Here is a 53,905-nt window from a genome sequence, read left to right as displayed (position 1 = left end):
AGTTTCCCAATTATTGTGGATACAAAAGCCCCACCTGCTATAGATGAAATAGAAATAGTAGGAGCAAATCCCGAAACAGGCGAAGTCAGTAGCTTAGCGCCTACAATTAAAGGCAAAGGTGAAGCAGGCTTAGATGTTGTGATTACGCTTCCAGGCGGTGAAGAAATTGTCTTTAGCACTTCTCCAAAAGACGGTCAGTATCCATTAACGTACGGTCCAGCTGATGGAAATGGTGAAGCGAATTTTGAATTAACCTTACCTGAACTCAATGAAGGATTTGAAGGTGAGCTAAGCATTCAACAACAAGATAAAGCAGGCAATAAAGGCCCAGCTACGCTTAAACCGATTGATATTGATACTACTGCACCATCAATTGGCCAAATTACGACAATTGTTGATGATGTGGATCCAATCTCCGGTAGCTTGGCAAATGGCGCCTTTACCAATGACAACCAATTAGTCTTTAGTGGCAATGCAGAGGCCGGTGGCTTAGTTAAGTTGTATAACCAACTTGATGGAACATTGATTGGTGAGGTAATTGCTGATGCAACTGGATTGTGGACAATTACAAGTCAAACGCTTGTTGATAATCAATATGAGTTTTACATCACTGTAACAGATAGAGCGGGCAATACTAGTAATCCAAGTAATATTTATAATATCACAGTCGACACAGAAGTGAATGTCATCCCTGGGTTTGAATTTAATGTGACTAATGTAGTTGATAATATTGGTCAGTATACAGGTGAAATTAAATCAGGTGATTTCTCTGATGATAAAAACCCAACGTTTAATGGACGCGGTGAGCCAGGCACTAGATTGAAACTGTTTGTTGATGGTAAAGAAGTAGAAATCACACCTGCAGTATTAATTGATGAGAAAGGTGACTGGTCATATGAATTGGCAACTGCATTAGTAAATGGCAAGCACCTGATTCAGTTCTCGGCAGTGGATGCAGCAGGTAATGAAACATCAAAAATGCCACAACCAGCATTTGAAATCAATATTGATACAGAGGTATCTACTCTTCCTGAAGATAGATTAATTTTAGAATCAGTAACAGACAATGTTGGTGAATTAAAAGGTGCATTGAAATCGAATGATCATACAGATGATACTCGCCCAACATTCAGCGGTAAGGCTGAAGTTGGCGCTACAATACGTTTGTATATTAATGGTGATGAAGTCGCATTAGATCCAGAAGTAATTGTACAAGCTGATGGCTCATGGTCATTTGAATTACCAGCAAACTTAGCCCTAGCTGACGGTCAATATGGTTTCCAATTCAAAGCAGTCGATAAAGCTGGCAATATGACTGAATTTGCACCGACAACGCCATTTAATTTAGTTGTTGATACCAGTATTCCAGCTATTATTGATGTGACTCAATGGGAAATTTTAGATGATGTAGGTCAATTTAAAGGCCCAATCACAAATGGCACTATGACAGATGATAGGCAGCCAACTGTAACAGGTCGCGTGCCAAGTGAAGTTTCAGAAGTTGCCATTTTTGTTGATGGTAAAGAAGTTGGCCGCGCGATGGTTGCCAATAATGCATGGTCTTATCAATTTACAGAAGATCTACCATTAGGCAATCGTTATATTGAAGTCTCAGCTATTAATAAAGCGGGTACGTATGGTGAAAAATCAAGAATTGATTTCACTATTGACATCGCTAAACCCCCTTCATTAAAAGCAAATGATATCGATTTATATGATGATGTGGGTAAGGTTAAAGGTACTATCGAACCAGGTAGTTCAACAGATGATAGACAACCGGAATATAAAGGGATTGTTCGTTCTGAGGTAATTAAATTCGTTAATATATACCTAGATGGCAACTATGCAGCAACTGTAGAAGTGGACAGTGAAGGTAACTGGAGTTATACGGTACCTGCGCAGTTGTCTGGTGGTGAGCATAAATTTCAAGCCGCGCCAGTAAGTGCTTCAGGAATTGAAGGTGATAAAACAACTGAATGGGCATTTAATGTGCTTGCAACAAGACCGGAGCGACCGTCAATTATCGAAGTGACGGATGATTTTGGTAATGCCGCGAAAGTAATTCAGCCTGAAGGCATTACGAATGACAAAAATTTAACCATTCGTGGTACAGCAGAATCAAGCATCAAAGTTATCATCAATGTTAATGGCGTTTATGCAACCGAAGTTACATCTGGAGCAGATGGTAAGTGGGTTATTGATTTACCAAACAACATCATTACAAGTGATGGTACATATAATATTACTGCGTATGTTAAAGATGCAGCAGGTCAAGATTCTGATGAAACCGGTATTTACCAAGTTATTTATGACGGTACTGCTCCTTCTAAACCTATCTTTAACATTGAAGATGCACAGGGACAAGTAAAAGGGTCAGTTGTTAATAACAGTACAATCGATGACAGTGCACCGAAAATCAGTGGCAAGGCAGAATCTGGTGACAGCAAAATTGAAATCTTTAACAACGGGACTTCAGTAGGTTTTGCAAATGTCAATACTGATGGAACTTGGTCAATGAATTTAGCCCTTGCTGATGGATCTCATAAAATCACGATTAAAGAGACAGATAAAGCTGGTAATGTCTCATCAGAAAGTGATGCGTTAAATTTTGTGGTTAACACAACAGCGCTCGTGTTGACCGTTGATTATGCTGAAGTAAACGCAATCACAGCGGATGGTCCTGTAACTGAAATTAACACCGGTGGATTGACGAATGATAGAACGCCAACGCTAGTCGGTAAGGCTCAGCCAGGTGCAGTCGTTGAGATTTGGGAAGATGGCATTAAGATCAATGCAACCAATATTGTTGCGGATGCAAATGGTCAATGGCGTTTTAATGTGCCGAGCAATTTCATTAACGATAATGGGGATGGTATTCATACCTACCAAATTAAAACAGAGGATGCTGCGGGCAACAAAGCAAGCAAAGAATTTAAAATTAAATACGATTTAACCGCACCAGATAAAGGCGAGATTGTCAGTGTTGAAGATACTACAACACCTAACACAGGACTCCTGACTAATGGCAGCGGCACAAACGAAACATCTCCGATACTTAGAGGTACAGGAGAAGCCGGCACTACAGTACGCGTATATGATAAAGTAACGGGCAATGAAGTTATTGCGTCAACAACGGTAGATAACCAAGGAAATTGGGTCTTAAAATTAACGGCATTACCAGATGGTGAACACGAGTTTCAAGTGACTTTCACAGATGCTGCGGGTAATACAAGCCCAATGAGCGATGCGTTTAAAATTGATATTGATAGTTCAAAACCAGAAATTTTGATGCCAGATAGTTTTGAAATACTCGATAATGTTGGTGAATTCCAAGGTCCGATCAAAGCGAATGATACAACTGATGACAATAAGCCGTCTCTGATAGGCCGCGCGCCAGATGATGTTAAGCAAGTTGCTATATTTGTTGATGGCATTGAAGTTGACCGTGCGACCGTGCTTAATAATGAGTGGTCATATGATATCCAAACTGCTTTAAGTGATGGACAGCATCGTATCAGTATCGCACCGGTAAACCGTGTCGGCACCCTTGGTGAAAAAACTGAAGTCGTCTTTAGCGTTGAAACAGCGCAACCTGGTAAATTAAATGAATCACTGCTTGATTTAGTGGACAACGTTGGTGATATTCAAGGGACAATCAAAAAAGGTGACTCAACAGATGACCGCTTACCTGAATTTAAAGGTACAGCAGGAAGCACCACAAAATTTGTTAAAATTTATCTTGATGGTGATTATATCGCGACAGTGGATGTGAAGGTAGATGGCTCATGGAGCTATACACCGCCAAGTAACTTATCTGGTGGTAATCACAGATTTGAAGCTGCACCATTAACTAAATCAGGTGTAGAGGGTGAAAAAACACAGTCTTGGAACTTTAATGTTATTGCACAAAAACCAGCTCAACCAACAATTGATACGTTAGTTGATGACTATTTAGAGACAGGATCAGTCATTGTCCAACCAGATGGTTTGACAAATGATAAGACTCTTACAGTAAATGGTCGTGCAGAAGCGGGTGTTACAATCAATTTATTAGTGAACGGTCAACCAGCAGGAACGGTTAAAGCTGGAATGGATGGCAAATGGAGCTTAGATATTCCTGCGACGTCTATTACCGCTGATGGTCAATATAATGTCACAGCTACTGCTACAGATGCTGCAGGTCAAACTTCAGAAGAAGAGACGGGTATTTACCGCTTTAATTATGATGGTACGGCACCTAATAAACCAGTTATTCTTGCAATTACAGACAGTGTTGGTGATAAACAAGGTTCAATCAGCAAAGGGGATATCATTGATGATGAAACTCCTGTAATAAGCGGTAAAGCTGAATCTGGTAATAGTTCTGTCGCTATTTATAATAATGGCAGCAAGATCGGTATGGCATCTGTCAATCCAGATGGTACGTGGTCTTATACTTTGAACTTAGCTCAAGGTCCGCATAACATTACTGTAGTTGAAACGGATAAAGCAGGCAATGCATCTAATCAAAGCGATGCATTTAACTTTACAATTGATTCATCAAGTGTTGAATTAAAAGTGAATTACCTTGAAGATAATAAAGGTAATACGGCCACTCAAGTGTTAAAAGGCGGCTTAACCAATGACGATACGCCATTGTTAGTTGGTACCGCGACGCCTGGCGCGACGATTGAACTCTATGAAAATGGAGAGAAATTAAATATTGGTGTCGTTAAAGCAGATGGTACGGGTAAATGGTCATTTATTATTCCATTGCAATATGTCACAGATGGAGAACATTTCTATGAAATTAGAACTCAAAGTAAATCTGGTAATATTGTCAAAGCACCATTTGATGTAACGTACGACTTAACTGCGCCAAATGCAGGGGTGATTGAATCTGTTGAAGATACGGTTTCACCAGTACTTGGTACGCTTGAAAATGATGATGCAACGAATGATTCGTCTCCAACGCTTAGGGGTAAAGCTGAACCAGGTAGTAAAGTTATTGTATTTGATCGCTTTAATAACCAAACAATCGGGGAAGCGCCTGTTGATTTAGATGGTAATTGGGTCTTTAAAGCAACTGAACTTGAAGATGGTATACATCGTTTTGTCATAAAAGTAGTTGACCAAGCGGGTAATATTAGCGGTGATAGCAATGAATACCGTATTGAAGTTGATACATCTGTGCCACCAGCATTACCTGCAAATGCATTTGATGTAATTGATGATGTAGGGCAATTCAAAGGCAAAATTACGCCAAATAGTTTTACTGATGACAAGCGCCCAGATTTAGAGGGCCGAGCACCAAATGGCGTTGAAGAAATAGCCATCTTTATCGATGGAAAAGAAATTGGCCGCGTACCAGTTATCAATAATACTTGGAATTATAAACTAACTAAAGATTTAGCAGATGGCGAGCATACCATTGCTGTAGCACCTGTAAATCATGTCGGGACTTTAGGGGATAAGACAAGTTTAACATTTACAGTTGATACATCTGCTCCAACTGCATTAAATGAACAATTCTTAGACTTATTTGACAATGAAGGTGCAAAACAAGGGACTATTGTTCGTGGTGAATCCACTGATGACCGTCAGCCAGAATTTAAAGGTATCGCAGGTGGCAAAACTAAGTTCATCAAGATCTATCTTGATGGTAAAGAAGTCACTACTGTGCCTGTAAATGAAGATGGCACATGGAGTTATACACCACCGACGAATTTGTCTGGAGGAATGCATAATTTCCAAGCAGCGCCATTAACTCAATCAGGTGTAGAAGGTAATTTATCTAGCGCATGGAACTTCAATGTCTTGGCTTCAAAACCTTCAATTCCAACAATTGATACACTTACGGATAACTATTTAGAAGACAATGGCTCGCAAATTGTTCAACCTGGCGGACTTACGAATGATAAAACCATAACAGTCAATGGCCGTAGTGAAGGTGGTGTGAAAATCATCATCTTATTAGATGATGTTGAAGTTGCCCAAGGTACAGCATCGGCAGATGGGCGCTGGAGTGTGGAAGTGCCTGCCAACAAAATCACGAATGATGGTCAATATAAAATTACTGCCATTGCAAAAGATGCTGCGGATCAAAGCTCTGATCCTACTGGTGAATACCTCTTTAATTATGATGGTACAGCGCCAAATAAACCAGCTCTACCGACCATCACAGATAGTGTAGGTGATAAAGTTGGTGTGGTTGAAAATAACAGTACCATTGATGATGTTTCACCAGTAATTACAGGTAAAGCAGAATCTGGTGATAGCGTTGTGACTATTTTTGATAATAATCTGAAAATAGGTACGGCCACTGTTAATTCTGATGGCACATGGAGTTTCACGCTTTCTTTATCACAAGGTCCACATAGCATTACAGTGCAAGAGAAAGATAAAGCAGGAAACAACTCAGCTAAGTCAGATCCGTTGAACTTTAATGTGGATTCTTCAAAAGTCAATTTAACGGTTGATTATTTAGAAGATAACTTCGGTAATGACAATAATGCAACGCAGCAGATTAAAAATAATGGTTTAACAAATGATAAAACACCTGTTTTAGTCGGTACCGCAACACCAGGATCTGTTATTGAAATTTGGGAAGGGAATGAGTTACTCAGTGCGGGTAATGCACCTGTTGCGGATATTACTGGTAAGTGGACATTTGCTATACCAAGTCAATATGTGACAGATGGTAAACATAACTATGAAGTGCGTACAATCAGTAAGTCTGGTAATGAAAATAAATATCCATTCGAAATTGAATATGATGTGACTGCACCATCAAAAGGTACGATCGATTCAGTTGAAGATTCAGTTGCACCGTTAAAAGGATTTATCAATAAAAATGAAGCGACTAATGATTCTTCGCCAACCTTACGTGGTAAAGCTGAAATCGGTAGTACAGTGACTATTTATGATAAAACTAATGGACAAAAAGTCGGTGAAATACCAACTGGCTTGGATGGCAACTGGCTGTATAAAGTGACAGAGCTTGATGATGGCATCCATCGTTTTGTGATTACTGTTACTGATAAAGCAGGTAATGTTTCAGTGGAAAGCGATGAGTATCCAATTGAAGTTGATACGTTTATCGCTCCAGCATTAGACCTAAGCGATGTACGTTTAGTTGATGATGTCGGAACAATCCAAGGTGATTTAGTCAATGATGCGATTACAGATGATAATTACCCGACGTTAGTTGGTTTAAATGCACCAGATTACGCGAAAGAAATTGCAATTTTTGTGAACAAAATTGAGGTCGGACGTGCAATTGTTAATCCTGATGGTAGTTGGGAATATCAATTCGATAAACCAATTGCGGATGGCAAAAATAGCATTTCTATAGCAGCTGTAACTAAAGTCGGTAACGTAGGCAGTAACGATGCATCATGGAGTATCACTGTTGATACGGCGTCACCTTCTGGTATTAAGATAGAAATCACAGGTATCACGGAAGATACTGAATTTGCAGGTGACTTCATCACTAAAGATAACACGTTAACGATTTCAGGTACCTTGACACGTACATTAAGAACGGATGAGCGTGTTCAAATCAGTCTTGATGATGGAGAAACATGGGAATATGCAGTACCTACAGGCAATAGCTGGTATTTTGATAACTCAAGCACGATTTTGAACGATGGTGAGTATAATGTTCAAGTAAGGGTGGTTGATTTAGCAGGTAATGTGGGTACTACTGCATCGAAACTGATTGTTATTGATACTAAAGGACCAGATGCGACTAATAGCATTGATATTGTCTCTATCACCCCAGATACAGGTGTTGAAGGTGACTTTAAGACAAGCGAAAATGTGATAACAGTTTCTGGTAAAACGACCAAACCGATTAAGTCAGATGAGATTGTTAAAGTATCATATGACAATGGTAAAACATGGCATCAAGCAATAGTTGAGGGCGGTGACTGGTCTGTTGAAATTGGGCCATTACCTAATAACAATTATACGCTTATTGCGCAAATTTTTGATAATGCTGGCAATGAGGGTCCAAGCGACAATCAATTGATTGAAATTAACAGCAGCTCTGTCTCAAATAATGTTATTGAAATCACAGGTATGACGACCAATACAGGCGAAACTACTGACTTCATTACCAGTGATAATACATTGGTTTTCAATGGTACTTTGCTTAATGCATTAGGTAACGGTGAATCAATTGAAATTCGCATCAACAATGAAGCGTGGATTAAAATCCCTGCAGCAGATATCACAGCGAATAGCTGGATATTCAAAGGATTTGAATCTCGCCAATTAGGAGATGGTACGTATACAATTGACGTCAGAATTGTTAACTCAGTCGGTAGCCCAGGAAGTACGGATAGTCAACAAGTTGTGATTGATACTGTAGCACCAAGCAAATCGAATCAAATTTATATCGATTCGATAGCGCCAGATACCGGAATTGAGGGTGATTTTGTCACCAGTTCAAATACGTTACGCTTAAATGGACACTTTGATAGCGTCTTAGGGCAAGGTGAGAAGGTATTGGTTAGCTTTAATAATGGTCAAAGTTGGCAATATGCAACTGTTATCAATGGTACGCAGTGGTATTATGAAGATAATACTCGTTACTTTGATGAAGGTGACTATAACGTTAAAGTTCGTATAGTAGATGCAGCTTGGAATGAAGGCGCATCTGCTGAACAACTCGTGGTAATTGATAACACACCACCAGTGATAACTAAAACTATTGACATTCTAGGTATTTCTCCAGATACCGGTTTGCCTGGCGACTATAAAACAGCGGCAGATAAATTTGATATCACCGGTAAAATCTCAGCTCCAATTGGAGAGGATATCGTTAAAGTAACGTTAGATGGTATAACTTGGTATACCGTTACGTTTATTGATAGTACAAATTGGACAGTTAATATCGGGCCTTTTGCAAATGGTAAATATGATTTGGTGGCGCAAGTATTTGATAAAGCAGGTAACGGCGCAGCAAAAGATACTCAAGCAGTTGAAATTGATAAAGCGTATGTGACACCAAATACCATTACTTTTGATGCAATTACGGATGATACAGGTATTATTGGCGACTTTAAAACTAAAGACACGACCTTGATCTTTACTGGTAAGTTAGGTAACACCCTTGGTGAGAATGAGCAAGTCTGGATTAAGCTTAATAACAGTGATTGGCAAGTTGCGACTGTCAATGGTACAGATTGGAGTTTCATGACAGGTACGCTTGCTGATGGTGTCTATAATGTTGATTATCAGATAGTGAATATCAATGGTGCAGTCGGTGCTAAAGATAATAAGCAAGTTACTATAGATAATAAAGGACCTGATAATAACCAGATTTATATTGACTCAATTACTGAAGACAGCGGTTATGATAATGTAACGAAGAAGGACTTCATTACAAATGATAATAAGTTCACTGTAAGTGGCCATGTTGATACTATTTTAAAAGCAGATGAGTATATTCAGATCAGTTTAAATAATGGTCTTAGCTGGGAATATGCAACCAAAAATGGTAATAAATGGTATTACAGCTTGTTTGACAATGCTGTCACTTTAAATGATGGTACGTATGACATTAAAGTACGTATTGTAGATGATGCTGAAAATATTGGTGCAACTGCAAATAAAGCAGTGGTAGTTGATACTAGTACACCAAGTGATGTTGATATCGCTATTGTTAGCATCTCTCCAGATAATGGCATACCAAATGACTTCCAGACTAACACAGGCAACATTCGTGTTAATGGTACGCTTTCTAAAGCAGTTGAAGGTGGGCGTGTTAAAGTCTCTCTAGATGGTGGACAAAGCTGGTTAGTTGCAACGGTTGAAGGAACAAATTGGTATATCGATTTAGCGAACTTGAATACTGCAACGTATACATTAAGAGCACAAGTAGTTGACTTGGCGAATAACGAAGGTCGTTTTGTTGATAAGCAAATTGTCATTAATACAGGCGGGGTTGCTGCTAATACTATTTCAATTACTGAGATAAGCGATGACTCGGGCGTGGTAGGAGATTGGATAACTAATGATAGAACACTTACCATTAAAGGTACATTGGCAAATGGTCTATCTATCGGTGAACGTGTCGAGATTAGTATTGATGGTAAAACATGGGTGCAAGTCGAAGTTCAAGACAGAGTATGGGTCTATAACAATAGCGCATCTTCATTAGCAGATGGTAAATATACAATCGATGTGCGCATCATTAATAACGTAAATGATATTGGTGCGTTAGCGTCGAAAGAGATCACGGTCGATGGTACGGCGCCTGATGCATCGAATAAAGTCTATTTTGATAGGATTTCAGATGATAATGGTATCTCATCGACAGACTTCAAAACAAATGATAAAACACTTGAATTCTTTGGTCATTTAGACAAAGCATTAGGTGAAAATGAATTTGTCGAAATAAGCTTTAATAATGGTGCAACGTGGGTTCGTACTGAAGTTGATGGGGTTAACTGGTACTTTGATAAACGTAGTCAGCCATTTGAAAATGGTAGTTACCCAGTTAAAGTCCGCGTGATTGATCACGCAGGAAACTTAGGTTCGGTAACTGATACTCAAGACGTTATGATTGATGACACGCAAGTGTTACAAAATAGCATCTTAATCACGACTGTGACAGATGATACAGGTAGTAGCAATAGTGACTTCTTAACGAAAGATAAGAATGTAATTTTAGGCGGTACAATCGAGCGTAACTTAAGTGTCGGTGAATATATTCGAGTAAGCTTAAATGGCGGAAAAGATTGGTTGCGTGCGACGGTTAATCCAGATGGAAAAGGTTGGACATTAGATCTAACCCAAAATCCATTAATTGACGATGTGTACAGCTTAAAAGCTCAAATCGTGAATCAATTTGGTACGCCTGGTGCTGAGCATGAAAGAGAACTCACTATCGATGCAACAATTACAGATGCAACGATTAGCATTGATGGTATTAGCGATGATACCAATATTGCAGGTGACTTTAATACCGCTGATAACACGCTAATTTTTAATGGACGTTTATCTGTAACTTTAGCGTCAGATGAATTTGTTGAAATCAGTTTAGATGGTGGTGTGACTTGGCGTAAAGCAGAGGTTACAAATACTAACTGGACATATGACAATACGAAAGAATTCTTAAATGATAAGTTAGATGGGTACGATGTTAAAGTTCGCGTAATTGACAATGCTGGTAATATTTCAGGTACGGCAAGTCAGAACGTCATCATTAATAAAGAGCCACCAGTTGGAAATATCTCTGTTGATAAAGTGTCAACACTAGATACCACGCCTACTGTAACAGGTTCATTCTCTGGTTTACGTGCAGGTGAAACGGTTCAAGTTACAATCGCTGGAAAAGTTTACTCTGAAAGAAATGGTAACCTAACCATCAATTCTGCGACAGGTAAATGGTCGTTGAAAGTATCTGATGCCGATGCTTTAAACTATGGTTCTCGTAATGACATGCTACTTGATGTCCAAGCTAGAATTGTTACATTGAGTGGTGCGGTGAAAGAGGATAGTTCGAAAGATGAGTTAACTATTTTCCGTGCAGCGACAGTAACGAAATCACCAGACTTTGATTACCTTGCTGATGATACTCCTATCTTTATCGGGCGTGGTAATGTCGGTACGGGTGATGTGATTACAGTTGTGATTAAAAATAACCTAGGACAAACCATTGCGACCTTCACTAGTAATGCCGGTGGCGGTGTAGTTGTAGATAAAGTTAACGGTAGCTGGAGAATACCAGAAGAGGCTTGGGCGACTAAAGGCTTAACTTTAGACAGAGGTACTTATACTATCTCTACTTCGACTAAAACAGCTGATGGGAAAGGTGAACAATCAGGCAATACCGAGTCCTTTACGATTTACAAACCTGAAACCTCGGTCTCGGTTGCAGATGCAAGAGAACAAACGGTTTCGAAAATTTATGGTATGGATGATGGTAGTTATTGGGTATTCTGGGTTTCTAATATGGGTTCAGCGAATGCATTTGATATGTTCGCCCAGCATTATGACCAAAAAGGCAATGCTATAGGTAGTCGTATTACAGTTGCTGATAAGGACACAAATGCAGGTCATTCTAACTCAGATGCATTGCACTATATTTCAGCTTATGATGTTCATTTCAATACAGATGAATCGTTTGTGGTTTACTATCAAACAAATAATGGATTGATACCTAATATTGCTAAATTCAATAAAGATGGTACAAAAATCAGTGATGTACCAGCACCGAATGTTAGAGAGTGGGAATTAGATGCGAACTATGTACAGATGGATAATGGAGACTATGCGCTTGTATTCTCTTCAGGTACCGTCCATACATATAACGTATTTATGCAACGCTTTAAAGCTGATGGTACAGCGATTGATAGTGTGCCGATTCAACAAACTTTTGATAATAACCGTGGTTCTGGATTTACTCAATCATTAACTGCGGTAGGCGGTAATGGTGCACCTTCTATGGAAGGTTTAACAGGAGCGTATCAATACTATGCATGTATTGGGGGGATATCTACCACCAACTTAGGTAATGGACTCTTTGCAATGACTTATATGACTTCTCGTGAGTCAAATTTAGATACTGCTAAAGATGCTGACATATTCTTAAGGGTTTATGATTTCAAAACGGGTCAACCTGTTGCAACGGAGATAAAACTGACCTCGAATGATAAGTTCTATCAAGTTGATCCTGCTGTTGTTGCACTAAAAGAAGGTGGGTTTGTTGTAACTTGGGCATCTAACCATGAATCAACCAATGCTAACAATAGTGGCGGTCAAATGGATCAGTTTAATATGTATTCGAGACGTTATACATTGGATGCTAATAATAAACCGGTTGCATTAGATGCAGTTGACAAACGTGTTAATACCTCAACAGATGGTGTAAATGGTGTAGGTTATAACCGTATTCAGGGACACTATGACATAGCGGCATTAGAACATGGTGGTTATGTAATTGTTTGGACTAAATTCACTGCAGGAAATCGTGCGGAAATTTATTCGCAAACATTTGATGCTGCGGGTAATAAATTAGGCGGGGAAACACTAGTTTCAACAAGTAGTGTTGACAAGCTTGATTTACGACCAGATGTAACGGGCTTATCTGATGGTGGGTATGCAATTACCTGGACCAGTTCAACTGATAAATCAACTGATTGGTGGACAAATGTCGGAGGAGATATCTACTCTGTTATTGTAAATGCAGATGGCTCAATTAGAGGTAAGGGAGATGATAATATTTACCCGACCAATGCGAGTTATATTGATAACACAGGTGCGTTAGTTGGTAATGATGGTGTGAATACATTAGATGGTAAAAATGGTGCGACATCCTTTAATGCGGGAAGTGGTAATGATTACATAATCGCATATGATACATCATTTGATTTTATTGATGGTGGTGATGGCAATGACACACTAATTTGGAATAGTTTTGATAATCTAGATCTTTCACAAATCAGCAGCAAAGTGGATTCAATAGAGTATCTCCATCTTAATGATGCTTATGCCAATACGTTGACGTTAGATATCAACGATGTACTGGCCATGACACCAACTGATGACCATTTATTGGTCATTCAAGGCGGCGCGACAGATAAAGTTGACTTGGATTTAACTGATTCACAGTGGTCTACATTAGGAGCTCAGTCCTTTAGGGGAGAAACTTATAATGTATATGTGCATGCAACAGAAGATGCACAGTTATGGATACAGCAAGGAATTGCAGTTATCTAGATAAGCTCTCTAGTCGTTTAAAACCATAACTATTAGAAGTAAGTCAAATATCCTGCTTAAGACTTAAGCAGGATATTTTCATTTAATTGACTGGTGATTAAATGAAAATATTAACTCAAACAGGCTAATGATTAAGCCAATTTATCAGTACAGCAATACAATTAGATTAATAAGAGGACATGATGTCTATAACAAAAGTGATTATTACGAGTCAAACAGGGAAAACAAAAACCGTTAAGATTGGCAAAGCGACAAGCATTAAATTTAAGCAAGGGGATACATTGTTAATCGGCACCGAAGAATTCCCTTATAGTTTAGTTAATCCAAACCTTACCGCAGTTCGAAAAGGTGATACTTTAGAACTTGCAATTAACGCAGAAGAAAATTCAATATTAATTATAGAAGATTATTTTCAAACTGCGGTGAATGGTGATATAAGTTTAATTTCAGGTGTCAATGAAGCGACAACACTGATGCTCGCAAATGGTGAATCAATCATCACCCTTTCAAATAATACCTTCATGGGCGCATCTGTGAACGGTGCAACTCATTATATAGAAGTAGGTCAATATGAAAGCCTAGCAGCAAGTTTTGAAATATTTGATACAACTACGCTTTTAACCTTGGGAGCAGCTGTCGCAGGGATAGGAGTTTATGCGTTAACTTCAAGTAGTAGCGAAGATGAAAATCAATCAAATTCAAATAATGATTTAGTGTTCGCTCCAAAAGAACTTAAAGCAACTGATATTTCCATTGTCCATGTTGGGGATGATGATAAATTTGTGAGTTCAGCAGGAAAAAATGGTGAAATCAATACGCTTACACCTGAAATAGAAGGTGCGACTAATTCTGCTAGTATGGGTAATGAGATAGTCATTGAACTTGCAGATGGCAAAACGTACACCACAACAGTTCAAGCAAATGGTAGTTGGTTTTATAAATTCCCTAAAGATGTATTTAAAGCGGGTGATAAAGGGGTATTTAAAATTTATGAACAAAATAGCAAAGGTGAAAAATCGAAACCCATTGAAGTACCTTTTGAAATAGACTTAGTCAAACCAACAGAGTTTACTAAACCTATTTTGGTGGGGGCAGCAGATGACGGTTCAGTTAATACAGATAAACCTACCATCAAAGGGGAAAAAGCTGAACCTGGCGCGAAAGTGAAAATCTTGTCACCTACAGGCAGTACACATTTTGTTGATGTAGACAAAGATGGTAAATGGACTTTCACTTTTCCTGATCTTAAAATGACTGAAGGCCAGAAAAAAGAGATTACCGTTACAATTTTGGATCAAGCGGGTAATGTTGGCGATGAGACTTTTACGATTCCTATCATACGTGATTTAACACCGCCTGTTGCACCAAAATTAAGTTTAACACCCGCGACTGATGATATTGGACCTATAAAAGGTATTTTAAGTGATGCTAATTGGACGGATGATTCTAAACCTGTTTTTACTGGAACCGGTGAAGTTGGCATGACCCTTTTAGTCTATGTTGATGGACAAAAGTTAAGTGTAAAAACCCCAATAACAGTTGATAAAAATGGCCAATGGATTTTTGAGTTTGAAACAGCATTAACTGAGGGTAATCGTAAAATAGAGTTTAGATTACAAGATTCAGCAGGTAATATTAGCCAAAGTAGTTCGCCTTTTTATTTAAATATTGATACTGTCAAATTGACTAAAAGTGTTATCAGCGAAGTCTATATCAACTCTGATGGCGATACAATTAATAATGGGGAAGAGGTTTTAAGTAAAACGCCTGTATTAATAGGTAATGCCAATAGCAATATTGAGAAAGTTATTCTGTATCAGTTTGATCCTAAAAATGGGAATGGTATTGAGTTAGGAGAAGCAGATGTATCGTATGGTAAATGGAGTTTCCATTTAAATGAAGATATGCTTGTTAATGGGTTAAATAATATCAAAATCATACCTGTTTCAAAAGCGGGTAATGACATGCTATTAGAAGAGGCACCAAATATTACGTTTAATTATCTGAAGGAAACAATTGTGTTAAATTCGATTGCACTAGAGGATGAGTTTGATCTTCAATTGTTAAATCAGAATAGTTATAGTCAATTTGTTGAACCAAATCCTGTGAGCTCATATTTGTCGCTTGAAGCACAAATTCAATTAGATACACTCCTTTTTGAGAGTGTTCATACTGTTGATATTACATCAATTGAGAGGAGTTCATTTTCATCAGACGAAGTGGAACACGCTTCAGAACAATCACGAGAATTGTTTAGTCCAGCCCAAGTCGATTCTATTTATTTAGATATAGATACACAAATTCTTCAATTTTACAGTTTAGTAGATTAGAGTAGATTGACTACATAAATATTGAATAGTTTATAAAATTATCAAGTCGTAGCAAGATATTTTAAATTGATAAATTTATATATTCGTTATTTTAATTAAATGGCGAATATATGTTTTTAGATGTAAATATATTTCATTATCTAATTGCGTGTAACAATATTAAGTTTATTGTAACTTGTTGTTTGTTTTCATGCTATTTGGTTAGATATTAGTTTAAAACCATGTTAATGTATCTCTCAGATATAAAGTATACGCATTAAATTGTTAGTTTGGCGTTGCTTTAATGCCATAAATCCAAATTAAATTAATTAATAATTATCTCTCAGTAAAATGAAGAGTATCGATTTTCTGTGCAGGATTTATTACTTAGACAAAATAAAAAACACAATGCGCACTAATAATAAGTTACTAAAAGAGTATTTAAAATTAAACGTTATAAAAGTTGTAATATCAGTAAATAAATGGCTGATAATCCTAATATTTAATACCTGTAATGAGTGATATATGGTTGACCAAACTATTAAACAAAAAAATAATGCCCTAATTTCAGATATCATGACATTGAATGAAACCCAAGATAGCCTATTAGGCTCGATTGCGTGGATTTGTACGTTCTATAAGATCGAGATCAGCGAAGCGGCGCTTTCTGCTGGTGCGCCAAAAACTGGTAAAATCACCCCTACAGGTGCCCTTGGATTAATGGAACATATCGGTTTAAGCGGCGCTTGGTCAAAACGTGGCTTATCGACACTTTCTTCGTTCTTATTACCTGTCATTGCGTTAAGAAATGACGGTACGCATTTAGTCATACAAGCAAAAGTCAAACAGGCTAAAAAAACACTATTTCGGGTCATTTTACCTGAAAGCGGTTACGGTGAAGCGATGCTTAGTGAGGATGAGTTACTTGCTGAATGTACACCAGGGTATTTTCTGCTTGTTAAACTCAAATCAAAACTTAAAAAACAGCCTGTAATCGGCGTAGATGATAAAAGAGCAGCTAACTGGTTATTTGGAACATTCTTTAAGTATAGATCGTATTATTATAGTGCAGCAATGGCCGCGTTGCTGGCTAATATCCTTACTTTGGCTGGTACATTTTTTACAATGAATGTATATGATAGGGTCATTCCGACCCAAGCTTACGCAACGCTTTGGGCGCTTGGTATTGGTGTGCTGGTGGCAATTTTATTTGAGTTTATTTCAAGGCAAATCAGGGCGCATCTTGTCGATATGGCAGGAAAAAAAATTGATTTAGTGCTAGGGAGTTTTTTGTTTCGAGAATTTTTAATTACTCGAATGGAATTTCAACCAAATTCAACGGGGTCATTTGCGAATCAATTTCGAGAATTTGAATCAATACGTGACTTTATGAGCTCTGCAACACTTGCGACACTGTCTGATATTCCTTTTGGTTTTTTATTTTTATTTATCATCTATTCCATAGGTGGTCCACTGATTATTGTGCCACTACTGCTTGTTCCCATTATTATAATAATTTGTATCGCAGTGCAATGGCCACTGTCAAAAGTCATGAAGGAAAATATGAGGGAAAGCTCGCTAAAACAAGGCATGCTAATCGAAAGTATAGCTGGTATAGAGACATTAAAAGCAGTTCGTGGTGAGCCGACCATGCAAAAAAAATGGGAAGATTTTAGTGCGTTATCAGCCGCAACTTCAATGAAAACAAAAGCCATTACGAGTACAGCGATGGGACTGATTTCAACCTTCCAGCAAATTTGCACAGTCGCATTGGTTATTTATGGTGTGTACTTGATAGGAGCGGGTGAATTAACTCAAGGGGCATTAATTGGAACTGTTATTTTATCAGGACGCATCATTGCTCCTCTTGGTGCATTGATGGGACTTGCGGTGCGATTTCAGCAAGCAAAAGTTGCAGTTAATAGTTTAACTAAATTCGTCGAGCTTGCAGTAGAAAAAGATGCCGGTAAGACTTATTTATCTAAACCAGAACAAACGGGTAAAATTAGCTTAAAAGATATTTCATTTTCCTACCCAGCGCCGCCCATGCAGCCAAATCCTAAGGTACTGGATAATATTTCATTAGATGTGAACAAAGGTGAAAAAATTGCGATATTAGGATCGATAGGCAGTGGTAAATCCACCTTACTAAGAATTTTGGCAAGTTTATATCAACCGACAGAAGGGCATGTTCTTTATGACGGCATTGATAGTAAACAGATTGAACCTGCTGACATTCGTGCGAGCATAGGATTTATTGGGCAAGAAGCAATCTTATTTTCAGGTACGCTACGAGAAAATATCTTATTAGGCAATCCAATAGCCAATGCGACAACATTTGGATTAGCATGTCGTCTAGCAGGTGTTGACAAATTTGCTAACAGGCATCCACTTGGTTATGACATGCCTGTCGGCGAAGCTGGTAGAGCGTTATCAGGAGGACAAAGGCAGCTAGTTGCATTAGCGAGAACATTGCTCAATAGCCCAGATATCATATTAATGGATGAGCCGACAAGTAATATGGATGTTCAAACAGAACAAGTTTTTCTGACTCAACTTAATCAAGTGATTAAAAATCAAACGATTATTGTGAGTACGCATCGTTACTCAGTCTTAAATATAGTAGATAGGATAATCATACTAGATGGAGGCAAAAAAGTCGCTGATGGACCAAAAGAGCAAGTGCTCGAAGCGCTTAGGAAAAATAAAAATACCACTAATGGGGAATCTTAGTGATGACAGTTGAAAAACAAACACTTACAACACTTGAAAGTGAAGCAGTTAAAGAAATTCATGACAAAAATATCAAAACAAGCGGTATTGATATAGATTATATGAACGATCTTCAATCAGCGTTATTAATCCAAAAGCCTAAAAGAAGCCGTATGGTTCTTGGGTTAATCATGATTTTATTTACCTCATCATTAGTTTGGGCAAATTACGCAATTGTGGATGAAGTGACAGTTGCTGAAGCGCGAGTGATTCCAGCAAGTAGAGAACAATTAATTCAAAGTTTAGAAGGTGGTGTAATCGAGTCAATATTAGTGCGTGAAGGTAGTATCGTAAAAAAAGATGAACCGTTAGCAGTAATAGATGCAACTCGCGCAGAAGCCTTCGTTCGTGAAACTGAATCCAAATTAGTGGCATTAGAAGCGCAGGCAGCCAGATTTAGAGCCGAATCTAATCAAAGTGAATTAATCTTCCCACAAAACATTCACCATGCTACAGATGTGATTAAAGTGGAAACTGATGCGTTTAATGCAAGAATTAAAGGGTTAGAGGAAAGCCTTGAAGCGCTTAAAGTTAGCTATAGCTTAATTAATGATGAAATTTCATTATCTGAGCCTTTATCCAAAAAAGGACTCATATCTAATGTTGAAATTTTGCGTATGAAACGCCAAGCTAATGATATTCAGCTTCAAATACTGGATAAGCGAAATCAATTCTCTTCACAAGCGAGCGCTGAACTAAGTCGTGTTGAATCCGAAATTGGCCAACTACGTGAAAGTATGATTGCTAGAAAAGATGTGGTTGATAGAAGTACCATTAAATCACCTGTTGATGGTATTGTCACGACTGTTAACATTACCACTATAGGTGGGGTTGTGCCACAAGGTGGGCAGATTATGCAAATTGTCCCAACTGGCGATGAACTGTTACTGGAAGCTAAAGTCAAACCAACGGACATGGCATTTTTAAAATTAGGTGCGCCTGCTGTTGTTAAGGTATCTGCTTATGATTACGCAATTTATGGTGGTCTTGAGGGCGTCGTTGAACACATCAGTTCAGATGCAATTGAAGAAACAGATGCTAATGCGCAACGTAAAGGGGTAGAAACTTATTATCGAGTCTTAGTTAGGACCGATAAAGCTTATTTACAAAGAGACGTTAAACGTTTTGAGATTATCCCAGGTATGACAGGGATTGTTCAGATCAAAACTGGTCAAAAATCCATTTTATCCTATATCCTCAAACCAATATTTAAAGCGCGCGAAGCGTTTCGTGAAAGATAAGGATACTTTATTCACTATGAATCATTCTTCGATGCGAAGCACTAAGATGTCTTTTATTAACGGTTTTGTTGGCAAATTAGGCTTAACTTTACTCTGTGCACTACTTGTTAGCTGTTCTCACAAACCTACGTATGAAAAAAATGTCCCTTTAAAGGGCAGTTCAGTGAAAGCTAGAATGAATACTCAAAACCAAGCTGGAACTGTCAGCAAAGCGGGTAACAGTACCAATGCTTTTGCTAAATTACAAATTAATCCTTTATGGGTTTTTTTGCATAATACTGCGCTGGTCTCCTTATCCTATAGTGCTGAAATCAAACAGGCTGAAACTACTGCGCTCAGTACAAAAGAACGAATTGATGTAGTTAAAGGACAGCGTTATCCACAAGTAAATGTATCTAGTAGCTCTCCGAGAATCGCCGTAGGGCAGTCAAATAAGGATAATAGTATTGTTTCAACTCAAGTCAATGTCGTTACTCCTATATTTGATTGGGGAAGAATCTCCGCTCAGGTTGAAGAACAAAAATATGCTTTTGAGTCTTCAAATATTGACTTGCGGCTAAAGCAAGATGAGATTGCTTATAACGTCCTATCTTACGCTGTTGAAATAGCGAGAGTACGTTCATTAATTCAAGTGACTGATTTGTACGTAATGCGAATGACGGAATTAGTCGATATGCTCTCACAGATTGTTGAAGCCGATCCTGGTCGAGCGAGTGAGTTGCTGCAAGCACAAACAAAGCAAATACAAGCATTCACTTCTAGAGACTCTTTGAATGCAAGATTAACTGAACTTGAGATCGGAATTAATAGATTATTGGGTGAAAATGTTTATATTCCAGGTGACTTGGCTTTCGATGTGGCAATTTTTGAGATGATTAATGAAAATGTATTATTAACCAATCACCCCTCCATTTTACAAGCTAATGCGATGTATAAAAAAGCAGTGTCCGCTGCAGAGGCGCTACACGCATCAAGATATCCGCAATTGAATTTAAATGTCACTAAAAATACTAATGATTTGGAGTATGAAGATAAGGACGATCCTTGGTTAGTAGGGCTGAATGTTTCTTGGGCTGCCTTTGAAGGTGGCTCTGCATCAGCTTCTGAACGCGCTGCAATTGAGGAAGCCAGAGCAATTTTATACCAACGTGAAACAATTTTGCGTGATCTAGATAACCGCATTAAGGCGGCTGAAAATCAGCGTGATAACGCACTATTTAGAAGTAAAGAATACAATAATCTAGTTATTGCAAGCCGTGAGGTTAAGCAATCTTTCTTTGAACAGTGGTTTCATTTAGGTAAAAAGCAGTTAATTGATGTGCTTGGTGCTGAATCTGATTTTTATAATAATGAACAAACATTTATTAACTTACAATACGATGCGTTTTTAGCACAGCTGAGAATTTATTCAGATTCTGGGATGTTGCTTTCTTGGTTAGATATTCAAGCTAAAAATATTACTCTTAATTAAAGGCCATAAATAATGAAACAAAGAATGATTTCGACACAATTAACAACGTCTAAAATTTTACTTGGTGTTACCATCGCTTCTTTAGTCTCGATACCCAATGCTTTAATAGCTGATACAGTAAACTATGGTAATTTAGGTATAAAATTAATTCCTTTTACGATAAAAGAAAAAACCAGTGTTTACCAGATAGCGACCAGAAGCAATTTAACGATTGAACAGCTGAATAATCTAAATAGAAATCAAATTAGAGGTCGAAAAGAGTTGTCAGTAGGCGAAACCATTTTTATTCCGTCAGATTCCACACTGGCTAAAGGTAATAATGGTCAATTGGCTAAAACTAATGGATTACAAGTAAATGATATAGAGGCAACGCCTGCACTTGTTGATAAGCCAACTACCGACGTAGATTTTGGCATTGTTGAAAGCAATCGAATAAAATCGGTCAATCAACAGAATGAACAGGTAATAAATAATAGTCAAGAGGATAGTGAAGTTTCAAGTTTAGAAGGGGTAAGTCTATCTAAGCTAATAAGCGATGAGCCAAGTCAAGCTAAGGTCACTGAGCAAACTGAAGCATCTGGTTCAATATCAATGGTACAAGCTCCCGTTCAGAATTCTGCTAATGGTATAATTTTGAATGAAAATGTGAACCAAACCCAATCTAATACATCCATTGCAAACAATAATGCAATCACCACACAGGCCAAGGCTGTTTCTGCATTGGCCGTTACTAAACCAACTCAGCCAATTGAGATAAGTCAGTCAAGTCAAAAAAATCAACAATCAGAGCCTTTGATTACTGCCCAAAATGCCCCTAACAATAATAATGGGCAAAATACACAATTTGTGGCAGTGAATTCTATCAGTTCTACTAATGTAATTGAATCATCAAATGTTACAGCAGCGAATCATTCTAGTCAGTCTACGCCTGATTCTAGAGCATTGACAAATAAGATCGAGCAAACAGTCTCAAACCAAGTTCAAAATGCATTAAATCGATTCGGTACTGCGCAGGTTGATTTAAATCTCGATGAAAAAGCTAAATTTAAATCCCTTAATTTCAATATACTTGGTAATCTTTATGAAACAGAAGATGGATTGTTTTTTGCCCAGGTTGGCGCCAACAATCAAGGTGAGGGAATTGAAAATAGAACAATAGGGAATTTAGGTTTAGGCTACCGTCATGATTTAGACACCCTTCGTGTGGGTGCGAATGCATTTATTGATCAAGATTTTTCAAATAATCACACTAGAATGAGTGTTGGAGCTGAAGCTGCGGCGGATTATTTATCCCTATCTTCCAATTTTTATGCCCCTATATCAGGTTGGAAACAGAGTGATATTATAGATACAAGAACAGGTGAAAGTTTAAAAGAGCGTGCAGCAAAGGGTTATGATATTAATGCTAATTTTTATCTACCACAACATCCTCAGTTAGGCGGCGGCTTGTTATTTGAACAATATTTTGGCGATGCTGTGGGGTTGTTTTCGGAAAATGAAAGACAAAAAAATCCATCAGCATTTGGTGCAAGTATTCACTATACTCCGGTGCCTCTTGTTACAGCTAAAGCTACGCATAAAATAGGCAACAGTGGTAAAAATGATACAACTTTAAATGTGGATGTGAATTTACAGTTAGGCCGCCCGATAGCCGAACAACTTGATCCTATGAACGTTGCAGAACTAAGGACACTTAAGGGTTCTAAATATGATATTGTTAATCGTAATTATTCGATTGTGTACGAATATGAAGCCGAAGCTGGTCAAGTTGTGATTGCAGGACCTAAAACAGCAAACGTAAATGAGATTGTCCAAATTCAACCGTCTTTAACACAAGGAGTAATTGCTAAAAGTTACACTTGGTATGTTATCTCACCAACCGGCAATCATGAGTATTTAGGCGAACACCTAGCATTACCTATCTCACAGGTAGGTCAGTACGCGATTAAACTTGCTGTTGAAACACAAGACAATCAGATTAAAATGTCCAATCAATTGTATATCGATGCCAATTATATAAACAATACGCACGCGACCTTATCCTTTGATAAACAGTATGCCTTAGCGAGTATTAACGTTGACAGTGAGCCTTTTGTTACAGCAATAGATGCTAATCAGCGAATCATTTTAACGTTTGATTTACCAGGAGAAGTGTCTTTAAATCAGAATGATACCCCTTCATTATTATGGAAATCGAGTTCATCAGGGATCTGTTCTAATTGGTGTGATTTAAGTCAAGGCAACATGAATGACATTAGATATGAGGTTAATAAAAATCAGGAAGGAGATTTCATTTTCCATGTAATCGGTTCTGAATCTTTAATCGAAACCCCTATCCAATTTAGTGCCGCGATTATGCTTGACGGGGTTGAGTATAAAGCTGTGACTGATGGTGAAGGACAATTTAATTAATTGATATGTGGTGTCAATTGGATCTCATCTAACTTGTTATACGCTCGTTAGATGAGATCATTGCATGGATTTCATCTGCTGAGACAGCAGTAATAAATTTAAGCAATTAATTCAATTCATCTTTCAAGTAGTAATAAACGTAACTTACCTCATTTCCTGATCCTCACCTCGCTTGTCAATTAATTGAATTACTGCCGGTAGAGACGTATTGTGTTATAATGGATTTTAACAAACTAAATCCTTTTTTAATTCTATTTTCTTGTTTACTCTAAATTAATATGCCAAATTCATTTATACAATCTGATTTAAAGGAAGCTACCGTCAGCTCCTTAATTCCCCTATTTTATGAAACAAGTAGTGCGATAGATGCAAAAGACATCAGTAATAAACAGCTGGTTGATCTTCCGACTAAATCAGGAGAACACAGGCATTTAGGGCAGATTGTGGGTATTGGAACTGCATTAGAATGCGCTGCTATGATAGCCAGATATTCAGGTGTTGTGTTGGTTGTCGCGCCAGATATGCAAACGACATTGCGCTTATTTGAGGAGATTAAGCCATTTACACCCTATCAAGTTTCATTATTTGCTGATTGGGAAACGCTGCCATATGATAGTTTTTCACCTCAACAAGAGATTATTTCAGATAGACTTTCATTACTCTCAAAATTAAAGCTGGAAACGAAAGGTGCAATTGTTGTCTGTATTACGACTTTAATGCAAAAAATTTGCCCAAATGATTTTCTTCATGCCCATGCACTTTTAATGACAAAAGGGCAGTTACTTTCAAGAGATTCTCTGTGCATTCAATTAGAAGAAGCGGGATATCGGCATGTCGATCAAGTGATGGAACATGGTGAGTATTCGACCCGTGGTGCATTACTTGATTTGTACCCTATGGGAAGTGAAATGCCTTATCGAATTGATTTTATGGATGATGAAATCGATAGTATCCGAACATTTGATGTGGATAATCAGAGATCATTAGAGATTGTTGATGAGATAAAATTATTACCTGCTCATGAATTTCCACTCGATAAAGCAAGCATTGAACTATTTCGTTCAAATTGGCGTGATAAGTTTGATGTACTCCGTGAAGAAGAACACATTTACCAGCAGGTTAGTAAGGGACTATTGCCAGGTGGGATTGAGTATTGGCAGCCCTTGTTTTTTGAAAGAGAATTGGTATCGTTATTTGATTATTTACCGAAGGAAACATTGATTACAACGCTCGGTCCATTAGAGAGTCAAATGACTAAGTTTTGGCAAGATTTAGAGTATCGATATGAAAATAGACGGGTTGACCCTATGAGACCCTTATTGCCACCCGATACACTTTGGCTCCATACTGAAGAGGTGTTTCGACATTTCAAAAATTTTCCGAGAATTCAGCTTCACTATGATAGTTTAGATGAAAAGGCAGGGCAATTTAATCTTGGTTACCAAAGTTTGCCTTATATTGCCGTTGATGCACAGAATAAAAATCCTCTTCAAGCCTTACGTGTGTTTTTACACTGCTATGAACAACCAATCTTATTTTCGGTTGAAACGGAAGGTCGCCGTGAAGCTTTGTTTGAACTATTAGCTAAGTCAGATATTAAAGCTAAACCGATTAGTGCAATAGTTGAGATGTTCGATGCAATAAACGAAACCAAAGATGCTAAGCCGTTTGCGCTAGCACCGAATGATGAGATTAAATTACCAAGTGAAGGTCGCTTAAATTCTAATTTGTTTGTTATTGTAGGACCTGCCCAGACAGGGTGTATTACACCACATTTTGCATTAATTTGTGAAACTGATCTGCTTGGGGAACGAGTCAATCAAAGGCGACAAGAGCGAAAACGGACAATTAATGCAGATACGTTAATCCGCAATTTAGCTGAGCTTAACATTGGTCAGCCCGTTGTTCATATCGAACATGGTGTAGGGCGTTATCAAGGATTAACCACATTAGAAACAAATGGGGTTGAAGCGGAATACCTTGTATTGACTTATTTGAATGACACGAAACTCTATGTGCCAGTTGCATCGCTTCATATGATTTCGAGGTATAGTGGAGGCGATAGTGAAACTGCACCTTTACACAAATTAGGCAGTGATGCATGGTCAAAAGCAAGACAAAAAGCAGCAGAAAAAATACGAGATGTTGCTGCTGATTTATTAGATGTGCATGCAAGGCGGGCTGCAAAACCTGGATTTGAATTTGTGCATGATAAAGAGGCTTATGAAACTTTCAGGGCAGGATTTCCGTTTGAAACAACTTACGATCAAGAGCAGGCGATCAATGCTGTATTGAGTGATATGTGCAGGCCTATCGCTATGGACAGGCTTGTGTGTGGTGATGTTGGATTCGGTAAGACTGAAGTGGCAATGAGAGCTGCTTTTTTGGCTGTTAATAATAATAAACAAGTAGCCGTATTGGTGCCTACAACACTGCTTGCTCAGCAGCATTTTGATAATTTTAGAGACCGTTTTGCTAATTTCCCTGTCAATATCGAGCTTATTTCTCGGTTTAGAAGTGCAAAAGAGACTCAAACCGTGCTGTCACAAACAGAAGAGGGAAAAGTTGATATTCTGATAGGAACCCATAAATTATTACAAAGTAGTGTTTTTTGGAAAGATTTAGGTCTGTTAATTATCGATGAAGAGCATCGCTTTGGCGTCAAGCAAAAAGAAAAAATTAAGGCTATGCGAAGTGATGTGGATATCTTAACATTAACTGCTACCCCTATTCCTCGGACGCTCAATATGGCAATGAGTGGTATTCGTGACCTATCGATTATCGCTACACCACCAGCAAGGCGTTTACCTGTTAAAACCTTTGTGCGTGAGCTAGATATGCCACTTATCAGAGAAGCCATCTTGCGTGAAATACTCAGAGGTGGTCAAGTTTATTACTTGTTTAATGATGTTAGCTTAATTGAAAAAACGAAAGAGCGCTTAGCTGAACTTGTTCCTGAAGCTAGGATTATCGTTGGTCATGGGCAAATGAGAGAACGGGAATTAGAGCGTGTTATGACGGATTTTCATCACCAACGCTATAACGTGTTATTGTGCACAACAATTGTAGAGACAGGAATTGATATCGCTTCTGCTAATACTATGATTATTGAAAGAGCTGATAAATTTGGTTTAGCACAATTGCATCAACTAAGAGGACGAGTAGGTCGCTCCCATCATCAGGCGTATGCCTATTTATTAACTCCTCCGGTTAAAGCATTATCTGTGGATGCCAAAAAACGTCTTGAAGCGATAGCCACGCTAGAAGATTTAGGTGCAGGGTTCACGCTTGCAACCCATGATTTGGAGATAAGAGGGGCAGGGGAATTATTAGGAGAGGAACAAAGCGGTCAAATCACGACCATTGGGTTTTCGCTTTATATGGATATGCTTGATAGCGCAGTCAATGCACTTAAAGAGGGGAAAGAACCTTCATTAGATGATTTAACTCAGCTGCATGCTGAAATAGATCTGCATATGCCAGCACTATTTCCAGATGATTACATTCATGATGTGAGCACACGCTTATCGCTATATAAACGTTTGGCAAGTGCAAATACAGAGGATGCATTGATTGAGCTTCGTATTGAGTTAGTTGATAGATTTGGCAAATTACCTGATGCGACTTTGAATCTACTTAAGATGCACGAGCTTAGACAAAAAGCTGATGATTTAGGTGTCAAACGTATCGATGCACATGATAAGGGTGGATTTATACAGTTTCATGAAAATAACAAAGTTGACGTAGGAGTCTTGATTGCTTTATTACAGCAACAACCACATGTTTTTCGATTTGACGGGCCAACTAAGGTTAAGTTTATGACTGATCTTAGCGATAGATCTAAACGTACTCTTTTTATTTTTGATTTACTCAAATATTTTTCGACCCAGGTTGAACAAGTAAGTGAAGAAATGGCAAAACCAAGCCCTGAAACCAAAAAGAAAAAATAGTAAGACATTACGTGTGTTTATCCGGTGCGCCGTATAATCCCGTTCAGTAGGGCAGGGAGGATGCCAAAAACTATCGATTGTTGAGAGAACTCTGAGTTCCCTTGTTGAATATCTAGGAATGACACCATGGGTGAATAAATTTACAAGTGGATGAATTGGTGTTGCTTTATGTTCTTATAAATCAATAAATTAAGTTTACTTCGGTTTTTTTAGAAAAAAACGAAAATAATTTGAACTTTTTCCAATATTAATGGTCTAAATCAGTACTTCATTCCTCTGCTTTAAAGTTTTATAACTTTAATAACCGGCTTTTAAAATTTTAGCCGGTTTTTTTTCGCTTGAATCTCACATTATTGTTTTTTCTCTCCTTAGCTTAGATTAACTTCAACCTTGGAAAGTGTACAGTACATGACAAATGAGTCGCTATTAGCTGAAAGCATCAGTTAATTTAGATTTAAAATCATGGTAGAATTCAACAAATCATATTCAGTATTTTATTCATTAATCTGTAAGGAACATTGATGGGACAGATAAAATCAAGCAAGCAAGCTGATAAAACTGAAAGTTTACACGTTAAAGCAAGCGAGCCTACACCAGTTGTTGCATTCTATGTTTATAAAACAAAAATAGTTGCTGTATTTTTAACTTGTATATTTTTCCTGTTACTTTCAGGAGGAATGTTGTTGTTAAGTAGTGGGGATATTTTAGCTGCCTACCAAAAACATCGGTTTATTTCATCAATTTTCTTGGGATTAATATTACTGGCAATAGTGCGTGGTTTAGCTTGGTTTATACAGAAAAAGAAGCCAGTGCTGACTTTATCAGAAACAGGAATCTATACCGATAATATGCTAAAACCATTGCCTCTAAGTGATATTGAAGATGTACAGGTGACATCCTTAACATCCAAACTTGTTGAGACTTGGACATTTGAATTTAAACTTAGTTCAACTGTAGGACCAATCGAACTGCAAGGTAATGACCTTACATCGAGTTATGATAAAAATACACATACTTATCGATTTGAGACAATAGAGTTAAAAGGATACGATAAAGGTCATGTTGTTCAACTGATAAAGCATTATAAAAATATCATGAATGCTAAAAGCAATTGAGGTTGTAGATATTCTTAACATCCGGAACCTGGTAAGCGGGTCGCTCAAAAGTCTGGCTTGAACGGCTCGATCCTTAATCAAGGTTGTGGAGAGTTTAGGCGACAGTTAACGTATAAAATGGAGTGGCATTTATTTGGTAGCGGTTTCCCCCCGAACACAAGCCAGACATGCCCGCCCGTATTGTGGTCACATTGCTAGGGAAAACCAACGGACACAAGCCCAGTTTCAATGTGTCGATTGTGGTTATGAAAATCACGCCGATGTGGTCGGTGCGATTAATATTTTAGAGCGAGGGCACCGTGCTTGTTAGCTTGTGGAGATAATGTGCGGTTAGACATCTCTTTGAAGCAAGAACCCACCGAAGTGACTCCTTTAAGTAATTGAAGGTGCGCAGTAGGGAACCCCTTGCTTTAGCAGGAGGATGTCAAGTATGTCAAGTAATGATATAAAAGGATCTAGCAAACTAGATAGATAATGATCTATAAGTAGAATCAATGTAGCTTTTCTCTATGTCATTTCAACCAGTTTACTAGTTTGATCTTATGTGTTATTTAATTCCGTTTTAAAAGGTTCAAAAACAATAATCTCTACATCTGGCAGAGAGCTCATTTCTTTTTGAATTTCAATACGTACTTCATTCCAATTCAGACCACCAAGACCTGAACCCAGCGCAGGTAAAGCAACCGACTGGATATTGAGTTCACCTATAACTTTGATTAAATCTTTTAGACCTAATTGAATGTCCTCAATTTTGCTCTGGTTTCTCCAGTGTCGTTTAGTAGGAAAATTAATAATAAAACTAGGATTGATAAGTAATTTGTTACGATGGACAAACATTTTGCCTGGCTGTACTTCTTTTCTATTACATGCTGCCACATAGTCTTTATAGTTTTCAGTATATCGCTGTTTAAATTGAAGGGCTATACCACGGCCCATAACACCTACACAATTAACAGGGTTAACAATTGCCTCAACATTTTCAGTGAAAATATTACCTGTCTTAAAAATAATCATGATATCTCCATTTTAGTAATACAAATTTTTTGAAATGGTTATATGCGGTTTATGCTAAGTAATAGTTAAAATATCAGATACCAAACTGAGTACAAAACGATGGATTGACGACTGATAAGCTACTTTTTCCTTTTATCTAATAAAAGTGTGTTTTTTCATATAATTGGTTGTTACTCTTAACTGGATTTAAGATCACGATATTAAACCTATCCCAATTGCGTGTATTACGATCTTTCCAGCGCCTAGGATGCTTAAAGCATACTTCTTGGTACACGGGTTTCTTGACTCATATAGCTTTTTATCTTCTTGTCTATGACGCTGTCTTTGGGCGACATATTTAATACACTTGTGTCTATGTACGTGATTGTATCAAAAAACAAAATTATTTACCTATTTTGCAGCTTCTTCAAAAGTTCTGGCCCCGTCTTTAGGTATATCGTTCTCGTTTTCATGCTAGCAAACAAGCTCTAAGAATAAGCGTTATCATTACTCACGCCAGGTCGGCTAAATGTAGACACAATACCTCGATAAATATGCTCTAAGCGGTTGTGGTGACCTATTTTGTATTTTTTTACGACTTTTTCAGAGTTTTTCTACTCGCTAAAATCTTTATTGTAATGCTAAATAAATACGGCGAATTCAAGTCATAAGTGCATAGCCCTCGAAAATTTTTTCTCTGGTTATGTCTGTTAGTTCCTCGAATACTTCATAGGGTGTTTTATAACCCAAACATTTTCTTGGTCTGCTATTTAGTTTACTAATAGCATCAAGTACTTATACTACTACTTCAGCATCATTTAGTTGCCTCGATTTAGGGAAGTATTGCCTTAAGAGGCCATTTGCATTTTCATTTTGTCCTCTTTCCCAAGAATGATAAGGTTTAGCAAAATACGTTTCACATCCTAATTTGCCTGCTATAACTTCATGCGCTGCAAACTCCCTGCCATTATCAAATGTGATGCTTAGCACTACTTCTTTTATAGGTTCAAGCATTTGCATAATCGCATTCGTGACTTCTTCAGCGCTTTTGCGGGGAACAGGCAAGGCTAGTCGTAGTTTTGATTTTCGCTCATCCAAGGTTGCTAATGCACCTTTCTGTTTGTTTCCAATCATAGTATCAGCTTCCCAGTCACCGACTCGTGTTCGGTTATTAGCTGCTTCTGGTCTTTCATCAATATCTCTTCTATTCGGTATACCAGACTTGCTACCCGTGGTACCGTAACGCTTTCTATAGGACTTACCTTGATGTCTTAAATGTGTATACAAATCACCGCCTGCTCTTTTATCAGCTAGGATATATTGGTAGACTGTTTCATGATGCAATTTAATTATGCCGTTACTTGATAACCGTCCCACTATTTGTTCAGGGCTCCATTCTCGACGAAGGTATTTATCAATTTTTTTAGTTATCTCAGCTGTCAATTTTACGTGCTTATGCTTATCTTTATGGCGTTGTAAGGCTTTGCTATTTGCTTGCTGGTAACGATACCCTCGTTGACCTTTATTACGGTTAACTTCTCTGCTGATTGTACTTTGTGAACGCTCAAGATCTCTTGCTATTTGTGATAAAGACATTCCTTTTTTCAATGAAGTATTGATATAATGCCTTTCTTCAAGACTCAGGTGATTGTAGCTCATTGTGTAGCCCTCTGCTTAGTTTGGTCGCTTAGCATTATGTCTCTGAGTCTTGATCTTTTCGATCATCAATTAATGCCATGCGACTCACAGCGGCTATGCACTTATTATACGAATCCACGTTTTATCTTTTCCTAAGGATACCTATATGCAAAACGATTCAACTTCAGATTATCTGCCAGAGGCTTTAAGGATAAGGGCTAATCAGCCTACGCCTAAAATTGAGTTTTATGCTTCAAAGACAAAAATGTTTATCATAGTCATAATTTCAGTCCTTTTTTTATTGGGCGTATTAGCGGTTTTATTTAGCAGTGGACAAAATATTGAGGCAACCTATGAGCAGCATAAAGTGGTTGTTTTAATTTTTGGTGGTATTTCAGTTCTAGCAGTAGTCAGGGGATTTATTTGGTTCAACCAGCGTAATAAGCCTGCATTGATTTTGTCTGAAGAAGGAATTTTCGTCGGTAATATGTACCAAGCATTACCGCTCACACAAATCGATCAGATTGAATTAGAGACATTCAGTCATATGGGGAATAAGACTTGGATCTTTCATTTTAATTTAATTTCTGATGCCCCTGAGTTAAAATTAAAAGGGATTGATTTTAATTCAAAATACATTAAATCATCTCATTCATATCGATTTGAAACACTGCCATTTAAAGGTTACTCTCAACATAAATTTGTTGAATTAGTTAATGAATATCAATACATCATTGCTGCAAGGGAATCTTTAAACCAATAAATAGAGAATGATGGTCTTCAAGTGGTAATATACCATATACTAAAAGGGCAAGTTAATGAGATTAACTTGCCCTTTATAATTTTGAGGGTAGATTAAATCTAGTTAGCCTTTAACGCCACCAGAGGTTAATCCCCCGACCAACCATTTCTGTGCAATCAAGAATACAGCTGTAATTGGAATAGCTGACAAAATTGCGGCAGCGGCAAAATCACCCCATAGATAATTTTGAGGATTGAGGTATTGTTGCATTCCAACTGCTAAGGTATAGCTACTGACATCACGAAGCAACAATGAAGCTACCGGTACCTCAGTAATGGTTCCGATAAAGGCTAGAATGAACACAACCGCCAAAATTGGTACCGAAAGAGGTAACAATACCAATCTAAATGCTTGCCATGGTGTTGCGCCATCTAATGCTGCAGCTTCTTCTAATGAGCCATCAATGGTTTCAAAATATCCTTTAATTGTCCATACATGCAGGGCAATCCCACCTAAGTAAGCAAAAATCAGTCCACCATGAGTATTTAGGCCTAAAAATGGAATATACTGACCGATGCGTTGAAATAGAGCGTAAATCGCAACTAAGGCTAATACTGCAGGAAACATTTGAAATATCAGCATGCTCTTAAGTAAAACAGATTTACCTTTAAATTTCATTCTCGCAAACGCATAGGCACAAGTTGTGGATAAAGACACAATACAGACCGCTGTAATAAATGCAATTTTAACTGAATTCCATAACCATAACAAAACAGGGAAGGGTGGGGGGACGACCCTACCGTCAGCACGCACAATATCCATGCCTAATGCTAATTTCCAGTGATCCCAAGATATCTCAGATAAAAATATGTCTCCTGTTGAGAAATTACCAGGCCTAAGCGAAATAATAAATACCATCAGTAATGGGAACATGATCCCAGAGACAAACGTCAATAAAAAAGCATGTGTTAAAAATATTCTACGCTTTTGCGCTTTAGAAGTTACTATTGCCATATCAAAAGCTCCTTAATCAAATTTCATGCGGCTTGCTTTCATATTGATGATGGCGAGAGCACCAACAATAAGAAATATAATTGTGGAAATAGCTGCGGCTAAACCGAAGTTTTCACCGCCACCACCTTCAAAGGCAATCCGGTAGGTATAACTAACTAGTAAGTCTGTATGACCTGCTGGTGCAGTAGTGTTGGTCATATTTGGACCGCCTCGAGTTAACAGCATAATCAAAACGAAGTTATTAAAATTAAATGCAAATGATGCAATCATTAATGGTGTTAATGGTTTTATTAATAGTGGCAAAGTGATTTTAGTAAAGTTCTGCCAAGGGGTTGCACCATTTAAAGCAGAAGCTTCATATAAATCATCAGGAATCGCTTTAAGTAGTCCCATGCAAAGGATCATCATATAAGGATAGCCTAGCCAGGTATTAACAATCACAACCATCGCTTTTGCGAGGAAGGGGTCATTAAACCACTCAGGTGAGATACCAAATAATAAATCCAAAAATTGATTGATTTCACCAAATTTTTGATTGAATAATCCCCTAAAAATCAGAATGGAGATAAAACTTGGAACTGCATATGGTAGTATCAAAAGTACTCGATAAATTGCCCTGCCTCTTAATGCTTCCCATTGAACAAGACTTGCCAAAATGGTACCAAGTGCAGTTGTGAAAAATACAGTTAAAGCAGAGAAAGCGACTGTCCATATAAAAATGCTAAAAAATGGTCCTCTGATATTTTTATCTGTGAAGACTTTAATGAAATTATCCCAACCGATGGAAACAGAAAATCCAGATTCTGTATTTGTTCCTTGGATAAAATTGCCATTTTCATCAATTTGTTGAAAAAAGCCTACCTCGAAGTTAGGTCGTATTAATACCCCAGTTTCAACATTTTTAAGGGTTTCTCCATCTTCTTGGAGAATATATAATGGTTTTGTTACCGCAAATTCTCGCAATGATTTCATGCGAATTTCTCGGCCATCAGGCATTAAACCAATGAATGATTTTAAGACATTACGAGCTGATGTCACTTCTTTTGGTGTTGCTTTCTCTGTTACAGGTAAATCATTTGTTTGGACCACGTCGACTAGTTCAGTCAGTGGTGAGTTAAGCGAAAATGGGTTAGAAACGAAATTTTCACCAGTCTGTGAATCTGTGAATGCAAGCACCCAATCTTCACCTTGATGATGAAGAGCAAAGTTTAATACTTCACCTGAAACAGACTGTCTTGACATGAGAACAGATTGAGCACGTTCATAAGTTAATTGGTTTTTACTGCTATAATTTGTAAAGCCAATCGCAATTGTTGATATAAGTGGAAATAAAATAAACACACCAATGCCAGATAGACCTGGAAACACATATCGCCAGGAGTAGGCTCTTTGACTCGTGAATATATAAATTCCTCCACCTAGCATAACAAGCGTCAACAGAGCAAATAAAATCTCACCCTGTGCATACATGATTGTGACTAGATAGCCAGTAATTAAAATACTCAAAAGGACAACGGCCCATTTTACAAAGAATAAAATTGGACTCGGTTTAGGTTTGCGAGAGCTGATTAGAGTTGTCATCTTTTTTTCCATTGAGTTGTGTCTGTTTTGTCACAACAGAACATTTTATCTTAGTTCAATGTGATATTACCAATTAATTAATATAACTTTAAAATTTGTAATGATATTATTCAAGTGCGATGTAGATTAGTCAGTTGATCAACTAAGCATTATTAATATTAATCCGTAACCTAAATTATTATCATATTTAGGTTACGGGCACTACAATCATCCCCCTATAGCATCAAAATTAAATGAAATAGGGGTTATTTAGTTTGTTTATTCAGTAACACCACGACGAATACGGTCTGCTGCGTCATTAGCCGCTTCTTCTACGTTTTGTTTATTATTGATTACATTTAAGACTGCATTACGAGTCGCATACCAAAATGCAGCCATTTGTGGAATGTTAGGCATAATTTCACCATTTTGAGCATTTTGCATAGTCGCTGCAATACGTGCATCTTTTTCTAATTCAGCTTGGAAAGTTTTAAGAGCAACAGCACCTAATGGTTTATCATTATTAACTGCAGCTAATCCTTCATCGGTGATGAAGAAGTTTTCTAAAAACTCAACCGCTAAATCTTTATTTGGACTCGCAGCATTAATCCCTGCACTCATCACACCAACGAATGGTTTTGAGGGATTACCTTGGAAAGTAGGTAAGACAGCCACGCCATAATTGACACCAGTTTGGTCCATATTTGACCAAGCCCATGGACCATTAATGGTTAAAGCAACATCACCTTTGTTAAAAGCTGCTTCTGCAATTGAATAGTCAACATCAGCACTCATCATGTTGCCTTTAATCATTTCAGATAAGAACTGTAGGCCAGCTTTAGCGCCTTCTGAGTTTACACCTATATCATTTGTATCAAAACCTTCTGCGGTTGGTTTAAATGCGTACCCGCCTGCAGCTGCAATGAGTGGCCATGTAAAGTAAGGCTCTTGTAAGTTAAACATGATAGCACTTTTATTTTGTTTCTTAAGTTCAGCATCAAGTGCCACTAGCTCTTCCCATGTTTTAGGGGCTTCAGGCACAATATCCTTATTATAAATTAATGATAAGGACTCAATTGCAATCGGGTAAGCAATAGTTTTACTGTTAAATTTAACAGCATCCCATGCAAATGGTACGATTTTATCTTTAAATTCAGCTGATGGATTTACTTCAGCTAGTAATCCTGATTCAGCATACCCACCAAAACGATCATGTGCCCAGATAATAATGTCTGGACCATCACCTGTTGCTGCCATTTGCGGGTATTTTTCTTCTAATTTATCAGGATGTTCCACAATAACGGGTACGCCCGTTTCAGCTTCAAATTTTTTGCCTACTTCTGCAAGACCGTTGTAACCTTTATCACCATTAATCCAAATAACCAATTTTCCTTCTTCTATTGCAGCAAGCGCTGAACCAGATATCGCTAAAGAAATTGCGAATGTTAATGTTTTTAGAGATTTTTTCATCATAGTCATATTCCTCAATATAGGGTTAACAGAATGTGTTTTTAACAATTATCTATAAACAACAAAAAATAAAAATTACAGCAAAGAACAAAACATAGCATTTATTGATTAAAATAGACAGATGCTAATAAATACTAAAATGTGCGGTCTGTCACTAATCTAAATCAAAAAATTGTCATATTTAGTAATATATACTTAAATAGGCACTAATAAGTAAGTAGTAGTACAATCATTACTACTGAATGATAGTGCAGTTTTAGAAATAAGTTCTATGAACAAGCTCACAAAAATGAAATTTAGTTGGATTTAATTAAATTTTTATTGATAAATTTGCAAATTAGTGTTTCATATGTCTGTACGCATTTTATAATCTGTAGATAATGAACACGCTGATTTAATGTAGTCGAACACAAAATTCTACTTTGATGATTGATAACGGGAGTTTACATGGCTAGGGTCGTTTTAAAAGATGTTGGGAAGTCATTTGGTGAAATACATATTTCCAAAAATATCAATATGGAAATTGAGGATGGAGAGTTTGTTGTATTTGTCGGTCCTTCTGGATGTGGTAAGTCAACATTACTTAGAATGATTGCTGGTCTTGAAGATATCACAACCGGTGAATTGACTATCGATGGTGTAAGAATGAATGAAGTACCACCAGCTGAGCGGGATATTGGTATGGTATTTCAATCGTATGCATTATATCCACATCTGAGCGTAGAAGAGAATATGTCTTTTGGCTTGAAACTTGCAGGTCAAAAAAAGCAAGTGTTTGAACCTAAAGTCAGTCAGGTTGCTGAGATTTTGCAATTAAAACACTTGCTTAAAAGGAAACCTAAGGAGCTTTCTGGTGGTCAAAGACAACGTGTGGCGATAGGTCGTACACTTGTTGCAGAGCCAAGAGTCTTTTTGTTAGATGAGCCTTTATCAAATTTAGATGCTGGGCTTCGCGTGCAAATGAGGATTGAAATATCAAGACTACACAAAAGATTAAAAAGAACAATGATCTATGTAACTCATGATCAAGTTGAGGCGATGACACTTGCTGATAAAATTGTTGTTTTAGATGCTGGATATATTGCACAAATTGGTAAACCGCTTGAGTTATACCATTATCCTCAGAACCGATTCGTTGCTGGTTTTATCGGATCACCTAAAATGAACTTTTTCCCAGTCAAAGTAACGGCGGTAGAGTCAAAGCAAATTGAGGTTGAGCTTCCAAATGCGAATGCTCAAAAAGTATGGATTCCAGTAGATGGCGATGGTGTAACCATAGGTTCCATGGTGTCTTTAGGAATAAGACCAGAGCATTTAGTACCGGCCTACGAAGCTGATGTTACTTTAGATGGCAATGTTCTGGTTGTTGAACAGCTTGGAAATGAAACGCAAATCCACCTTGAGATTCCATCTATTAAACAGCAATTAGTATACCGTCAAAACGATGTGGTTTTAGTTGAAGAGGGTGTCACATTCTCAGTTGGATTGCCTTTACATCGTTGCCATATTTTTAAAGAAGATGGAACAGCTTGCAGAAGGCAGCATAAAGAATTAGGTGTATAAGTTGACCTAAAATGATACTGTCTTAACTTAAACTATTTGATTGTTATTAATGTTAAAATTCTTAAGAAGTCTTTGCGTTTATTAACGAAAAGACTTCTTAATTTAGGTATTTATCTGCAGGGCTATTTAATCATACCTAAGCTGATACTAAATTATAACGATTCAGGAATTGATGAGATTTTGTGTACTACTTTCATCGCACAAACAGTAGGATTTGAGTCAGACTCACATGCTTTAAGTAGAGGACTAGCTTTACTAAAATCAATTTGTTTAACTTCTGTTTCATATTTTTGTTCTGCGAAACACAATTCTGTTCTATAAGCTGCATAGATTTTTGGGTTAAGCGCGTCGAGTTGATAGATCTCGTTTACGATTTCAGTTAAAAGCGGTATGTATTTCTCAGCTTGAGGGTTGTTACTTAGTTGTTTTAGTAGTTCTTCCTTTTTTACTCCACTATTTTTTGAAGAAAATACTTCTTGAGAGGCTCCTATAATAATTTGAGTCCCTTCCATTAATGGGCAGGTTGGTTCTGCATGGACGCTTAAAATGGGCAAAAGTAAAACAAGTGTGCATAATAGTTTAGATTTCATTGAAAGTCCTGAGTAATAAAAGAGTTAGTTTAGGTAATACCATTTGGTTATTTTAGTGCCTTGTAATAATAAGTTAAAGTATATGTAAAATTAATCTACATATTCTTTTTAATCTGTTATACCTACAATCTACTTTTAGAGTGATTTTAAAAGTTAGTGTGTTTATTTTACTAATAAAAGGTGAATTTTTAAAAAATCATCAAATCGTACACAATAATCGGGAGTATTATAATGAGAAGAGCATTTATCAGTCCAAGTAAATATGTCCAAGGTGAGAATGAGTTATTAAATTTAGGCTATTTTATCAGTGCATATGGTAAGTCAGCGCTTCTTATATCACATCCTGATGATGTTGCAAGGGTAAGAGAGTCACTCGATAAAACAATTGAACAATTTTCTGTGAAGGTTATCGAAGGTGCCTTTGAAGGAGAATGTACACAAGCTGAAATTGACAGACTAAGTCAGTTAGCAAAAGAGAGTCAATGTGCGTGTATAGTTGGATTAGGTGGCGGTAAGGCGTTAGATACTGCGAAATCAGTTGCCAAAGGTCAGCCTTTGATTATTATCCCAACGATAGCATCTACCGATGCTCCCACAAGCCACTCATCAGTTATTTATACAAAAGAGGGGAATTTCGAAAGCTACGCTTACCACGCAAGTCCAAGTTTAGTGTTAATCGATACTACTGTAATAGCAAAAGCGCCTGTGAGATTTTTAGTAGCTGGTATGGGGGATTCACTGTCAACTTATTTTGAAGCAAGAGCATCGTCAAGTGCGTTTGCGAATGTGAATGCTGGCCTTCCTATGGGGTTTCGTGAAGGTAAAGCACCTCCAGCAAAAGCAACAAAAACAGCATTAGGTCTTGCAGAGCTTTGTTATGAAACTTTACTTGAAGAAGGCTATAAAGCTAAAGTGGCTTGTGAATTAAATACCGTGACACCTGCACTTGAAAATATTATAGAAACAAATATTTTACTGTCGGGACTAGGATTTGAAAGTGGGGGTCTTGCAGCGGCACATGCGATACACAATGGACTAACTGTACTTGAAGGGACGCATAAATTTTATCATGGCGAGAAGGTGGCGTTTGGTACAATTGTTCAGTTAGTACTAGAAAATGCACCGCTTGATGAGCTCGATGAGGTGATCGATTTTTGCCTATTGGTTGGATTGCCAGTTTGTTTAGAGGACATTGGCGTCACCCAATATACTCAAAATGAACTTTATGAGGTTGCCAAAAAAGCGTGTTTACCCGAAGAATCTATTCATTCAATGCCATTTCCTGTTACACCAGAAAGCGTTGTGGCGGCTATATTAAGTGCAGATAAAATTGGTAGGGATGCCAAAGGTATATAGTTAGGCAAATTTGATTTAAACTTATTGTTTATTGTGGTTCTTACCTAGTTGATTGAATTTAAAATGTTTATTTGACGGTGTTGGGAGGGGCTGCAATATCAACCATAACTAATGGACAGATATAATATTTAGCTAAATGGTAAGTGTTTTATTAATTTTCCAGCCTAGAATGGTTTTCACTAATACTTAATTTCATAGTAACAAATTCGTAAATTCAAACTATTATCTTACTTCGTGATGTGAATCACATGTTGATATCAATGTGAAACTATTTCGCGCCTCACCGTTCTATCCAAGATTAGAAGTGCATCGCTATACTATCTAAGGACTCAGTAGAATTCATCATTAAAATACAACACGCTTGAGTCTCAATAAACGTAGAACTAAGTCAACGTTATTGTTTAATTACATAAAACGATTTTGATTATGCCATGCCAATCAAGCTTAATTAGAGAGGTGAAAATGAGTAAATTAGATTCTTTTGCAATCTTTGCAGGTAGATTAGGTGGACAAGTACACTTACGTTCACTTAGGGATGCATTTGCATTACTAATGCCATTGTTTTTTTTAGCTGGGATAGCGGTGTTATTGAATGCAGTTGTTTTCCCTTGGACAGCAAAAACAATAGCTTCTATGATAGATGGTGGGAATGAGCAATCTATACTAAGTAATTTCCAAGTTTTTGGTTCTGGGATAGTAAATGCAACTTTAGGATCAACTTCTTTGCTAATTGCTCCTGCAATTGCATATATGCTGTCTAAAAATAAAGGGTTTGATAATCCGATAGCATCAAGCGTAATTGCATTAAGCATTTTAATCGTTTTAATGCCGCTTCAAGTTCCAATTCAAATTGATGGTCAAGTGCATAATATGTGGGGGTATATTGCTTTTAGTAATATTGGTACTGCAGGTATGTTTAGTGGTATTGTTGTAGGTTTGCTAGGCACAGAGTTGTTTATTTTCTTTAATAAGCGCAATCTACAAATTAAGTTAGGAGAAAATGTTCCTCCACAGGTTGGTAAGTCATTCGCAATAATGATTCCAGCGATATTGACAATTTGTGTTTTTGCATTACTTGCAACGTTATTGAAAGTTTGTTTTGAAACAGATCTAATTAGTTTTATCGGCAAGTGGATACAAGAGCCGTTACGTTCAGTTAATACAAGTCTGTTTGGCTATATATTAATCTACAGTTTAGGGAATTTCTTATTTACTTTAGGTATTCATCAAACAGTATTAAGTGGGGCTTTATTAGATCCATTTATGCTAATAAATATGAATGAAAATGTGGCTGCGTTTAATGCTGGACAGGAAATACCACATATTTTAACCAGTAGCTTTCAAACAATTTATCCGCAAATGGGCGGTACTGGTGGCACTATCTCATTATTATTGGCTATTTTCTTATTTTCAAAATCAAAAGCTTCTAGAAATGTCGCTAAGGTTGCTGCAGCACCAAGCGTGTTTGAAATCAATGAACCAGTCATTTTTGGTTTCCCAATAGTGTTTAACTTACCCATGATAATTCCATTTGTGGGAGTGCCAATTGTCAGTACACTTATTGCCTATTATGCAACAGCTTTAGGGATGGTCAGTAAAACAGTGGTCTTAATCCCATGGACAACACCTCCTCTGATTAGTGGTTATTTAGCCACGGCAGGTGACTGGCGAGCTGTATTATTACAACTACTGCTCATATTCATAGGTGCTGCAATATATCTACCTTTCATGAAGATAAGTGAGGCAATTGCACAAAAATATGAAACGTTGCAGGAACAAAGTGTTAAAACAGTTTAGCCAATATGTTTATCGGTAAATTACATAGGTGATCTTGACTATAACTTATTGATGAGCCTATTTTACCTAATATCTAGTTTGTTTTAAGGTGAATTCAAATTTATTGTTTTATTTTGCTAAGTTTCAAGGTTTGTTTTTAGTTAAGCTTAAAAAACTGTCTGATAGGCATTCCTTGTTTAATCAATGCCTATCAGTCGAGGAATGATTATTGCTCAATTTCAGCGGCTGATTCAGGGGTTAATATAGTAATGATTAGGCTTGCTGTTAAATTTCTATAGGTAAAATTCACAGTCACTTCTTTATCCGTATTCGCTGCTGGGCTTAAAGATGCAATACCATTAATGTCTATTATTAGATCTGGGTCAGTTGATTCCCACTCCCCTAAATGAGTCACCTCTCCAATTGAACCCATTGAAAAGTTGCCTGAAGCTCTTAATGCAGATGTCATGCTTTTACCAATTATAAGTGTTGGCGTATAAGTGATGACTTCAAGTCCCACAATCCGTTCTATTTCCGCGTCAGCAAATACTTCATCTCCACGAGTTGAATTAATATCTTCAGGCTGCATCACTAATCTAAGTATTTTACCATTATAGTCAAGTTCGATTCTAGGACCCGCATCAACTAGACCTGATTGTGTGATAGTGCCTCTTAATAATTCTTGTTTGCTATTATTAAAATCAATTAGCTGCCAGGAGTATGTAGATACATCACTTCCAGGGGTGGCATTCAAATAGTCATACTCATAAGTTGCAGAAGGTTGAGATCTTAGCTTAATAGGTGAATCCACTATTAAATTCCTGATAAATGGCTTATGAAATATTTGTGGGCTTGTAACTGCTTGGCCTACTAACATGATGTACGGCTCAATAAACGTAATTGGAAGTACGCTAACTTCTAATGTATGTCCAACATCATAATCTGTAATAATAGGAGAGATATTTTCTAATGAGTAGGTTGGATTATCAATCGTGGCTTGTGAAATTGTATTTTTCTCCCCCCACCAAAAACGAGAATAATCTCCTAACGCTCCAGCATTATTAGTAAGAAATTCATATTCCGCTTTCATTCTTTCACCTGGCATAAATGTACCCTCAATACGTAAATTTATAATTTCAGGTTTTTGATAATTGGGTTTGACGATACCTCCTCCGGAAAAATCATTATTAGCAAGAAGACGCTCTCCTACATTTGATTCATTTATCGTAATTCCGATATTATTCGGTTGTTGCCCCCAATAGTAATTTAAGTCCCAGACTTTAATGGGTGGCCCGAATTTTGGTAGACCAGTATGAGATATAGGCGTATAAACAAACCCAATTCGTTTATTTAAAGCAGCTTCAGGTATTACTAGAGCATTACTAAATTTAGATGGGCTATTTGGATTTGGAGGTAAAATGCTTCCTGGAAATTGTTCATTTGTAATTTCTACTGCATTAAGTTCATCCCAACTTGTGATAGAAAACCAGTTTTTATCGCCACTATCTAGAATATACCATTTAACATTGTGTATTTGTTCATATGCACATGCATCGCCATCTTGATCTGAATATTTAAAAAAAGGCGGAATAAGTAGATTATTATCATCCGGAAATGGGTAAGTGTCGCAAATAAAGCTTGGCACATGTAATGTTGCACCAACAAATGTGACTGGTTGGGCTAATAGGTCGTATATAAATCTATCATTAAGATCCTGATATCCACCAATTGAAGTCATATAAGGGGCATGACCTTCAACCGGTTTTGTTTTAGGGCTGTAACCTACACCGTTTAGCGCAAATGCTTTGGTTATACTTAAGTAAATCAGAATGCTAAAATATACTTTATGTGTTTTTTTCATATTAAAAGAAATCCTTTTCTGTTTTAATATTTTAAAAATAATTATTATGTTTTATGTGTTACTTATCCAAACAGATTAATTATCTTGCTAATAAAAACCCTTTTTAATTAATAACTTACCTTGGTTAGTGAATTAAATAACATTTGCGGTTAGAAAGCACTAAACATTAAATTTATTTACATTTAATTCTTATTTATAGTGTATGTGTTAGAGGGATTTTGATTTATCTATCTGTAAAATATCTAATTACAAGAAATTATTTAAGAATAATCATGTGAGTAAAAATATTAGGAAGTAATCTTTTTAGTCAAAATATCTATTGGCAATAATCGATTAATTTTGATAATTAAAATTAATTTTAAAAGTATTTCAGCTTTATCTTTGAAATTATTACATGTTTAGATAAAGTTAGATCACAATATTCTCTATTGAAATGAAATAGAGAATATTGTGAAAATGACTACTAAGAAATATATCAATAATGGCTATTACACCGCTTAAAATTTGATTTGTAATAGTGCTTGGTACATTAATTTCTTAAAAGCTTGCTTCTTCAGCTGGTAATATTTCGATCATGATAAATAAAGTAAAGTTTTTATAAGTGAAATTAACTTGAACTTCTTTCTTTACTTTAGCTGATGGGCTTAGTGATGCTATTCCATAAGAATCAACTATTAAATCAGGATCGGTTGATTTCCAGATGCCTAATTCAGTGACTTCGTTTATGGTTCCTAGTGAAAAATAGCCTATTGCTCTTAAAGCTGTGGTCTTATCTTCACCAACCCTGAGGGTTGAGACAAAAGTCGATAAGCCTAAACCAGTTAATTTTTCAATTTCATCTTCGGTGGATGTTTCAATACCGCTAACTCCGGATATATCTCTTGGAATCATTACCAACCTAAGCGTCCTTCCATTATGAATAAGTTCAATTTGAGGGCCTATTTCTACCACACCAGATTGTGTCACAACACCTGATATTAATTCTTCAATAGTATTGTCAGGATCAACTAGTTGCCAGGAATAGCTGGATATATCACTTTCTGGCGTTGTATTATAAAAGAAGTAATCATAGGATGCGGTTATCCTGGAGCCTATTTTAAGTGGTATGTCGATGGTTAAATCGTCAATAGTCGGTGGATGAGTGACTTGTAAACTAGTGACCGGTTCGCCTGCCAGCATGATAAATGGTTCAATAAAGGTAATGGGCAGTACCGTAACTTCTAGGGTTTTTCCCATATCATTTTTAGTGATAACAGGAGAATATTTTTCTAATGAATAGTTTTGGTTCCCAATTTTCGCTTTTGTAATGGTGTTATTTTCTCCCCACCAAAGACGTGAATAATCACCTCTTGAATTCTGATTATTTGCAACAAATTCATACTCTGCTTTTAATTGTTCCCCAGGCGCAAATCTGCTAGTAATAATTAAGTCTTTTATTTCAGGTGGTTGGTATTTAGGTTGGATAACGCCTCCACCAGAAAAATCTTCGGTCAGGCCAAGTTTTTTGCCAGTATTTGTTTCATCGATTGCCATACCTAAAGCACTTGGGTTTTGTCCCCAATAGTAGCTCAAGTCCCAAACTTTTATCGGCGCGCCAATTTTTGGGGAGCCAGTATTTGATATAGGTGTATAGATAAATCCAATCCGCTTGTTTAATGCAGCTTCAGGAATGACAAGTGCATTCGTGAGCATTGACGGGCTAGTTGGATCAGGAGCTAAAATGCTTCCTGGAAACTCATCATTAGTGATTTCAATTGTATTAAGCTCATCCCAACTTGTTACTGTAAACCAGTCTCGAGTGCCACTATCTAGAATAAACCATCTAACGTCATGCTGTTGTTCGTAAGCACACGCATCATTATCCGCATCTGAATAGTGGAAAAATTGAGGGGTGTGTATGTTACTTCCATGTAATATTTGCTCATTTAAGCAAAAAAAACTTGGTAAATGTAATGTTGCACCAACAAAAGCCATAGGCTGTTCAAGAATGTCGTATATAAACCTATCTTTGTTGTCTTGATATCCACTAATTGAGGATATATAAGGCGCATGACCTTCTATTGGTTTTGTTTTAGAACTAAAACCCGAATCGGAGATGGCAAAACAAAAGGCAGTGTTTAAATACATAAAAGTACCATAAATTAGAGCGTGTTTTCTCGACATTAAAATGAATTCCTATTCAGTTTACGGTGAAAGTAATAAAAAAAATGATAAGGTTTTTATCCGTTTGGATTAACCATGTGGATAAATAAATTCCTTTTAAAATAATGACTTATTTTATATTTAGAATTAAATAATATTTGAGGGTGAAAAGCACTAAATATTAAATTTATTTACATAAATATTACATGGTCTAGATTCTTTTTTTCAAACATATGAGAAGGGATAAATTGAGTCATTTTCTTATGTAATTAGCTTTTTTTGAATCTAAGTGGTTGTTTCAGTTTATAAGAATTACATAAGATTGGAATCTATCAAGTAACGATAAACAAAGTAAAAAATATTGTTCAATAGTGCTCTGAGAGGTGATGCATGAGTAAGGTCATTAAATTGGCATAAAATTCATAAAATAAATCAGGTGTTTAATAAATGGTTATTTTATAATTTAGAATTTTTCAGTGCTTAAAGAGAACAAAATATATAGAATCATATAAATACAATACTTTCTAACTATTAGATTACATGTTATCATTGCTCGATTGCTAAATTGTCGCATTAAAGTTATATAGATATTTTTTCATAGCCAACAACATGTGATCTGGCGTAGGGATCACCACTGTCAATTAAGGATTTAAACATGCCCAAGATTACCCTTCCTGATGGAAGCCAAAGAATTTTTGATAATGCCGTTACAATTCTTGATGTAGCGATGGATATTGGTCCAGGTCTAGCAAAAGCGTGCATCGCTGGTAAGATTAATGGTCAATTGATGGATGCTTGTACGTTAATTGAACAAGATTCCACTTTATCAATTATTACTGCTAAAGATGATGAAGGACTTGAAATTTTACGTCATTCATGTGCGCATTTACTTGGACATGCGATTAAACAATTATGGCCAAATACTCAAATGGCAATTGGACCGACTATTGACAATGGCTTTTACTATGATGTTGATATGGATCATACCTTATCTTCAGATGACATTGAAAAACTTGAAAAACGAATGCTTGAATTAGCTAAAAAAGATTATGATGTTGTTAAAAAAGTAGTGTCATGGCAAGAAGCTCGAGATACATTTGAAAAAAGAAATGAACCTTATAAAGTTAAAATACTTGATGAAAATATAGATAAAACGGATACCCCAGGATTATATCATCACGAAGAGTATATCGATATGTGTCGAGGTCCTCATGTTCCTAATATGCGTTTTTGCCATCATTTTAAATTACAAAAAGTTGCAGGAGCTTATTGGCGTGGCGATAGCAATAACAAAATGCTACAAAGAATTTATGGAACAGCGTGGGCGGATAAAAAACAACTCGCTGCTTATTTGCTTCGTTTAGAGGAAGCAGCTAAGCGTGACCATCGCAAAATCGGTAAGCAGATGGATTTGTATCATATGCAAGAAGAAGCACCAGGAATGGCGTTTTGGCATAATGATGGATGGACAATTTTTAGAGAGCTAGAAACATTTGTTCGGGCAAAATTACGTGAGTACGATTATCAGGAAGTAAAGGGTCCTTTTATGATGGACAGGGTACTTTGGGAAAAAACAGGGCATTGGGAAAACTACAAAGAAAACATGTTCACAACGTCATCTGAAAATCGTGAATATTGTGTTAAGCCAATGAATTGTCCTGGACATGTGCAAATATTTAATCAAGGACTAAAGTCTTACAGAGATTTACCGTTAAGAATGGCAGAGTTTGGCAGTTGCCATAGAAATGAACCTTCAGGCGCATTGCACGGTCTTATGCGAGTGAGAGGATTCACACAAGATGATGCTCATATATTTTGTACACCTGAACAAGTAAGAAGCGAAGTCAATAGTTGCATCAAAATGGTCTACGATGTTTATGCGACATTCGGATTTGAAAATATTGTTGTTAAACTCTCTACTCGTCCTGAAAAAAGGATTGGAAGTGATAATGTGTGGGATCAAGCTGAAAGTGATTTAGCTGCAGCATTAAAAGAAAATAATATTGATTTCACCTATCTCCCTGGTGAAGGCGCATTTTATGGGCCGAAAATTGAATTTACGCTTTATGACTGTTTGGACAGAGCTTGGCAATGTGGAACGGTACAACTAGATTTCTCACTTCCTGAAAGATTAGATGCCGGTTATATTGATGAAAATAACGAAAAAGTTGTTCCAGTTATGATACATCGTGCTATATTAGGTTCTTTAGAGCGATTTATAGGAATTTTAACTGAAGAATATGCAGGCTTTTTCCCTACTTGGTTGGCACCTTTACAGGTGGTCGTTATGAATATTACCGACAAACAAGGTGAATATGCTCAAAATGTAGTCGAAAGATTGCAGAAAATGGGAATAAGAGCCAAAGCGGACTTGAGAAACGAGAAGATTGGCTTTAAAATTCGCGAGCATACTCTACGTCGTGTACCATATATGTTAGTATGTGGTGATAAAGAGATGGAAACCAATCAGGTTGCTGTAAGAACTCGCAAAGGTCATGACTTAGGCGTCAAATCAATTGACACAATATTAGAGTTGTTGCTAAATGAAATAAGCAATCGTCGAATAAATTTATTGGAGGAATAACCTATTAAAACGGGAAAAAAAATACAGCCAGCGCGTGCACACAGACTAAATGATGAAATTCGTGTTCCGGAAGTGCGTTTAACTGGTGAAGATGGTGAGCAGCTAGGGATTGTAAGTATCAATGAAGCGCTCCAAAAAGCTGAAGAAGCGGGTGTTGATCTGGTAGAATTAAGCCCTAATGCAGAACCACCCGTTTGTCGTATTATGAATTACGGCAAATTCCTCTATGAAAAGAGTAAGGCGGCTAAAGAGCAAAAGAAAAAACAAAAAGTTATCCAGGTTAAAGAAATTAAGTTTAGACCTGGTACAGATGATGGCGATTATCAGGTAAAACTTCGCAGCCTGATACGCTTTCTAGAAGAAGGTGATAAAGCTAAGATTACGGTTCGTTTTCGTGGTCGTGAAATGGCTCACCAAGAGATTGGTATGGATGTGTTAACTCGTGTCCGTGACGATCTTGCTGATATTTCAGTTGTTGAATCCTTTCCATCTCGTATAGAAGGGCGTCAAATGATTATGGTATTAGCACCTAAGAAGAAATAGTTTGGCTAATAAAGTGATGCAGTTAAATGCGTCCGCCAGCTATTTTATTGATAAACCAATGTGAAGTGAATGTATGGGCATATACTGCCATACAAAATAATGAAGGTATTAAAATGTCAAAAGTAAAAATGAAAACTGTACGTGGTGCAGCTAAGCGTTTTAAGAAAACGGCAAACGGTTTCAAACGCAAACAGGCGGGTCTTCGCCATATCCTAACTAAAAAATCGACTAAGCGTAAACGTAATCTACGTCAAATGGCAATGGTATCTAAAGGTGATTTAGGTCTAGTTGTTGCTTGCTTACCTTATGCATAACTCACATTTTAATTTAGGATATCTAGGAGAAAATCATGGCTCGTGTTAAACGCGGTGTTATCGCTCGTGCTCGTCACAAAAAAATATTAAAGCAAGCTAAAGGTTACTACGGTGCACGTTCACGCGTATATCGTGTTGCTTTCCAAGCTGTTATTAAAGCTGGTCAATATGCTTACCGTGACCGTCGTCAACGTAAACGTCAATTCCGTCAATTATGGATTGCACGTATTAACGCTGCAGCTCGTCAAAATGGTTTGTCGTATAGCCGTTTCATTAATGGTCTGAAAAGGGCATCAGTAGAAGTAGATCGTAAGATTTTAGCTGATATTGCTGTATATGATAAAGATACTTTTGCTGCACTAGTTGAAAAAGCAAAAGGCGCACTAACTGCATAATTGCTGCTATAGGCCACTGCAGGGTATAGATACTAAGCTCTGCAGTTATCTTGAGGTGTTCTTTTGATTAGTAAAGCGAATTAAGCGAATACATCAATATATGGAAAGCCTCCCTTGTGGAGGTTTTTATTTTTATACGTTACTGGCAATACTTTTCACTTAATTAATATAAAAATAGCGTATATAAATAAAAATAGGTATTTCCATTTCGTAAACTTAGCAATGATTGCTTTTGTTTATTTTAATAAAGCGTTTCTTTGGGTAGAGTAGAGGAATCACATGTCAGAACTGGCACATATTGAATCATTAAAAGCAAATTTAACAAAAATTGTCACTGAAGCGCTGTGTGCAATTACAGAAGCTGAATCAACTGTAAAGCTAGAAGAGTTAAGGGTTGAATTCTTTGGTAAAAAGGGCCAATTTACTCAGCAAATGGCTGGTTTAAGGGATGTGCCTCAAGATGCTCGCCCTGCTGCTGGTGCAGTAATTAATGAAGCTAAACAAACAGTACAAGATAAATTAAATCAAAGACGTGAACATTTTGAACAAGCAGAATTAAACGAAAAACTAGCAAAAGAGACAATTGATATCACTCTGCCAGGAAGATTTAGTGAGCAAGGTGCTTTTCATCCTGTAAGCAGGACCATTATGCGAATTACAGATTTTTTCTCCAATATGGGCTTTGCTGTCGAGACTGGTCCTGAAATTGAAGATGACTATCATAATTTTGATGCTTTAAATATACCATCACATCATCCAGCAAGGGCTGATCATGATACATTTTGGTTTGATGCTAAAAGATTGCTTAGAACGCAAACATCTGGTGTGCAGATTCGAACGATGAAAGAGCAGACTCCCCCAGTGAGAATCATTGCACCAGGTAGAGTATATCGAAATGACTACGATCAAACGCACACACCTATGTTTCATCAAGTAGAAGGGCTAATAGTGGATAAAGATATTACATTTGCAAATCTAAAAGCCACTTTACAACAGTTTTTAAATCATTTTTTTGAAGAAGAGATGCAAGTGAGATTTAGACCTTCATATTTTCCGTTTACAGAACCTGGTGCTGAAGTTGATGTGTTAGGTAAAAATGGTAAATGGTTGGAAGTACTTGGCTGTGGCATGGTACACCCACAGGTGTTAAGAAATGTTGGTATTGATCCAGAAGTTTATAGTGGTTTTGCATTTGGTATGGGAGTTGAACGCTTTACAATGTTACGCTATGGCGTGAATGATTTGCGCGCCTTTTTTGAAAACGACTTACGCTTTTTAAAACAATTCAAATAAGGTGAGGACCAAATATGAAATTTAGTGAAAACTGGCTTCGTAGCCTAGTCAATATTGAAGTGGCTTCGACTCAACTGCATGAACAAATTACAATGCTTGGGTTAGAGGTTGATGATATTTTACCAGTAGCAGGGACATTTGACCAAGTAGTAGTTGGTGAGGTCGTGTCAGCAAATCAACATCCTAATGCAGATAAACTTAGAGTAACGAAAGTCAATATTGGTCAAGATGAATTGGTTGATATAGTTTGCGGTGCGCCTAACTGCCGATCTGGCATAAAAGTTGCTGTTGCACTAGTTGGTGCAACTTTACCTGGTGAGTTTAAGATCAAATCAGCAAAACTGAGAGGCGAACCTTCAGAAGGGATGCTTTGTTCATACTCTGAATTAGGGATAAGTGATGATCACAATGGTATCATAGAGTTACCACTAGATGCACCAATTGGCATGGATCTTAGAAAGTACTTAGATTTAGATGACAATATTATTGAAATCAGCGTAACACCTAATAGAGCTGATGCAAATAGCTTACTAGGTATTTCGCGCGATGTTGCAGCATACTATAATGTTCCTATTTCAATGCCAAAAATTGATAAAACAGTAGCAACGATAAGTGATACTAAAATAATTAATTTATTAGCACCAGAAGCTTGTCCAATTTATTTAGGGCGGATTATAAAAAATATCGACATGACCGCTAGTACACCAATTTGGCTAAAAGAACGTTTGCGTAGGAGTGGTATCCGTTCAATTGATCCAATTGTTGATATTACAAATTACGTTTTAATTGAATTAGGGCAGCCAATGCACGCATTTGATTTTGACAGTCTAGAAGGTAGTATCAATGTTAGGCTAGCGCTTGAAAACGAAACGATAACATTGCTAGATGGTAATCAAGTTAAGCTTGATAAAGATGTTCTCGTAATTGCTGATGATAAAAAAGCATTAGCAATGGCAGGTATTTTTGGTGGTCTAGACTCAGGTGTTACCAGTAAAACTAGAACAATATTTTTAGAATCTGCATTTTTTTCACCACTTGCGATAACAGGTAGGGCAAGACGTTATGGTTTACATACTGATGCATCCTATCGTTATGAAAGAGGAGTTGATCCTAAACTCGCTGCAATTGCAATGGATAGAGCAACACAATTAATTACTGAAATTTGTGGTGGTGAAGTAAGTGATATATTAACCGCAGTAGATGAGACTAAAACGCCTGCGCAACCACTCATTACATTGAGATATGAACGTCTTGAGAAATTACTTGGTTATACTATTGATAGTAGTTTAATTGCGCCTATTTTGACAAGGTTGGGCTGTGAGGTTTCATCAATTAGTAGTGACGCTCATGCAATCGCTTGGCAAGTTAAAGCACCTTCATGGCGTTTTGACATGTCAATTGAAGAAGATTTAATTGAAGAAGTGGCCAGAATACATGGCTATGATAAAATCCAGAGTGCCAACATTCTAAGTGAGCTGGTAATCCGTAATCAACCAGAAAGCACATTAAAATTAGAAAATGCAAAACAGACATTGATTAATAGAGGATATTTCGAAGCTATTACCTACAGCTTTGTTGATCCTAAAATACAATCACTCATTCATCCAAATGAAGCGAGTGAAATATTACCGCATCCTATTTCTGTAGAGATGTCAGCGATGCGGCTTTCTTTATTGCCAGGGTTGTTAACAACTGCCCAATATAACCAAAATAGGCAACAAACTAGATTAAGATTGTTTGAATTTGGTTTGTGTTTTATCCCTGATGCCAATGAAGAGCTTAAAGTAAAACAAAAACCTGTTTTAGCAGGCGTATTAACAGGAATGAGATACCCTGAGCACTGGTCATTTGATAAAAGCCATGCTGATTACTTTGATGCTAAAGGCGATGTAGAAGCGATACTTTCTCTAACTGGTAGAAAAGATGAAGTGCGATTTGAAGTCTCAACTAAATCATTTTTGCATCCAGGTCAATCAGCAGAAATATTTATCGGTGAAAATCAAGTTGGATTTGTTGGTGTTTTACATCCACTATTGGAAAAGAAACTTGATTTAAATAGTAAAACGATGGTTTTTCAATTGGACTGGGAATGCATCAATAATTGCATAATTCCATCACCTCAAGAACTATCAAAATTCCCTGCAAATCGAAGGGATATTGCTATTATTGTAAATAAATGTGTTAGCTCACAAAAAATCTTACAAATTTGTAAGGATGTTGGCGAAAAACAGCTAGTTGACGTAAACTTGTTCGACGTTTACGACGGTAAGGGGATTGCTGAGGGTGATAAGAGCCTGGCAATTAGTTTGGTATTACAAGAGAGGCATCGTACTTTGACTGAAGAAGAAATATCTGAAACAGTCAATGCATGCATAATGGCACTGAAACAACAGGTAGCCGCTTCTTTGAGGGAGTAAAGTAAATATGGCATTAACTAAAGCAGAAATTGCTGAGCATCTTTGTGAAACTGTAAAGCTATCAAAGCGTGATGCGAAACATTTTGTGGATACATTTTTTGAAGTGATTCGTTCAACTTTAGAAAATGGAGAAGAAGTGAAATTATCGGGATTTGGTAATTTTGAACTTAAAAATAAAGCAGAACGCCCAGGTCGTAATCCGAAAACTGGTGTAGATGTTCCTATTTCTGCAAGAAGAGTGGTGACTTTTAAAACAGGTCAAAAATTAAAGGCTCGTGTTGATGACAATGTTTCAGCTTTAAAAAAGAAACTTGTTAAATAGTAATATTTTTATTCACAAGTGTTAAAATAGTTATTATCATAGCCGCTGTAGATTATCTATAGCGGCTTTTTGTTTGCCCAGCAAAGCTGGCAAACCCGTCCACTTGAAAGAAAGTGGAAACACCCTGACTAAGGGGAAGTAAATCCGAATGACAAGGGCGTAACTGGCCAACGGTTGGGTCTGAAGGAAGTCATAGGAAGTATATGGCACATAACGAAAGTGAACCTGCTTCGGCATAGTAGATGGGTAAGCGTGCAAAATAGCGCAAAGCCCAATACTTAGTCAAATCTATTATGTGTTTGAGGATGGAGTCATATACAGGGCGTCAGCACAATAACTGGGGAAGCCTGGC

At 37.1% G+C, this 53,905-nt stretch carries 28 protein-coding genes; 20 read left to right on the top strand and 8 right to left on the bottom strand.

What is annotated here, in order from left to right; translation table 11 throughout:
* The first annotated feature begins 15 nt into the window (after positions 1-15).
* From BMW37_RS10180 to BMW37_RS15990, 9 genes are all read left to right on the top strand, one after another.
* The gene (locus BMW37_RS10180; protein ID WP_093320565.1) at positions 16-13,710 is read left to right on the top strand and encodes an Ig-like domain-containing protein; all 13,695 of its coding nucleotides are present in this window, start codon (positions 16-18) and stop codon (positions 13,708-13,710) included.
* A gap of 182 nt (positions 13,711-13,892) precedes the next feature.
* Entirely contained in the window at positions 13,893-16,040 is a 2,148-nt protein-coding gene (locus tag BMW37_RS10175) for an Ig-like domain-containing protein (RefSeq protein ID WP_093320563.1), read from the top strand.
* A gap of 504 nt (positions 16,041-16,544) precedes the next feature.
* The gene (locus BMW37_RS10170; protein WP_093320561.1) at positions 16,545-18,752 is read left to right on the top strand and encodes a type I secretion system permease/ATPase; all 2,208 of its coding nucleotides are present in this window, start codon (positions 16,545-16,547) and stop codon (positions 18,750-18,752) included.
* Positions 18,753-18,754: 2 nt separating this feature from the next.
* The gene (locus BMW37_RS10165) at positions 18,755-20,032 is read left to right on the top strand and encodes an HlyD family type I secretion periplasmic adaptor subunit (RefSeq protein ID WP_218139521.1); all 1,278 of its coding nucleotides are present in this window, start codon (positions 18,755-18,757) and stop codon (positions 20,030-20,032) included.
* A gap of 16 nt (positions 20,033-20,048) precedes the next feature.
* Positions 20,049-21,503: a TolC family protein gene (locus tag BMW37_RS10160; protein WP_093320558.1), complete on the top strand. Its 1,455-nt coding sequence runs from the start codon at positions 20,049-20,051 to the stop codon at positions 21,501-21,503.
* Between the two features lie 12 nt (positions 21,504-21,515).
* Positions 21,516-23,915: an inverse autotransporter beta domain-containing protein gene (locus BMW37_RS10155; RefSeq protein ID WP_093320556.1), complete on the top strand. Its 2,400-nt coding sequence runs from the start codon at positions 21,516-21,518 to the stop codon at positions 23,913-23,915.
* 377 nt (positions 23,916-24,292) lie between these two features.
* Entirely contained in the window at positions 24,293-27,865 is a 3,573-nt protein-coding gene (mfd, locus tag BMW37_RS10150; protein ID WP_425441790.1) for a transcription-repair coupling factor, read from the top strand.
* A 521-nt stretch (positions 27,866-28,386) separates the two neighbouring features.
* Entirely contained in the window at positions 28,387-28,980 is a 594-nt protein-coding gene (locus tag BMW37_RS10145; RefSeq protein WP_093320549.1) for a hypothetical protein, read from the top strand.
* 112 nt (positions 28,981-29,092) lie between these two features.
* A complete protein-coding gene (locus tag BMW37_RS15990; protein ID WP_425441789.1) occupies positions 29,093-29,290 on the top strand; it encodes a zinc ribbon domain-containing protein in 198 nt (65 codons plus the stop codon).
* Between the two features lie 230 nt (positions 29,291-29,520).
* On the opposite strand, the gene BMW37_RS10135 is transcribed toward BMW37_RS15990, so the two are convergent.
* The gene (locus BMW37_RS10135; protein ID WP_093320546.1) at positions 29,521-29,994 is read right to left on the bottom strand and encodes a macro domain-containing protein; all 474 of its coding nucleotides are present in this window, start codon (positions 29,992-29,994) and stop codon (positions 29,521-29,523) included.
* A 774-nt stretch (positions 29,995-30,768) separates the two neighbouring features.
* A complete protein-coding gene (locus BMW37_RS10130) occupies positions 30,769-31,632 on the bottom strand; it encodes an IS30 family transposase (protein ID WP_093320544.1) in 864 nt (287 codons plus the stop codon).
* A 145-nt stretch (positions 31,633-31,777) separates the two neighbouring features.
* Here BMW37_RS10130 and BMW37_RS10125 point away from each other — a divergent pair, with 145 nt between their 5' ends.
* Positions 31,778-32,374, top strand: a complete 597-nt coding sequence (locus BMW37_RS10125; RefSeq protein WP_093320541.1) for a hypothetical protein — start codon at positions 31,778-31,780, stop codon at positions 32,372-32,374.
* Positions 32,375-32,476: 102 nt separating this feature from the next.
* On the opposite strand, the gene malG is transcribed toward BMW37_RS10125, so the two are convergent.
* From malG to malE, 3 genes are all read right to left on the bottom strand, one after another.
* Positions 32,477-33,367, bottom strand: coding sequence for a maltose ABC transporter permease MalG (malG, locus tag BMW37_RS10120; protein WP_093320538.1), 891 nt, complete (start codon positions 33,365-33,367; stop codon positions 32,477-32,479).
* A gap of 12 nt (positions 33,368-33,379) precedes the next feature.
* Positions 33,380-34,948, bottom strand: a complete 1,569-nt coding sequence (gene malF, locus BMW37_RS10115; protein WP_093320535.1) for a maltose ABC transporter permease MalF — start codon at positions 34,946-34,948, stop codon at positions 33,380-33,382.
* A 258-nt stretch (positions 34,949-35,206) separates the two neighbouring features.
* Positions 35,207-36,397 carry a maltose/maltodextrin ABC transporter substrate-binding protein MalE gene (gene malE, locus BMW37_RS10110; protein ID WP_425441788.1) on the bottom strand — a complete coding sequence of 397 codons (1,191 nt, stop codon included), beginning with the start codon at positions 36,395-36,397 and terminating at the stop codon, positions 35,207-35,209.
* 447 nt (positions 36,398-36,844) lie between these two features.
* Between malE and malK the strand changes: the two genes are divergently transcribed.
* Complete coding sequence (malK, locus tag BMW37_RS10105) at positions 36,845-37,960, top strand: maltose/maltodextrin ABC transporter ATP-binding protein MalK (protein WP_093320530.1); 1,116 nt, start codon at positions 36,845-36,847, stop codon at positions 37,958-37,960.
* Between the two features lie 152 nt (positions 37,961-38,112).
* Here the strand turns inward: malK and BMW37_RS10100 are convergent, their stop codons facing one another.
* Positions 38,113-38,550 carry a hypothetical protein gene (locus BMW37_RS10100; RefSeq protein ID WP_093320527.1) on the bottom strand — a complete coding sequence of 146 codons (438 nt, stop codon included), beginning with the start codon at positions 38,548-38,550 and terminating at the stop codon, positions 38,113-38,115.
* A 231-nt stretch (positions 38,551-38,781) separates the two neighbouring features.
* Between BMW37_RS10100 and BMW37_RS10095 the strand changes: the two genes are divergently transcribed.
* Positions 38,782-39,906, top strand: a complete 1,125-nt coding sequence (locus BMW37_RS10095; protein WP_093320525.1) for a glycerol dehydrogenase — start codon at positions 38,782-38,784, stop codon at positions 39,904-39,906.
* Between the two features lie 462 nt (positions 39,907-40,368).
* Positions 40,369-41,703, top strand: a complete 1,335-nt coding sequence (locus BMW37_RS10090; protein ID WP_093320522.1) for a PTS sugar transporter subunit IIC — start codon at positions 40,369-40,371, stop codon at positions 41,701-41,703.
* A 205-nt stretch (positions 41,704-41,908) separates the two neighbouring features.
* Here BMW37_RS10090 and BMW37_RS10085 read toward each other — a convergent pair whose 3' ends face one another.
* On the bottom strand, positions 41,909-43,543 hold the full coding sequence (locus BMW37_RS10085; RefSeq protein WP_093320520.1) for a hypothetical protein: 1,635 nt from the start codon (positions 43,541-43,543) through the stop codon (positions 41,909-41,911).
* A gap of 537 nt (positions 43,544-44,080) precedes the next feature.
* Positions 44,081-45,706 (bottom strand): hypothetical protein, encoded by a 1,626-nt coding sequence (locus BMW37_RS10080; RefSeq protein WP_093320517.1) that lies wholly within the window; start codon positions 45,704-45,706, stop codon positions 44,081-44,083.
* A gap of 634 nt (positions 45,707-46,340) precedes the next feature.
* Here BMW37_RS10080 and thrS point away from each other — a divergent pair.
* The 7 genes from thrS (at position 46,341) to BMW37_RS10045 (ending at position 53,553) form a co-directional block, all read left to right on the top strand.
* Positions 46,341-48,269, top strand: coding sequence for a threonine--tRNA ligase (gene thrS / locus BMW37_RS10075; protein ID WP_093320514.1), 1,929 nt, complete (start codon positions 46,341-46,343; stop codon positions 48,267-48,269).
* 3 nt (positions 48,270-48,272) lie between these two features.
* Positions 48,273-48,812, top strand: a complete 540-nt coding sequence (gene infC, locus BMW37_RS10070) for a translation initiation factor IF-3 (protein WP_093320512.1) — start codon at positions 48,273-48,275, stop codon at positions 48,810-48,812.
* Between the two features lie 113 nt (positions 48,813-48,925).
* A complete protein-coding gene (gene rpmI, locus BMW37_RS10065; protein ID WP_093320567.1) occupies positions 48,926-49,126 on the top strand; it encodes a 50S ribosomal protein L35 in 201 nt (66 codons plus the stop codon).
* 35 nt (positions 49,127-49,161) lie between these two features.
* Complete coding sequence (gene rplT / locus BMW37_RS10060) at positions 49,162-49,521, top strand: 50S ribosomal protein L20 (RefSeq protein WP_093320510.1); 360 nt, start codon at positions 49,162-49,164, stop codon at positions 49,519-49,521.
* Between the two features lie 279 nt (positions 49,522-49,800).
* Complete coding sequence (gene pheS / locus BMW37_RS10055) at positions 49,801-50,814, top strand: phenylalanine--tRNA ligase subunit alpha (protein ID WP_093320507.1); 1,014 nt, start codon at positions 49,801-49,803, stop codon at positions 50,812-50,814.
* Between the two features lie 14 nt (positions 50,815-50,828).
* Positions 50,829-53,231, top strand: a complete 2,403-nt coding sequence (pheT, locus tag BMW37_RS10050) for a phenylalanine--tRNA ligase subunit beta (protein ID WP_093320504.1) — start codon at positions 50,829-50,831, stop codon at positions 53,229-53,231.
* 7 nt (positions 53,232-53,238) lie between these two features.
* Positions 53,239-53,553, top strand: a complete 315-nt coding sequence (locus tag BMW37_RS10045; protein WP_093320501.1) for an integration host factor subunit alpha — start codon at positions 53,239-53,241, stop codon at positions 53,551-53,553.
* Positions 53,554-53,905 lie beyond the last annotated feature (352 nt).

The sequence above is a fragment of the Thorsellia anophelis DSM 18579 genome (assembly GCF_900111395.1).
Lineage (GTDB): Bacteria > Pseudomonadota > Gammaproteobacteria > Enterobacterales > Thorselliaceae > Thorsellia > Thorsellia anophelis.
The sequence above is the reverse complement of the archived record's forward strand: the minus strand, read 5'-3'. Positions and strand labels throughout refer to the sequence as shown.

Excerpts from the sequence above, each read along its gene's own strand:
- BMW37_RS10045 (WP_093320501.1), top strand. The coding sequence starts at position 53,239 with ATGGCATTAACTAAAGCAGAAATTGCTGAGCATCTTTGTGAAACTGTA.
- BMW37_RS10085 (WP_093320520.1), bottom strand. The coding sequence starts at position 43,543 with ATGAAAAAAACACATAAAGTATATTTTAGCATTCTGATTTACTTAAGT.
- pheS (WP_093320507.1), top strand. The coding sequence starts at position 49,801 with ATGTCAGAACTGGCACATATTGAATCATTAAAAGCAAATTTAACAAAA.
- BMW37_RS10145 (WP_093320549.1), top strand. The coding sequence starts at position 28,387 with ATGGGACAGATAAAATCAAGCAAGCAAGCTGATAAAACTGAAAGTTTA.
- BMW37_RS10170 (WP_093320561.1), top strand. The coding sequence starts at position 16,545 with ATGGTTGACCAAACTATTAAACAAAAAAATAATGCCCTAATTTCAGAT.
- BMW37_RS10130 (WP_093320544.1), bottom strand. The coding sequence starts at position 31,632 with ATGAGCTACAATCACCTGAGTCTTGAAGAAAGGCATTATATCAATACT.
- malE (WP_425441788.1), bottom strand. The coding sequence starts at position 36,397 with ATGAAAAAATCTCTAAAAACATTAACATTCGCAATTTCTTTAGCGATA.
- BMW37_RS10175 (WP_093320563.1), top strand. The coding sequence starts at position 13,893 with ATGTCTATAACAAAAGTGATTATTACGAGTCAAACAGGGAAAACAAAA.
- pheT (WP_093320504.1), top strand. The coding sequence starts at position 50,829 with ATGAAATTTAGTGAAAACTGGCTTCGTAGCCTAGTCAATATTGAAGTG.
- BMW37_RS10100 (WP_093320527.1), bottom strand. The coding sequence starts at position 38,550 with ATGAAATCTAAACTATTATGCACACTTGTTTTACTTTTGCCCATTTTA.
- BMW37_RS10165 (WP_218139521.1), top strand. The coding sequence starts at position 18,755 with ATGACAGTTGAAAAACAAACACTTACAACACTTGAAAGTGAAGCAGTT.
- malK (WP_093320530.1), top strand. The coding sequence starts at position 36,845 with ATGGCTAGGGTCGTTTTAAAAGATGTTGGGAAGTCATTTGGTGAAATA.
- BMW37_RS10135 (WP_093320546.1), bottom strand. The coding sequence starts at position 29,994 with ATGATTATTTTTAAGACAGGTAATATTTTCACTGAAAATGTTGAGGCA.
- malF (WP_093320535.1), bottom strand. The coding sequence starts at position 34,948 with ATGACAACTCTAATCAGCTCTCGCAAACCTAAACCGAGTCCAATTTTA.
- BMW37_RS10095 (WP_093320525.1), top strand. The coding sequence starts at position 38,782 with ATGAGAAGAGCATTTATCAGTCCAAGTAAATATGTCCAAGGTGAGAAT.
- BMW37_RS10155 (WP_093320556.1), top strand. The coding sequence starts at position 21,516 with ATGAAACAAAGAATGATTTCGACACAATTAACAACGTCTAAAATTTTA.
- rplT (WP_093320510.1), top strand. The coding sequence starts at position 49,162 with ATGGCTCGTGTTAAACGCGGTGTTATCGCTCGTGCTCGTCACAAAAAA.
- BMW37_RS10080 (WP_093320517.1), bottom strand. The coding sequence starts at position 45,706 with ATGTCGAGAAAACACGCTCTAATTTATGGTACTTTTATGTATTTAAAC.
- BMW37_RS10160 (WP_093320558.1), top strand. The coding sequence starts at position 20,049 with ATGAATCATTCTTCGATGCGAAGCACTAAGATGTCTTTTATTAACGGT.
- BMW37_RS10090 (WP_093320522.1), top strand. The coding sequence starts at position 40,369 with ATGAGTAAATTAGATTCTTTTGCAATCTTTGCAGGTAGATTAGGTGGA.
- BMW37_RS10125 (WP_093320541.1), top strand. The coding sequence starts at position 31,778 with ATGCAAAACGATTCAACTTCAGATTATCTGCCAGAGGCTTTAAGGATA.
- thrS (WP_093320514.1), top strand. The coding sequence starts at position 46,341 with ATGCCCAAGATTACCCTTCCTGATGGAAGCCAAAGAATTTTTGATAAT.
- rpmI (WP_093320567.1), top strand. The coding sequence starts at position 48,926 with ATGTCAAAAGTAAAAATGAAAACTGTACGTGGTGCAGCTAAGCGTTTT.
- malG (WP_093320538.1), bottom strand. The coding sequence starts at position 33,367 with ATGGCAATAGTAACTTCTAAAGCGCAAAAGCGTAGAATATTTTTAACA.